48 protein-coding genes and 1 riboswitch are annotated in these 46,684 nt (G+C 60.2%); of the genes, 29 read left to right on the forward strand and 19 right to left on the reverse strand.

Annotated features, from left to right (window positions below; genetic code table 11):
• Positions 1–36 precede the first annotated feature (36 nt).
• Positions 37–447, reverse strand: a complete 411-nt coding sequence (locus tag ACFWW4_RS20210) for a response regulator (protein ID WP_393930072.1) — start codon at positions 445–447, stop codon at positions 37–39.
• A gap of 201 nt (positions 448–648) precedes the next feature.
• Here ACFWW4_RS20210 and ACFWW4_RS20215 point away from each other — a divergent pair, with 201 nt between their 5' ends.
• The 4 genes from ACFWW4_RS20215 (at position 649) to ACFWW4_RS20230 (ending at position 4,128) form a co-directional block, all read left to right on the forward strand.
• On the forward strand, positions 649–1,023 hold the full coding sequence (locus ACFWW4_RS20215; RefSeq protein ID WP_393930070.1) for a DUF1636 family protein: 375 nt from the start codon (positions 649–651) through the stop codon (positions 1,021–1,023).
• Positions 1,020–1,955, forward strand: a complete 936-nt coding sequence (locus tag ACFWW4_RS20220; protein WP_411892488.1) for a threonine-phosphate decarboxylase — start codon at positions 1,020–1,022, stop codon at positions 1,953–1,955. The genes ACFWW4_RS20215 and ACFWW4_RS20220 overlap by 4 nt, the downstream gene beginning before the upstream one ends.
• The gene (gene cbiB / locus ACFWW4_RS20225) at positions 1,952–2,857 is read left to right on the forward strand and encodes an adenosylcobinamide-phosphate synthase CbiB (RefSeq protein ID WP_411892489.1); all 906 of its coding nucleotides are present in this window, start codon (positions 1,952–1,954) and stop codon (positions 2,855–2,857) included. Before ACFWW4_RS20220 ends, cbiB begins: the two co-directional genes overlap by 4 nt.
• Positions 2,858–2,964: 107 nt before the next feature.
• A complete protein-coding gene (locus ACFWW4_RS20230) occupies positions 2,965–4,128 on the forward strand; it encodes a lytic murein transglycosylase (RefSeq protein WP_411892490.1) in 1,164 nt (387 codons plus the stop codon).
• Between the two features lie 81 nt (positions 4,129–4,209).
• Here ACFWW4_RS20230 and ACFWW4_RS20235 read toward each other — a convergent pair whose 3' ends face one another.
• Both ACFWW4_RS20235 and smc read right to left on the reverse strand, forming a co-directional pair.
• Positions 4,210–4,611 (reverse strand): hypothetical protein, encoded by a 402-nt coding sequence (locus ACFWW4_RS20235; protein WP_411892491.1) that lies wholly within the window; start codon positions 4,609–4,611, stop codon positions 4,210–4,212.
• A 183-nt stretch (positions 4,612–4,794) separates the two neighbouring features.
• The gene (smc, locus tag ACFWW4_RS20240) at positions 4,795–8,250 is read right to left on the reverse strand and encodes a chromosome segregation protein SMC (RefSeq protein WP_411892492.1); all 3,456 of its coding nucleotides are present in this window, start codon (positions 8,248–8,250) and stop codon (positions 4,795–4,797) included.
• 235 nt (positions 8,251–8,485) lie between these two features.
• A riboswitch (cobalamin riboswitch) is annotated at positions 8,486–8,701 on the forward strand.
• 109 nt (positions 8,702–8,810) lie between these two features.
• On the opposite strand from smc, the gene ACFWW4_RS20245 reads away from it, so the two are divergent.
• From ACFWW4_RS20245 to ACFWW4_RS20255, 3 genes are all read left to right on the forward strand, one after another.
• Positions 8,811–9,452: a HupE/UreJ family protein gene (locus tag ACFWW4_RS20245; RefSeq protein WP_411892493.1), complete on the forward strand. Its 642-nt coding sequence runs from the start codon at positions 8,811–8,813 to the stop codon at positions 9,450–9,452.
• Positions 9,453–9,530: 78 nt separating this feature from the next.
• Positions 9,531–10,592 carry a cobalamin biosynthesis protein CobW gene (gene cobW, locus ACFWW4_RS20250; RefSeq protein WP_411892494.1) on the forward strand — a complete coding sequence of 354 codons (1,062 nt, stop codon included), beginning with the start codon at positions 9,531–9,533 and terminating at the stop codon, positions 10,590–10,592.
• Positions 10,589–11,038, forward strand: a complete 450-nt coding sequence (locus tag ACFWW4_RS20255; protein ID WP_411892495.1) for a GNAT family N-acetyltransferase — start codon at positions 10,589–10,591, stop codon at positions 11,036–11,038. Before cobW ends, ACFWW4_RS20255 begins: the two co-directional genes overlap by 4 nt.
• A gap of 2 nt (positions 11,039–11,040) precedes the next feature.
• On the opposite strand, the gene ACFWW4_RS20260 is transcribed toward ACFWW4_RS20255, so the two are convergent.
• Complete coding sequence (locus tag ACFWW4_RS20260; RefSeq protein ID WP_411892496.1) at positions 11,041–11,205, reverse strand: hypothetical protein; 165 nt, start codon at positions 11,203–11,205, stop codon at positions 11,041–11,043.
• A 47-nt stretch (positions 11,206–11,252) separates the two neighbouring features.
• On the opposite strand from ACFWW4_RS20260, the gene cobN reads away from it, so the two are divergent.
• From cobN to bluB, 7 genes are all read left to right on the forward strand, one after another.
• The gene (gene cobN / locus ACFWW4_RS20265; RefSeq protein WP_411892497.1) at positions 11,253–14,969 is read left to right on the forward strand and encodes a cobaltochelatase subunit CobN; all 3,717 of its coding nucleotides are present in this window, start codon (positions 11,253–11,255) and stop codon (positions 14,967–14,969) included.
• Between the two features lie 216 nt (positions 14,970–15,185).
• The gene (locus ACFWW4_RS20270; RefSeq protein WP_411892498.1) at positions 15,186–15,704 is read left to right on the forward strand and encodes a nucleotidyltransferase family protein; all 519 of its coding nucleotides are present in this window, start codon (positions 15,186–15,188) and stop codon (positions 15,702–15,704) included.
• A 46-nt stretch (positions 15,705–15,750) separates the two neighbouring features.
• Positions 15,751–16,359, forward strand: coding sequence for a cob(I)yrinic acid a,c-diamide adenosyltransferase (gene cobO, locus ACFWW4_RS20275; RefSeq protein ID WP_411892499.1), 609 nt, complete (start codon positions 15,751–15,753; stop codon positions 16,357–16,359).
• 24 nt (positions 16,360–16,383) lie between these two features.
• Positions 16,384–17,052, forward strand: a complete 669-nt coding sequence (locus ACFWW4_RS20280; RefSeq protein ID WP_411892500.1) for a YrbL family protein — start codon at positions 16,384–16,386, stop codon at positions 17,050–17,052.
• Positions 17,053–17,069: 17 nt separating this feature from the next.
• Positions 17,070–17,414 (forward strand): Lin0512 family protein, encoded by a 345-nt coding sequence (locus ACFWW4_RS20285; RefSeq protein ID WP_411892501.1) that lies wholly within the window; start codon positions 17,070–17,072, stop codon positions 17,412–17,414.
• Complete coding sequence (locus ACFWW4_RS20290; protein WP_411892502.1) at positions 17,411–17,773, forward strand: Lin0512 family protein; 363 nt, start codon at positions 17,411–17,413, stop codon at positions 17,771–17,773. Before ACFWW4_RS20285 ends, ACFWW4_RS20290 begins: the two co-directional genes overlap by 4 nt.
• Entirely contained in the window at positions 17,773–18,396 is a 624-nt protein-coding gene (gene bluB / locus ACFWW4_RS20295) for a 5,6-dimethylbenzimidazole synthase (protein ID WP_411892527.1), read from the forward strand. The genes ACFWW4_RS20290 and bluB overlap by 1 nt, the downstream gene beginning before the upstream one ends.
• On the opposite strand, the gene ACFWW4_RS20300 is transcribed toward bluB, so the two are convergent.
• Positions 18,393–20,039: a thiamine pyrophosphate-binding protein gene (locus tag ACFWW4_RS20300; protein WP_411892528.1), complete on the reverse strand. Its 1,647-nt coding sequence runs from the start codon at positions 20,037–20,039 to the stop codon at positions 18,393–18,395. The genes bluB and ACFWW4_RS20300 overlap by 4 nt on opposite strands.
• Positions 20,040–20,147: 108 nt before the next feature.
• Here ACFWW4_RS20300 and ACFWW4_RS20305 point away from each other — a divergent pair, with 108 nt between their 5' ends.
• Complete coding sequence (locus ACFWW4_RS20305) at positions 20,148–20,678, forward strand: NADPH-dependent FMN reductase (protein ID WP_411892503.1); 531 nt, start codon at positions 20,148–20,150, stop codon at positions 20,676–20,678.
• A gap of 10 nt (positions 20,679–20,688) precedes the next feature.
• On the opposite strand, the gene ACFWW4_RS20310 is transcribed toward ACFWW4_RS20305, so the two are convergent.
• Positions 20,689–21,084, reverse strand: a complete 396-nt coding sequence (locus tag ACFWW4_RS20310; RefSeq protein ID WP_411892504.1) for a VOC family protein — start codon at positions 21,082–21,084, stop codon at positions 20,689–20,691.
• Positions 21,085–21,119: 35 nt separating this feature from the next.
• Between ACFWW4_RS20310 and ACFWW4_RS20315 the strand changes: the two genes are divergently transcribed.
• Positions 21,120–21,908: a MaoC family dehydratase N-terminal domain-containing protein gene (locus ACFWW4_RS20315; protein ID WP_411892505.1), complete on the forward strand. Its 789-nt coding sequence runs from the start codon at positions 21,120–21,122 to the stop codon at positions 21,906–21,908.
• Between the two features lie 54 nt (positions 21,909–21,962).
• On the opposite strand, the gene ACFWW4_RS20320 is transcribed toward ACFWW4_RS20315, so the two are convergent.
• Positions 21,963–22,691 carry an endonuclease/exonuclease/phosphatase family protein gene (locus ACFWW4_RS20320; RefSeq protein ID WP_411892506.1) on the reverse strand — a complete coding sequence of 243 codons (729 nt, stop codon included), beginning with the start codon at positions 22,689–22,691 and terminating at the stop codon, positions 21,963–21,965.
• Here ACFWW4_RS20320 and ACFWW4_RS20325 point away from each other — a divergent pair.
• Positions 22,642–23,349, forward strand: coding sequence for a hypothetical protein (locus tag ACFWW4_RS20325; protein ID WP_411892507.1), 708 nt, complete (start codon positions 22,642–22,644; stop codon positions 23,347–23,349). The genes ACFWW4_RS20320 and ACFWW4_RS20325 overlap by 50 nt on opposite strands.
• Before the next feature lie 3 nt (positions 23,350–23,352).
• Here the strand turns inward: ACFWW4_RS20325 and ACFWW4_RS20330 are convergent, their stop codons facing one another.
• The gene (locus ACFWW4_RS20330) at positions 23,353–24,366 is read right to left on the reverse strand and encodes an NAD(P)/FAD-dependent oxidoreductase (RefSeq protein ID WP_411892508.1); all 1,014 of its coding nucleotides are present in this window, start codon (positions 24,364–24,366) and stop codon (positions 23,353–23,355) included.
• Positions 24,367–24,414: 48 nt separating this feature from the next.
• On the opposite strand from ACFWW4_RS20330, the gene mnmD reads away from it, so the two are divergent.
• Both mnmD and ACFWW4_RS20340 read left to right on the forward strand, forming a co-directional pair.
• Positions 24,415–25,095, forward strand: coding sequence for a tRNA (5-methylaminomethyl-2-thiouridine)(34)-methyltransferase MnmD (gene mnmD / locus ACFWW4_RS20335; RefSeq protein ID WP_393930020.1), 681 nt, complete (start codon positions 24,415–24,417; stop codon positions 25,093–25,095).
• The gene (locus ACFWW4_RS20340) at positions 25,085–25,951 is read left to right on the forward strand and encodes a DMT family transporter (RefSeq protein WP_411892509.1); all 867 of its coding nucleotides are present in this window, start codon (positions 25,085–25,087) and stop codon (positions 25,949–25,951) included. Before mnmD ends, ACFWW4_RS20340 begins: the two co-directional genes overlap by 11 nt.
• On the opposite strand, the gene ACFWW4_RS20345 is transcribed toward ACFWW4_RS20340, so the two are convergent.
• Positions 25,948–27,966 carry a lytic transglycosylase domain-containing protein gene (locus ACFWW4_RS20345; RefSeq protein WP_411892510.1) on the reverse strand — a complete coding sequence of 673 codons (2,019 nt, stop codon included), beginning with the start codon at positions 27,964–27,966 and terminating at the stop codon, positions 25,948–25,950. The genes ACFWW4_RS20340 and ACFWW4_RS20345 overlap by 4 nt on opposite strands.
• 149 nt (positions 27,967–28,115) lie before the next feature.
• On the opposite strand from ACFWW4_RS20345, the gene dapA reads away from it, so the two are divergent.
• The gene (dapA, locus tag ACFWW4_RS20350) at positions 28,116–28,988 is read left to right on the forward strand and encodes a 4-hydroxy-tetrahydrodipicolinate synthase (RefSeq protein ID WP_411892511.1); all 873 of its coding nucleotides are present in this window, start codon (positions 28,116–28,118) and stop codon (positions 28,986–28,988) included.
• Between the two features lie 318 nt (positions 28,989–29,306).
• A complete protein-coding gene (locus ACFWW4_RS20355; protein ID WP_411892512.1) occupies positions 29,307–29,942 on the forward strand; it encodes an imm11 family protein in 636 nt (211 codons plus the stop codon).
• 51 nt (positions 29,943–29,993) lie between these two features.
• Here the strand turns inward: ACFWW4_RS20355 and ACFWW4_RS20360 are convergent, their stop codons facing one another.
• Together ACFWW4_RS20360 and ACFWW4_RS20365 are read right to left on the reverse strand one after the other, a co-directional pair.
• Entirely contained in the window at positions 29,994–31,181 is a 1,188-nt protein-coding gene (locus ACFWW4_RS20360) for a winged helix-turn-helix domain-containing protein (protein WP_411892513.1), read from the reverse strand.
• Positions 31,178–31,621 (reverse strand): ion channel, encoded by a 444-nt coding sequence (locus tag ACFWW4_RS20365; RefSeq protein ID WP_411892514.1) that lies wholly within the window; start codon positions 31,619–31,621, stop codon positions 31,178–31,180. Before ACFWW4_RS20365 ends, ACFWW4_RS20360 begins: the two co-directional genes overlap by 4 nt.
• Before the next feature lie 76 nt (positions 31,622–31,697).
• On the opposite strand from ACFWW4_RS20365, the gene smpB reads away from it, so the two are divergent.
• Positions 31,698–32,171, forward strand: a complete 474-nt coding sequence (smpB, locus tag ACFWW4_RS20370; RefSeq protein ID WP_411892529.1) for an SsrA-binding protein SmpB — start codon at positions 31,698–31,700, stop codon at positions 32,169–32,171.
• 24 nt (positions 32,172–32,195) lie between these two features.
• Here the strand turns inward: smpB and ACFWW4_RS20375 are convergent, their stop codons facing one another.
• The 4 genes from ACFWW4_RS20375 to ACFWW4_RS20390 all read right to left on the reverse strand — a co-directional run bounded on the left by ACFWW4_RS20375 (position 32,196) and on the right by ACFWW4_RS20390 (position 37,346).
• On the reverse strand, positions 32,196–33,380 hold the full coding sequence (locus tag ACFWW4_RS20375) for an LLM class flavin-dependent oxidoreductase (RefSeq protein ID WP_411892515.1): 1,185 nt from the start codon (positions 33,378–33,380) through the stop codon (positions 32,196–32,198).
• A gap of 109 nt (positions 33,381–33,489) precedes the next feature.
• Positions 33,490–35,910 (reverse strand): GcvT family protein, encoded by a 2,421-nt coding sequence (locus ACFWW4_RS20380; protein WP_411892516.1) that lies wholly within the window; start codon positions 35,908–35,910, stop codon positions 33,490–33,492.
• A 195-nt stretch (positions 35,911–36,105) separates the two neighbouring features.
• Positions 36,106–36,756, reverse strand: a complete 651-nt coding sequence (locus tag ACFWW4_RS20385) for a ChrR family anti-sigma-E factor (protein ID WP_411892517.1) — start codon at positions 36,754–36,756, stop codon at positions 36,106–36,108.
• 8 nt (positions 36,757–36,764) lie between these two features.
• Positions 36,765–37,346 carry a sigma-70 family RNA polymerase sigma factor gene (locus ACFWW4_RS20390; protein WP_411892518.1) on the reverse strand — a complete coding sequence of 194 codons (582 nt, stop codon included), beginning with the start codon at positions 37,344–37,346 and terminating at the stop codon, positions 36,765–36,767.
• A 198-nt stretch (positions 37,347–37,544) separates the two neighbouring features.
• On the opposite strand from ACFWW4_RS20390, the gene ACFWW4_RS20395 reads away from it, so the two are divergent.
• The 7 genes from ACFWW4_RS20395 (at position 37,545) to ACFWW4_RS20425 (ending at position 43,061) form a co-directional block, all read left to right on the forward strand.
• On the forward strand, positions 37,545–38,843 hold the full coding sequence (locus ACFWW4_RS20395; protein ID WP_393929998.1) for an NAD(P)/FAD-dependent oxidoreductase: 1,299 nt from the start codon (positions 37,545–37,547) through the stop codon (positions 38,841–38,843).
• Positions 38,840–39,598, forward strand: coding sequence for a DUF1365 domain-containing protein (locus ACFWW4_RS20400; protein WP_411892519.1), 759 nt, complete (start codon positions 38,840–38,842; stop codon positions 39,596–39,598). Before ACFWW4_RS20395 ends, ACFWW4_RS20400 begins: the two co-directional genes overlap by 4 nt.
• Entirely contained in the window at positions 39,595–40,821 is a 1,227-nt protein-coding gene (locus ACFWW4_RS20405; RefSeq protein WP_411892520.1) for an MFS transporter, read from the forward strand. Before ACFWW4_RS20400 ends, ACFWW4_RS20405 begins: the two co-directional genes overlap by 4 nt.
• 3 nt (positions 40,822–40,824) lie before the next feature.
• Positions 40,825–41,397 (forward strand): DUF3833 family protein, encoded by a 573-nt coding sequence (locus ACFWW4_RS20410; RefSeq protein ID WP_411892521.1) that lies wholly within the window; start codon positions 40,825–40,827, stop codon positions 41,395–41,397.
• A gap of 1 nt (position 41,398) precedes the next feature.
• Complete coding sequence (locus ACFWW4_RS20415; protein ID WP_411892522.1) at positions 41,399–42,136, forward strand: SDR family NAD(P)-dependent oxidoreductase; 738 nt, start codon at positions 41,399–41,401, stop codon at positions 42,134–42,136.
• Positions 42,137–42,241: 105 nt separating this feature from the next.
• The gene (locus ACFWW4_RS20420) at positions 42,242–42,670 is read left to right on the forward strand and encodes a GFA family protein (protein WP_411892523.1); all 429 of its coding nucleotides are present in this window, start codon (positions 42,242–42,244) and stop codon (positions 42,668–42,670) included.
• Between the two features lie 64 nt (positions 42,671–42,734).
• Positions 42,735–43,061, forward strand: a complete 327-nt coding sequence (locus tag ACFWW4_RS20425; protein ID WP_393929986.1) for a DUF3775 domain-containing protein — start codon at positions 42,735–42,737, stop codon at positions 43,059–43,061.
• On the opposite strand, the gene ACFWW4_RS20430 is transcribed toward ACFWW4_RS20425, so the two are convergent.
• Genes ACFWW4_RS20430 through ACFWW4_RS20445 form a run of 4 tightly spaced genes read right to left on the reverse strand, consistent with a single transcriptional unit; the run spans position 43,046 to position 46,304 of the window.
• Positions 43,046–43,996: a glutathione S-transferase family protein gene (locus ACFWW4_RS20430; RefSeq protein WP_411892524.1), complete on the reverse strand. Its 951-nt coding sequence runs from the start codon at positions 43,994–43,996 to the stop codon at positions 43,046–43,048. The two genes, ACFWW4_RS20425 and ACFWW4_RS20430, sit on opposite strands and share 16 nt — an antisense overlap.
• Positions 43,996–45,045 (reverse strand): saccharopine dehydrogenase, encoded by a 1,050-nt coding sequence (locus tag ACFWW4_RS20435; RefSeq protein WP_411892525.1) that lies wholly within the window; start codon positions 45,043–45,045, stop codon positions 43,996–43,998. The genes ACFWW4_RS20430 and ACFWW4_RS20435 overlap by 1 nt, the downstream gene beginning before the upstream one ends.
• Positions 45,045–45,644 carry a glutathione S-transferase family protein gene (locus ACFWW4_RS20440; RefSeq protein WP_411892530.1) on the reverse strand — a complete coding sequence of 200 codons (600 nt, stop codon included), beginning with the start codon at positions 45,642–45,644 and terminating at the stop codon, positions 45,045–45,047. The genes ACFWW4_RS20435 and ACFWW4_RS20440 overlap by 1 nt, the downstream gene beginning before the upstream one ends.
• A 15-nt stretch (positions 45,645–45,659) precedes the next feature.
• Positions 45,660–46,304 (reverse strand): histidine phosphatase family protein, encoded by a 645-nt coding sequence (locus ACFWW4_RS20445; RefSeq protein WP_411892526.1) that lies wholly within the window; start codon positions 46,302–46,304, stop codon positions 45,660–45,662.
• Positions 46,305–46,684: the final 380 nt, after the last annotated feature.

The raw sequence follows: 46,684 nt of genomic DNA on the forward strand, positions 1-46,684 counted from the left end.
GCCGATGACCCACATCGCTGCGGTCAAATCAGCTTGTCAGCGGCAAAATGGTGTCGCGCCGGTGCTGTGTTCCAAAGGCTGACGCCCCCTGGGGCTGCCGTAGTGATGGACAATCGCCGCCAGATCGCGTGGCGGTGTGGCCGTCTCGATAAAGGCGCGGGCATTGGCGCTATGGTTAAAGATCGAGCCGTCTGAAAAGAACGTGGTATCCGTCACGAAAACCACATTGGCATCAGGTTGGCGAAACTGTGCAAAATCCGCGACGGTCAGGGCGCTGCCTTCTGCCAACACCAGATCAAGAACGATCACGTCAAAATCCCGACCTTCGACCATCTGAAGGGCCTCGGCACCGGTTTGCACGTGGGTGACATCCGCGTGCAAACGCTCAAGGTGTCGTTTCCACAACTCACCCAGGCTTTGGTTGCTTTGGACAATCAGGACGCGCATTTTGACTCCGTGTTTTAGACAGTTGTAATCGTACATGAAGGACTCGTTAAACAAAACGTGTTCCATCACAACTCTGCCCAAATTACTAACGAAGTATTAACGTGGACGTTAACCTGTACGAAAAGAGAGTTAAGAAAGCTTAACCTTGTGATTCCGGCGAAAATCCGCTTGGTAAGCAGCACAAAAGACAGGCGGAATTTCATGACAACCTGGATCACCACATGTGACACCTGCAAGCGCGAAGGCTGGGAAGACAGCGATATGGCGCAGACCGATGGCGAAAAACTCGCCACCCTGATCGAAATGGCGGCAACCGGGCTGACAAATGTCAGAACGCGGCGCGTATCCTGCCTGATGGGCTGCAAAAAAGGGTGCAACGTGGCGATCCAGGGACGCGATAAGCTGAACTACACGATCGGCGATTTCGAACCCAATACCGAATCCGCTTCCGGGATTGTGGCCTATGCCATGGCCCATGCCACATCGGACACCGGGCAGGTCCCCTATCGGGAATGGCCGCAGGCGATCAAGGGGCATTTCGTGACCCGTCACCCGCCATTGCCACAGGACGAATGACCCAAATACGCGACCATGGCGGCGGCCTTGATGCCGCCATCGCCCGATATGGCGGCGACAGGACCGGCTGGCTGGATCTGTCGACAGGTATCAACCCGATGCCGTATCCGATGCCGCGCCTGCCCGCCGATGCATGGACAGCGCTGCCGGACCGCGCCGCATTCATGCAGCTTTACGAACGTGCCCGCAGTTTCTGGAATATACCGGACGGTGCGGCGATCATTGGTGCCACCGGGGCATCGGCGATTATCGCGGCCCTGCCCGGCGCCCTGCCAAAAGGCGAGGTCTGCATCCCCGGCCCGACCTATAACGAACATGGGGCCGCATTTCGGGCAGCGGGCTGGGACTTGGGTCAAGACCCAAGCCACGTTGTGGTTGCTGTTCATCCCAACAACCCCGATGGGCACCTATGGCAGGCGGATGATCTGACCGCTGATATCACAGTGATCGACGAAAGCTTCTGTGATGTGGCCCCCGATCAATCCCTGATCCATCTGGCGGACCAACCCGGCACGGTTGTCCTGAAAAGCTTTGGCAAGTTCTGGGGGCTTGCCGGCCTGCGGCTCGGTTTCGCCATCGGCGATCCGGACATCATCGGCAAACTAACCGACCTGCTTGGCCCCTGGCAGATATCCGGCCCAGCGCTGGCCATCGGGGCAGAGGCATTGGCCGACCCACAATGGGCCGACGAAACCCGCGCAAGGCTGACAACCGACGCCGCCCGGCTGGACACGCTCCTGATCTCCAAAGGGGCGGAACTGGTCGGTGGCACCACCCTGTTCCGGCTTTACAAGGTGAAAGACGCCGCCGCCGCCCAACATCAGCTGGCCCAGAACCATGTGTGGTCGCGCATCTTTCCTTATGCCGTTGACTGGCTGCGGCTGGGTCTGCCCGCCCACGGACGCTGGGCACAATTGGAAGCTGCCCTGTGACCCTGATCCTGGGCATGCTGCTCGACGCCATCTTTGGCGAACCGCGCTGGCTCTGGTCGCGCATCCCGCACCCCGCCGTGCTGACCGGTCAGCTGATCGGCTGGTGCGATGCCAAATTCAACAAGGGCGATCATCAGCGGGTGATGGGCACCCTGACCATTGTCGAACTTTGCATTGCCGCCGCAGCACTTGGCTGGCTCTTGCAGGCGATCCCCGGACAGATCGTTGACATCATCGTACTGGCAATCCTGCTGGCGCAGAAATCGCTGGTCCAGCATGTGCAAGCGGTGGGCGACGCCCTGCGCCTGTCGCTTGGCGACGGGAAACGGACGGTCGCCATGATCGTAGGGCGCGACACCCGCGATATGGATGAGGCCGCAGTTGCCCGCTCTGCCATCGAAAGTGCCGCCGAAAACCTCTCTGACGGGGTCATCGCACCGATCTTCTGGTTCGCTGTCGCGGGGCTGCCCGGGCTTCTGGTCTATAAGGCCGCCAACACCGCCGACAGCATGATCGGCTACCGGACCCCCCGGCACGAGAAATTCGGCTGGGCCGCCGCCCGGTTCGATGACCTCCTGAACCTGATCCCGGCACGGCTGACAGCGCTCCTGATCTGGGGCGTCACGGCGCGCCCCGACATGCGCAAGATCCTCCGCGACGCCAGGCTTCACCGGTCTCCCAACGCCGGCTGGCCAGAGGCGGCGATGGCCTACGGACTCGGCATCGCGCTCAGCGGACCGCGCACCTACAACGGCACCATGCGGGACTATCCGCTCGTGAACGGCGAGGGCGAACGCGATCTGACACCGGATCATGTGGATGCGGCTGTCAAAACGCTATGGCAGGTCTGGGTCCTGACGCTCGCGGGGGCATTGGCCATCTGGATCATCCAGCTGACCTGAGACGGCTTCTGTTGCGCAGATATCAGCGGATCGCTCAGATGATGATGACTTTGCTTGCGCCCTTACGCATCGCTGTTAACGTCGGCGTAAATTCGAAAGGACACTCCATGCGCCTCGCCCTCGCCTTCACCCTTCTGGCCAGCACCGCCCACGCCCAGACCTGCGGTGGACCGGTCGGCGCGTTCATCGAGGGGGTCAAGGCCGAGGCACAGGCTGCAGGCATCCCAGCCGCCACCGCCGACAGTTTCTTTCAAGGGGCGCAAATCGACGATGCGGTTCTGCGGGCCGACCGGGCGCAAGGGGTGTTCCAGAAGGATTTCATCAGCTTCTCGCGCGCTCTGATCAGCCAAAACAGGATCGACAACGGACGGGTCTACAGCCAACGCAACGACGCGACATTCGACGCGATCGAGGCACGGTTCGGCATCCCGCGCGGCGTGCTTCTGGCCTTCTGGGCGTTCGAGACGGATTACGGTCAGGTCCAGGGCAGCTTCAACACCCGCAACGCGCTGCTGACGCTGGCCCACGACTGCCGCAGACCCGACCTGTTCCGCCCGCAACTGATCGCAGCAATTGAACTCTACCGGCGCGGCGGTATGAACCCCGCCAGCACTACTGGCGCCTGGGCGGGCGAGATTGGGCAGCTACAAAAACTCCCCCGTGAGATCGTGGAAAAAGGCATGGATGGCGATGGGGACGGGGTTGTCGACCTCAAATCATCCTCCGCCGATGCGCTGATGACCGGGGCTAATGTGCTGTCCTCGCTGGGATGGCGCGCAAACGAGCCTTGGCTGCAGGAAATTAACGTGCCCGAAAGCCTTGACTGGTCGCTGACGGGCCTGAACCAAAAGGCCACCGTCGCCAATTGGGCCGCGCGCGGGGTCACGGCCCGCAACGGCAACCTCGGCTCCGCCAACCTGCCCGCCGCCGTCCTTCTGCCGATGGGGCGGAACGGGCCAGCCTTCCTCGCCTATCCGAATTTCGACGTCTATTTCGACTGGAACAAAAGCTTCGTCTACGTCACCACCGCCGCCTATTTCGCGACCCGGCTGGAAGGCGCGCCGGTCTACAACACGGGCAACCCCAGCCCGCCGCTGACAGGCTCGCAAATGCAGCAATTGCAGCAAAAACTGACGGCGCGCGGGCACGACGTGGGCGGGATTGACGGGATCCTGGGGGCTAAAACACGCGAAGCGGTCCAGGCCGAACAGGTGCGGCTTGGGTTACCCGCCGACGCATGGCCTACAGTGGATTTGCTCAACCGCCTTTAGCCGTCCTGACTGCCTGACGGGCCGATGCGGCATCCTCGACCCGCAGCCAGAAGCCAAAAAACGAAGCGCGGAAACCCGACATCACAATGCCACCTCCATGGCAGCACGTTCACCTGCCTTGGCGCTGACCGCCCGCACCATCATGAATGCGCCGGACCATTCCGGATGGTCCGCAAACCGCCAGACCCCGTCGATCCGGGTCAGTGCGCCATTTAATACCCCTTCATACACCGGATCATCCCCCTGATCGAAACCGGCATAAGTCTTGCGAAACGACACATCATGCCCATGCCGCGTCCCCGCCAGACGGGCAATCAGGTCACTGCCCATATCAGACCGAAATGTGTTGGGCTCGGTGATCTCGCCGCTCAGCGCACCTGCCTCTTCCTGCAAAATGGCTTCGAAGGACACTGGGAACAGACCCTCACCATAATCATAGCGGCCCATCCAGACACCGCTGAGTGTCGTGAAAATGTCAGTCATTGTCAGCAGTCTTTCCAAATTCTCAGGCCGATATGCGTCCTGAAACAGGTAAATGGTTAATGCAGCCACCGTGCGTTGGGGTCCGACGTTTTGCCGACGCAAATCCGACGCGATGCCGACTGCCCAAATCGGGGCGAATCGGTCATAGATGAACACCCCGTGCGTATGGGTTGCATCGCCGCCTCACGCTACCAGCGCTTCGGCTTTCTTCAGGTCCACCGACACCAGCTGCGACACGCCCTGTTCGCCCATTGTGACACCAAACAGCCGGTCCATCCGGCTCATCGTCACCGCATGGTGGGTGATGATCAGGAACCGGGTTTCGGTGCGGCGCGTCATCTCATCCAGCAGATCGCAAAACCGCGTCACGTTCGCATCATCCAGCGGCGCGTCGACCTCGTCCAGCACACAGATCGGGGCCGGATTGGCCAGGAACACAGCAAAAATCAGGGCTAGCGCCGTCAGCGTCTGCTCACCACCCGACAGCAGCGACAGGGTGCTCAGCTTCTTGCCCGGTGGCTGACACATGATCTCAAGCCCGGCCTCCAGCGGGTCATCGGATTCCACCAGAACCAGCTTCGCCTCACCACCGCCAAACAGATGGGTGAACAGCAGGCCGAAATTATCATTCACCTGCTCAAAGGCGGTCAGCAACCGCTCGCGGCCTTCCTTGTTCAGGCTCGCAATTCCCGACCGCAAGGCAGCAATCGCCGCCTCCAGATCGGTCTTTTCAGACACCAGATTGTCATGCTCAACTTGCACTTCCTTGGCATCCTCCTCGGCGCGCAGGTTGACGGCACCCAGCGAATCCCGCTGTCGTTTCAACGCATTAACCTGGCCCTCGATCACGTCAGAGGCTGGCATCTGATCGAGATCGGTCTCCAGGCTTTCCAGCAGTTTCTCGGGTGTGACCTCCTGCGCCTCCATGATCCGCTCGGCGGCATAGGCAACCGTCTCACGCGCGGCATCCGCCCGCGCCTCTGACCGGGCACGCGCCTCTCGGGCCTCCGACGCCAGACGCTCCGCATCGCGTTCCTGATGGCCCGCATCACGTAGCACGTTCTCAGCCTCGGCCAGCTTATCGGCCGACGCCTTGCGCCGGGTCTCGGCCTCGTCAATCGCGTCAGCCAGTTCGGCCCGTTTTGCCGCGATCTCTTCAGGCGCCGCTGTCGCCTCGGCCAGTTCCGCCTCTGACGCCGCCTTGCGTTCGGCCAATTCCGCCGTGCGCTTGTTGGCCGTCTCCAACCGGTGCTTCCAGCCCGAGATTTCCTTGGTGATCTCTTGTGATCGCTTCAACCGCTGCTCACCCTCGCGGCGCACCTCGTCATGGGCGGACCGGCGTGACATCATGGTGATCCGCGCAGCCTCGACCGTCATCTTCACATCTTCGACCGACGCGCGCGCCTGATTCAGATCAGGCAAGCCCTGCGCGGTCTTTTCAGCCTCTGTTAAGGCTTTGCGGGCAATCATCGCCTCCTCTTCATGGCGTTTCATCGCCAGCCCAAGACTGTCCAATTTGCCCTGCGAAAGGTTCCGATCCGCCTCCGCCCGGCTTGCAGCCCGGTTTGCATCCGCCACGGCCCGGTCGGCATCGCGGCGGGCGGCGCGGGCGGCATGGTCGGCCTCTGTCTGCTCTTTGAGCAAGGCGGTCAGCGCCTCATGAGCCTGAGCGGCACCCACAGCCGTCGCCGCAGCGTCCTCAAGGTCCCGCTTCAGCTCGGTCAAACGGTTCAATTGTTGCAACCGCAGCGCCGCCGCTGATGGCGCATCCTCGGCCCCGGCACGGAACCCGTCCCACCGCCACAGATCGCCATCCACCGAAACCAGCCGCTGCCCCGGTTTCAACTCCGCCTGCAACCGTGGACCATCGGCGGCATCCACCAACCCCACCTGGCTCATCCGGCGCGCCAGAACCTCCGGCACGGTCACGTAATTTGTCAGCGCCATCACACCATCAGGCAATGTCTGCGGCGTGGCATATCCTGGCAACAACGCCCAACCCGATTTCGCATCCGCGCCGACTTCCGGGGCGCGCAGATCATCGGCCAGCGCGGCACCCAGCGCCTTTTCATACCCGCCCTGAACACGCAATAAATCAAGGACTTGCCCACCCTCAGCCGTATCGCGCTCCACCAGCTTCGCCAGTGCGGCCACCTCGGCGCGCAGGGCATTCGCCTCACCCTCCGCCTCGGACCGCGACGCACGCGCATCGCTCTCGCGACCTTGCGTTTCAGCCCGTGCCGCCTCGGCTTCCGCTAGCGCCTTGTCAGCTGCTTCAGCCGCCGCAACCGCCAGTTTTTCAGCCTCGCCCGCTGCTGCAAAATCCGCCTCGGCCTTGGCGAGCGCTGCCGCCGCCTCTTCCATCGCGGACTTGGCGCGCGCCGCCTCACCTTCGTTCTTTTCCAGGGTGGTGCGGTTGTCTTCCACCAGACGCTGCGCCGACTGATGGCGCGCCGCCAAACGCGCCACATCTTCGGTCAATTGCGCCGAATCCGCTTCGCGCTCCTGCAGCACACTCGCCGCCTCACGGGCCGCAACCTGCGCTTCTTCCAGGCGCTTGTCGTGTCCTTCACCGGCCTTGGCAATCTCGCGGGCTTCCCATTCCAGCCGCTCAATCGTCTCGCCCGCGTCCTTGTTTAGCCCGCTCTCGCGTTCCATATCGCGGCCCAACTGGTCAATCCGGCTGCGCAAGGTCTCGATCATCTCAAGCGCGCGGGCTTCCTGATCCTTCAGCGTGTCGCGCTGCACCTGCAGGCGCTGCAACACGGCAGCCGCAATCGCCTCTTCCTCGCGCAATGGGGGCAATGCATCCTCGGCCGCCTGACGACCCTTCGCCGCTTCCCGCGCCGCTTTCTCCGCCTGTGCGGCCGCCGTTGTGCGCTCCCGCAACTGCTCGGACGCCGCCAGCAGCGCCTCATCGGCCTCTTTCCAGCGACGGAACAGCAACATACCTTCGGCCTTGCGCAGCTTCTCCCCGATCTCACGATAGCGCGCGGCCTGCTTGGCCTGCCGGGCCAGCTGAGCCAGTTGCGCAGCCAGCTGTTCGATCACATCATCGACGCGGGTCAGGTTGGTCTCGGCACCCCTCAGCTTCAGCTCCGCCTCATGACGACGCTGGTACAGGCCCGAAATCCCCGCCGCTTCCTCAAGGATACGGCGGCGAGATTTCGGCTTGGCATTGATCAGTTCCGAAATCATGCCTTGCCGGACCAGGGCCGGCGAATGCGCCCCTGTCGATGCATCGGCAAACAGCATCTGGACATCACGGGCACGCACATCCTTGGTGCCGACCTTATAGGCAGACCCGGCATCGCGGGTGATGCGGCGAATGATCTCAAGATTGTCATTGTCGTTAAAGGCGGCGGGCGCCAGCCGCTCACCATTATCAATGACCAGCGACACCTCGGCGAAATTGCGGGCAGGCCGGGTCGCGGCCCCGGCAAAGATCACATCTTCCATCCCGCCGCCACGCATCGCGGTGGGGCGGTTTTCACCCATCACCCAGCGCAGCGCCTCCAGCAGATTCGACTTGCCACAGCCGTTCGGCCCCACAACACCCGTCAAACCATCGGCGATGATCAGATCGGTGGGGTCGACAAAGCTTTTGAAGCCATTCAGTCGAAGTTTGCTAAAACGCACGGGTGTCCTGCTCTTGATTCCCTCAAGTTGATAAATCCTGTCCCCGCAATGGGGGCGGAGTCAACGAAAGCCATCTACATAAGGCTGAATCACGCCAGTTATCCACAAGATATTGCGGCACGCACCCTTCTTTCTTCCAGAAATACTCCCGCCGGAGGCCCAAAATCTTTTTGGACCCGCCGTCACAGCGGGCCAAAACGTCGCATTCCACCTTGACGGCGCGGCCTGCAAAGGCGCACAACATTGCTCGTATGGTTCCCCGACGATGCCAAGCATCAGGGGATCAAATGGGAATGTGGACAGACCGATCCGCGCCGGAGGTCACAAGCCACAGCCGCCCCCGCGACTGTATGCGGAAAGTGCGTTGCGACAATGCCACTGGGAAACCGGGAAGGCCGCAATGTGCAATGACCCGCAAGCCAGGAGACCAGCCATACGCCGGGGCCACACGCCCCGGGACAACAACAACGGACGGGGTGTTCCGTGGGGGTCATGGCCGGGGCAAATGCCGCGACCACTCCATGAAATCCCCCCTTTAATCGCGATCCAAAGGGGACGACATGAAACGCATTCTCACCGCCGCAGGCCTCAGCCTTGCCGCTTCACCGGCACTTGCCCACCACCCTCTCGGCGGCATGCCGATGGAAACATTCGCCCACGGGGTTCTGTCCGGCGTCGGCCACCCCGTGCTGGGCTTTGACCATTTGTTCTTCGTGGTCGCCATGGGGATCGCCGCGCTCTTCACCGGGCGCAAGCTGCTGACACCTGCAGCCTATATCGGGGCCATGCTGCTCGGGACCGCGCTGATGTATGCAGGCATCGCCATGCCGATCGCCGAAACCGTGATCGTGCTGTCGCTGATCGTGCTGGGCGGGATCGTTCTGTCCGGCAAGGCGCTGAACACCACAACCGCCATGCTGATCTTCGCCACATTCGGCCTGTTCCACGGCTCTGCCTTCGGCGGCTCCATCGCCGGGCAAGAGGGCGGCATCGGCGGCGCGGTCCTCGTGGGCTATCTGATCGGGCTTGGTGTGATCCAGTACGTGATCGCCATCGGCGCTGGTTGGGTTGTCACGAAACTGGGCGCATCAGATGCAACCGCCATCAACGCCCGCCTTGGCGGCGCCATGGTTGCCGGTGTCGGCGTCTTCCTCGCGCTGGAAATCGTGGAAGGCCCGGTTGTGGCGCTCCTGGCCGCCTAAGCGCCAAACAAAACATGAAACATGGCGGCCCCGCAGGGGCCGTCATTCCGTTTGGTCAACACATTCAAGGACGCGCAAATGCCCGCCAAAATCCCCGCCACCGTCGTCACCGGCTTTCTCGGCGCCGGGAAAACCACGCTGATCCGCCACATGCTGCAAAATGCGCAGGGCAAGCGGATCGCGCTGATCATCAACGAATTCGGCGATCTTGGCGTCGATGGTGACATCCTCAAAGGCTGCGGTGATGAGGTCTGCTCCGAGGATGATATCGTCGAGTTGTCGAACGGCTGCATCTGCTGCACCGTCGCCGATGATTTCATCCCCACGATGGAGGCACTTCTGGCCCGCGACCAGAAACCCGACCATATCGTCATCGAAACCTCGGGCCTTGCCCTGCCGCAACCGCTGGTGCGCGCCTTCAACTGGCCCGGCATTTCCACGAAAGTTACCGTCGACGGTGTGGTCACCGTCGTTGACGGTCGCGCCGTGCATGACGGCCAGTTCGCCCATAACGTCGCCGCCGTCGATGCCCAGCGCGCGCAGGATGAAAACCTCGACCACGAAACCCCGCTCTCCGAACTGTTCGAAGACCAGATCGCCTGCGCCGACATGATCGTCGTGAACAAGACCGATCTTCTTGACGCATCAGAGGCCGACACACTTACCGCCCGGCTGAAATCCGAAAGCCGCGCCGGCGTGCAGGTCGTCAAGGCCAGCATGGGCGCACTGCCGGTCGATGTGCTGCTCGGTCAGGGGATCGGCGCGGAAAGCGACCTCGCCGCGCGGCACGAAATCCACCATCACCACCACCATGATGATGACGAAGACGACCATGACCATGACCATGAACACGGCCACGACGAATTCGAAAGTTTCATCGTCACCCGTGGCGAAATCAGCGACGCAAACGCCTTTGCCGAACAGGTGGCCGACACAATCCGCGCCCATGACATCCTGCGGCTCAAGGGTTTTGTCGCCGTCACCGGCAAACCCATGCGCCTGACGCTCCAAGCGGTCGGCCCGCGCGTCGATAACTATTTCGATCAGCCCTTCGGCGATGCGCCCCGCAACACCCGCCTTGTCGTGATCGGCGAGGCTGGGCTGGATCAGGCCGCCATCACCGCCGCCCTGACGCGATGATCGTTGTCGAGCGCACCGACCCGCGCCATCCCGGCGCCGTGGCCCTGCTGCAGCAAAGCCACGCCTTGATGCAAAGCCTGTTCCCGCCAGAGGATAATTTCTACCTCGACATCAACGATCTGGCAGCCGATCACATCCATTTCTTCACGGCCCGGCAAGGCGACAGCATCCTCGGAACCGGCGCCGTCGCCATCAAGGACGGCTATGGCGAAATCAAATCCATGTTCGTGGATCAGGCCGCGCGCGGCACCGGCGTCGCCGATGCCCTGATGCGCCAGCTCGAGGACGCAGCCCGCGAAAACGGCGTCACCCTGCTGAAACTCGAAACCGGCAATGCCCTGCACGCGGCCCATAAACTCTATCGCCGTCACGGCTTCACCGATTGCGGGCCGTTCGGCGACTATGTCGCCGCTAAAAGCTCGATCTTTATGGAAAAGAAGCTGTGATCTCAGCCCGCTTTCTTCGCCTCAGTCGCCTTTTTCATCCGGGCGAGCAATTCTGCCTTGCTTTCACGCTGACCAAACGGCTTTTTCTTCGACCCGTGGGCGTTGTGCTCCTCGTGCTTTGGTCCCTTGTTGCCCATATTTGGCGCTCCTGCGGCTTTATAGTCCATGATCTTTCCTCTTCATCTAGGGCGCAGCTACCACGGGGCCAGCGCTGATGCATCTGCTTGCTGCAACCCCCGGCGCGATTTCTGACGGAACCGAACCTGTCGATCTGGGTCAGACCCCCGCCGATCTGGTCATCATTTCCGCCGCCGACACCGAACTGGCGGCCCTGTCGGATGCGCGCAGCGAAATGGCCGATCCGCCGACGCTGCGGCTGGCCAATATGATGCACCTGACCCACCCGATGTCGGTCGATCTGCATCTGGACAATTGCGCCACGAAATCCCGGCTCGTGATCGCCCGCATCCTCGGCGGGGCAGGCTACTGGAAATACGGTCTAACCCAATACGCGGCCCGGCTGCACGCGGCAGGCATCCCCTTCGCCGCCCTGCCCGGTGACGACAAACCGGACCCTGAATTGCGCGGCCTCTCCACGGTCAGCGGACAGGACTACGACACCTTGTGGTCCTACCTCGTCGAAGGCGGCCCGCAAAACAGCACCAACCTGCTCGCCTATGCAAGGGCCTTGCTGGACGGCGGCGAAAAACCCGCCGCCCCCGCACCGCTTCTGCGCGCCGGTGTCTACTGGCCGGGTCCCGGCATTGCCGACCTCGCGGCAGCGCAAGGAACATGGACCGACGGCGCGCCCATCATCCCCATCATCTTCTACCGCGCCCTCGTCCAAGGCGGCGGGTTGAACCCCGTCAACCGGCTCACCCGCAGCCTGTCACGCGCAGGCCTCAACCCGCTGCCCATCTTCGTGGCCAGCCTCAAGGACCCGGTCAGCACGGCCACACTGAAATCGGTCTTCGACGCCGCCCCGCCCGACGTGATCCTCAACTGCACCGCCTTCGCTGTGGGCTCTCCGCATGACGGCGACGACAGCCCAGAAAACCCGCTGCTGACCAACCACGCACCCATCTTTCAGGTCATCCTGTCTGGTGCCGCCGAATCCACATGGGCCGAAGGCCAGCACGGGTTGACCGCCCGCGACATCGCCATGAACGTGGCCCTGCCAGAGGTCGACGGGCGCATCCTCTCCCGCGCCGTCAGCTTCAAGGGTGAGGCGTTCTTTGACGACGCCACCGAATGCCCCATCGCCACCTATCAGGCGCGCGGCGACCGGATCGATTTCGTCAGCCAATTGACAAAAAACTGGGCCAACCTGCGCCACACGCCACCGCAGGACAAAAAGGTTGCCCTGATCCTCGCCAACTACCCCAACAAGGACGGCAGGCTCGCCAATGGCGTCGGCCTCGACACACCCGCCGCTACAATCCACGTGCTGACCCTGCTGCAATCCGAAGGCTATACCGTCACTCCACCCTCCGACAGCGCCGCGCTGATGCAACAGATCATGGACGGTCCCACGAACTGGCTGACCGACCGAGCGGATAAGGAAGGTGGCGAATACCTCCCCCTCGACATCTATAAACAGCATTTCGATGCCCTGCCCTGGGAGGTCAAAGACCAAATCACCACCCGCTGGGGCCAACCCGAAGACGATCCGTTCATCCACGCTGACGGTTTCGCCCTCAGTATCCACCGGTTCGGCAATGCAGTCGTCGGTCTGCAACCGGCGCGCGGCTACAACATTGACCCGACCGACACCTACCATTCGCCAGACCTCGTCTCGCCGCACAACTATCTGGCCTTCTATTTCTGGCTGCGCCATCACTGGGGCGCGGACGCCATCGTGCATATGGGCAAACACGGCAATCTCGAATGGCTGCCGGGCAAGGCCGTCGCCCTGTCCGAAACCTGCTGGCCAGAGGCTGTGCTTGGCCCCACACCGCATATCTATCCCTTCATCGTCAACGACCCCGGCGAAGGCACGCAGGCCAAGCGGCGGACCAGCGCCGTCATCATCGACCACCTGACCCCGCCACTGACCCGCGCCGAAAGCTATGGCCCACTGCGCGATCTTGAGGCGCTGGTCGATGAATATTACGAAGCCGCAGGCGTCGATCCCCGCCGGATCGACTATCTGCGGCGCGAAATCCTGTCCTTGTCAGACGTCACCGGCCTTGCAAAAGATGTCGGTTTCACTGGCGACAATGACAGCGACCTTGGCAAACTCGATGCATATCTTTGCGAATTGAAAGAGGCACAGATCAGGGACGGGCTGCACATCTTCGGCCAGTCGCCCACCGGGCAACAGGAACGCGATCTGGCCATCGCACTCGCCCGCGTGCCGCGCGGCGATGGCAAAGGGGCCAACGCCTCACTCCTCCGGGCACTGGCTGCCGACCTGAACCTTGGCTTCGACCCGCTCGATTGCGACATGGGTGCACCGGCGGCCGAAAAACCCGACGCCCTCGCCGATGGCACCACGTGGCGGACCAACGGCGACACGATCGAAAAACTCGAAAACCTCAGCCAAAAACTCCTGCGGGACGGCGGGTGGGGCGATGTGGGGTTCACCCCACGAGCGTCACAGGCCGTCCTCACAGAAATCCAGGACCACATCCTGCCCACCATCCAGACCTGCGGTCGGGCCGAAGGGGCGGCCCTACTCACAGCCCTTTCAGGGCATTTCGTCAGCCCGGGCCCGTCCGGCGCCCCAACGCGCGGGCGGCTTGATGTGCTCCCCACCGGGCGCAATTTCTTCAGCGTTGACAGCCGAGCCGTCCCCACCCCAACCGCTTGGGCACTGGGCTGGAAATCCGCCAACCTCTTGATCGAAAAACACCTGCAGGACCATGGCGACTGGCCGCGCACCATGCTGATCACCGCCTGGGGCACCGCGAATATGCGGACCGGCGGCGATGACATCGCGCAGGCGCTGGCACTGATGGGGGTCAAACCCACCTGGGACAGCGCCAACCGGCGCGTCACCGGCTTCGACATCCTGCCTCAATCCGTCCTCGGCCGCCCCCGCGTCGATGTGACCTTGCGCATTTCCGGCTTCTTCCGCGACGCCTTTCCACAACTCATCGCACTGATCGATTCCGCGGCCCGCGCCGTACAGGCACTCAACGAACCCGATGATCTCAACCCCGCCGCCGCCCGCACCAGACAAGGCGAGGATCAGTCCCGCGTCTTCGGCTCCAAACCCGGGGCCTACGGGGCCGGCCTGCAGGCCCTGATCGACGAACGGATCTGGACCGACAAGGCCGACTTCGCCGAGGCCTATCTGGAATGGGGCAGCTATGCCTACGGGTCAGGGGCCGAAGGGCGCAGGGCCCGCGCGGCCATGGAACAACGCCTGTCCCAGACCGAGGCCATCGTGCAAAACCAGGACAACCGCGAACACGATATCCTCGACAGCGACGATTATTACCAGTTCGAAGGGGGTGCCGCCGCCGCGATCAGCACCTTGCAGGGTCAGGACCGCCCGATCTACCACAACGACCATTCCCGCCCCGAACGCCCCATTATCCGCACGCTCGATGATGAAATCGGGCGCGTGGTACGGTCCCGTGTAGTCAACCCCAAATGGATCGACGGCGTCAAACGGCACGGCTACAAAGGCGCGTTCGAAATCGCGGCCACAGTTGACTATCTCTTCGCCTTCGCCGCTACCACAGGCGCTGTGCGCAACCACCATTTCGACCTGGTGGAGGAGGCATTCATCAAAGACGGCGCCACCCGCGACTTCATCGCTGATGCCAATGCCCCGGCATTGCGCGAAATCGCCGAGCGCCTGCAAGAGGCGATTGACCGCAACCTCTGGCAGCCGCGGTCAAACTCGGCCCGGGCGCGCATTGCAGGTCTACTGTCAGATGCCAGTGGCCAGCGCAGCAACACTCAGATAACACAGAAATAAGGCTCCACAAAAATAGGGCATCAGATCGTCCAGTCCTTGATTTTACGTTGCAGACATAGTGTGGGCAAACAACGTCGCGAAAGCGGGAAAGGTTCACCAAATTTCCCCCAAAATCATCAGATCAGAGGGCGCATGAACCACCTTCGCTACGCAAATTTGTCAAAACAAAAACAATGCGATGTTTTGGTCAGCATTGTTGAGGAATGCGCACCGCTGATGCAGGTTTTCTCCCAAGCGCGCACACTCAACCTGCCCGACTGGTGGATCGTCTCGGGCGCGATCTACAATCAGGTCTGGAACCACCTGACCGGCAGACCAGACCTACATGGCGTCAAAGATATCGACCTGTTCTACTTCGATCCGGATACCAGCTACGGCGCAGAGGACGATGTGATCAGGCGTGCTGAAAGCCATTTTGACACCCCGGTGCCCGTCGAGGTCCGCAACCAGGCGCGGGTCCATGTGTGGTACAAGGATCATTTTGGACAGGACTATGACCCGCTGAAGAAAACCACCGACGGCATCGACAACTTTGCCTGCAAAACCCACGCGGTCGGGATGCGCCTTGGCCCGGACAACCGGTTCGACATCTACGCACCGTTCGGCCTGGACGACATTTTCAGCTTCCGCCTAACGCCCCATACCAAACGCGATAACCGGGCTACACATCTGGCCAAAGCCAAACGTCAGATGAAACTTTGGCCGGAACTGAGCTTTGTGCCATGGCCAGATTGAACCCATCCCCACCTCCCGCTACGCTCAGCCGCAAAGGAGCCATCCCATGACAGACGATACCGAACGCCACGCAATGAAAATGGCCAAGAAAAAGGCCGCCCGCGACAAGATCATGGCGACCAAGACCGATAAAAAGGGCCTGATCATCGTCCATACCGGCAAGGGCAAGGGCAAATCCTCTGCCGCTTTTGGCATGATCTTCCGCTGTATCGCCCATGACATGAAATGTGCCGTCGTGCAGTTCATCAAAGGGGGCATGTCGACCGGTGAGCGCGACCTGATCCTGTCAAAATTCTGCGATATCTGCGCCTTCCACACCATGGGCGAAGGGTTCACATGGGAAACACAGGACAAATCCCGCGACACCGAAATGGCGCAGGCCGCATGGGCCAAGGCCAAGGAACTGATCCTTGATGAAACCAACCACATGATCCTGCTGGACGAGATCAATATCGCGATCCGCTATGACTATGTCAGTGCCGCCGAAGTGGTGGACTTCCTGAAAAACCACAAACCCGAAATGACCCATGTGGTGCTGACCGGGCGGAACGCGCATGAAGACCTGATTGAACTGGCCGATCTGGTCACTGAAATGGAACTGGTCAAACATCCGTTCCGGTCTGGGATCAAGGCGCAGATCGGGGTGGAATACTGATCAGCGCGGGGCAGGGGCACCGGCATGACACGTGCTTTGATCCTCAGCGAAACCGACCTTGTTGCCAGCGGCGTGCAGCGGGCCGTCTACTTGCACCCGCATGACAAGACAAAACTGGTCAAGGTACTGCGTCCGGCAGAAGAGATGCCCGCCCGGACCAATTTCAACGGGATCATGGACCGTCTGTTTCCCAGCACCCGTCTACGCCAGATCCGCAAGGAATATCAGGAATACCTGCGCACGATGCTGCGCCACCCCGAAGCCGATTATCACAGCCCGATTTCACACATGTACGGCTTTGCGACCACCAATATGGGGCTGGGATGCATCACCGAACGGGTGATGAACGCGGATGGCACACTGGGGCCCACCATCGGGGCGATGGCCAAGGCGGGCAATCTGACGCAGGACGCTATCGACCTGCTCAACGATACAATCGGGCGCATTTACAGGTATCATATCCGCGCCAGCGACATGAACTCGAACAATTTTGTCGTCGGCCATCGCGACAGTGGCAGCGGGATGGGGCCAAGGGAATGTGTGCTGGTGGACGGGTTCGGCGATATCCATGCAATCCCGGTGCGGTCGATGGGACAATGGGCAAATCGCATGGGGCTGGATGACAGCTGCCGACGACTTGCCCGCAACACAGGGCTGCAATGGGACGGCGCTGCGCGCCGGTTCTTGCGCTAGGGACGAAAGGATATGACATGGCAAAACACCGCGTTCTGACCGAATTCGGCATGGGAACCAGCCTGCGCCGCCAGGATTACACGCAGGCCGCGCGGCGGGGGCTGCAGGATGCGCTCTGGCACAACTCGATCAACATGGCCGAACTCTTCGGGTTCCCGAAAGACGCGATGCTGATCGACGTGCAGATCGGGGTGCAGGAGCCGGACAAGGTCGATACCAACAGCCTTCTGGACATCTTCCCTTACGGACAGCCGACCATTACCGTGCATCACGGCGGGCTTGATATCTCGCGCCCGGATGGCAAACCGACCGTGATCGCCAATGTGGCGATCAATGTCTCTTTTGACATGGTGCCGACATGACCGAACAACGTGTGATCATCGAAATGGGCATGGGCAATGACCTGCACGGAATGGACTATCAAAAAGCCGCCCAGCGCGCGATCGAGGATGCGATACGCCATTCCACCCTGCCGATCTTCGAAAGCATCGGCTTGCCCCACACGGACATGCGCGTGCAGGTCACCGTGGGCGTGCAGGACCCCGATCAGATCGACGCGAATGCGCTGACCGCCGGTCTGCCGCGCGGGCGGGCCACGGTCCGCGCGGTCAAGGGCGGCCTGAACGTGCCCAACCCCGAAACCGGCGACACCGCCGTCATCGCGACAGCCGCTGTCGAGGCTTTTCTGCCCTCGCAAAAGGGCAAATGGACCGCCACCTGATGGAACTGACCGATGCCCACCGCAAGGCGCTGCATGACGTTCTGCAATGGCGGCGCGACGTGCGGCACTTTCTGCCCGACCCGATTGCGCCCGAAACCCTCGCGGTGCTGCGCAAGGCGATGGATATGGCCCCGTCCGTCGGCAACGCCCGGCCGTGGCGGGTCCTGCAGGTGACGACACCGGCGCTCCGCGATGCCGTCATCGCCAATTTTGAGGCCGCAAATGCAGCAGCAGGCGCGATCTACGATGATGAAAAACGGGCAGCCTATGATCAGCTCAAACTGGCCGGGCTCCGCGACGCGCCCGTGCATCTGGCGGTATTTACAGAGCAGACACCGGGAGAAGGCCACGGGCTCGGCCGTCAATCCATGCCTGAAATGCTGAACTACTCCACCGTGTCCGCCATCCACACGCTATGGCTGGCGGCACGGGCCGAAAACCTGGGGCTGGGCTGGGTTTCGATCCTTGATCCGGACGGCATCGCCCGGATCCTGAACGTGCCGGACAGCTGGCAACTGACCGGCTACCTGTGCCTTGGCAAGGCCGCGTTCGACGATGACACCCCGCTGCTACACCGCCAGGACTGGCAGGAAAACACAGCAACGCAGTGGCAGGAAATCTAGCGCTTCATCGCCGCATCACGCACCGCACTCAGCGTGGCACCGGTCGCCAACGCCTCTTCATCGACCTTGCATTCGATGATGGCCAATGTCCCCGCATCCTGCGCCCTTGCAAACGCCGCCGGGAAATCGGCGGTCTTGGTCACGACCTCACCATGCCCGCCATAGGCGCGCGCGAGCGCTGCAAAGTCCGGGTTGGCCAACGCAGTCCCCGACACACGCCCCGGATAGGTCTTTTCCTGATGCATGCGGATCGTGCCATAACGCCCATTGTTCATCACAACCACAATCGGTCGGGCCCCATGCTGGACTGCCGTCGACAACTCATTGCATGTCATCTGGAAACACCCGTCACCCGCCAGACACACAACCGTCCGGTCAGGATGCTCCAGTGACGCCGAAATCGCCGCCGGAAACCCGTAGCCCATGGACCCGGATGTGGGGGCCAGACAAGTGCCATACTGCTTGTAGACGAAATAGCGGTGCAGCCACGCCGCATAATTCCCCGCGCCATTGGCCAGGATCGCATCAGCGGGCAGGTTGTCGGACAACCACCGGATCACCTCTTCCTGTTTCAGATCACCGGGGCTTTCCTGCGGTGTCACCCAGGCCTCGTAATCGGCACGGGCGTCCGATGTCCAGTCGGCCCAGTTGCCTGCAGGGGCCGCATCGGCCAGCCGTTTCAGCACGGTGGGCGCCGTGGCGGCAACGGCAATATCAGGCGCATAAACCCGGCCCAGCTCATCGGGATCGGCATGCACATGTACAATCGTCTTGGCAGGTTCAGCCGGATCAATCAGCGTGTAGCCTTGGGTTTCGATATCACCAAACCGGGTGCCCAGCAGGATCAGCGTATCGGCCGCGCGCACGCGGGCCGCCAGCTTCGGGTTCACCCCCACATTCAGGTCACCCACATAATGCGCATGGTGATTGTCCATGTAATCCTGACGGCGGAACCCGGCAGCCACAGGCACGCCCTGCGTCTCGGCAAAGGCCTGCAGATGCGCCTGCGCCTCACGGCTCCAGTGCGGGCCACCCACCACCACCAGCGGTTTCAGCGATTGGGCAAGCGCGTGCATGATCGCCTGGGTCACATCGGCGGACATCGGGTGCAACACCTCCGGCAGGCGCAGATCGGGCACATCGGCACTGGCGCTCAGCATGTTTTCAGGCAGCGCCAGAACAACCGGCCCCGGTCGCCCAGACATCGCCACTCGAAACGCGCGGCCGATATATTCCGGCAGACGGTTGGTATGATCCACCTGTGCGACCCATTTGGCCAGACCACCGAACATGGCGCGATAATCCACCTCCTGAAACGTCTCGCGATCGGTATGGCGATTGTCGATCTGGCCTACGAACAACACCATCGGCGTGCTGTCCTGCATGGCGATATGGACACCCGCACTGGCATTCGTCGCCCCCGGCCCGCGCGTGACAAAGCAGACACCGGGCTGGCCTGTCATCTTGCCATAGGCCTCGGCCATCATGGCGGCCCCGCCCTCCTGACGGCAAACAACGTTCTGGATGCCACTGTCATAAAGCCCGTCCAACGCCGCCAGAAAGCTTTCCCCCGGCACCGAAAACACACGGCACACGCCCAGTTTGACCAGTTGATCGCTCAGAATACTCCCACCGTGCCGGATCACTGCCACCTCCCCCGTCGCGCATTCGCACAGATCATGTGCCAAGTGTTCGGGTTGCGCAATCGGACAATCGCGTTAGGTCTGATGCAAATAGTGAAAGGACCGATCATGACGACCCTGCTTGGCATCTCCGGCTCGCTCCGCAAGGCCTCGACCAACACCATGCTCATGCGCAACGCGGCAGAGATATTCAACGCCGACACCTTCATCGAAGGTGATATCAATTTCCCACTTTATAACGGCGATCTTGAAGACGCGTCAGGCATTCCCGCCGCTGTGCAAACGCTGGCCGATCAGATTGCGGCCGCCGATGCCGTCATCATCTCCACTCCTGAATACAACAAGGCAATTTCCGGCTCTCTCAAGAACGCACTCGACTGGGTCAGCCGGACCAAGGGCGGGCCGTGGAAAGACAAGCCGCTTGCCATCATGTCTGCCGCTGCAGGCCGCGCAGGTGGTGAGAGGTCACAATTCTCCCTGCGGCTCGCCATGATGACCTTTCGTCCGCGGATCCTGCAGGGGCCAGAGGTTCTGGTGGCCAATTCCAGCAAGGAATTTGACGAAAACGGCAAGCTGACCGGCGAGCTTTACATCAAGCTGCTGACCGAGTTGATGGATGAGTTGCGCACCATGACCTAGGGTCAGGACCCTAAGCGCGCTGCGCCACCTCGATCAGATTGCCATCAGGATCACGAATATAAAGCGACATAATCGGCCCTGTCGCGCCCGTCCGGGCGACAGGGCCTTCTTCGATGGCAACGCCCGCCTTGTCGAAATGGACCTGCCATTCATCCAGCGGCGCATCGGACAAAAAGCAAAGGTCGGCAGACCCAGGTTGCGGCACCGCCGCCTTTGGATCGAAAGGGCCATCCGCCGGATGCAGGTTGATTTTCTGTGCGCCGAACTTCAGCGCCCAGCGTATCGTACCGTCCGCCGGGTGGAACTGTTCGGGCACCATCCCCAACACATCGCGATAAAACGCTACCGTCCGCTCCAGATCGGCAACGGTCAGCACAATATGGTCCAAACCTGATAACTGGGGCATTTGCGCGTGCCTTTCATTCCGCTTACGCTTTGATCATGCACGACAATCACAGCCGATCCCATACCCGAAGCGATCCTTTTGACATAGCCCGCGCCCATGCGCTGCAGGCCACGTTCGGGCATGCGCCTGACCTGCGAACGGGCAATCCAATGCCGCCCTTCTTTCACCAGATCTATTTCTGGGATCCGCAACCGCCAGCCCATTTGGGACGCGATGGCCATCCGGCTACGGGCGGTTTCATCCCAGACCTTGGCTTGCCGCGGCGGATGTGGGCGGCGGGTAGTCTGACCTTTCATCGCCCGCTTCTGGCCGGGATCAAGGCCGAACGCACCAGCACGATTGAGGCCGTGACCCGCAAACAGGGACGATCCGGCCCTTTGGGTTTTGTGACCCTGAAACATGACATCAAACAACGCGGCACCCTGGCCCTGACAGAGCGGCAGGAACTGGTCTATCGCGAGGATGGAACAGCAACCGCACCGCCACAGGCACAAACCGACGAAACCCATGCCGAGACATTCGATTTCAACAGCACGCTGCTCTTTCGTTACTCTGCGCTGACCTTCAACGGGCACCGCATTCATTACGATGAAACCTATGCCCGCAATGTCGAAGGTTATGATGGACTGGTCGTTCATGGCCCCTTGCTGGCCTACCTGCTAATGGGCTTGGCCGCGCGGCAGTTGGGCAGTCTGAGCCATTTCAGCTATCGCGCGACAGCCCCGCTCATGCATCACGAAACCGCTACGCTGTGCTGGAAGGCCGGGCAGGCATGGGTCAGGGGACCGGACGGGCGGCAATGCATGATCGCAGAGGCCGGGTAGACAGAATTTCTCGAAATTCTGTGGCACCACGAAAATTCTGGAATTTCCGTGCGCTCAGGCGATGTCAGCCCAGATCGGCAGATGGTCGGATGCATGTCGGGCCGGCCCCTCCTGCACAACTCCGGCTTTGCGCACCACCAGCCCCGGCGACACCGCGATCCGGTCCAGCGCCGCAATCGGTCGGGCGGCGTGAAAACTGTGGCCGGGGGCATGAATGTCAAACGCATCCAACACCTCAAGCCCCTTATGCGGCGACCATTCGTTGAAATCACCGGCCACCACGGCATGTGAACACCCCTCCACCGCTCTGGCGATGGCGCGCAACTGACCTGCCCTGTGCCGCCGCATCAGACCCAAATGCGTCGCAACAAGACTGAACCTGGGCAGATCGACGCGCACCGCCCCTCGCGGCTCTAACCCCGGCAGGTCAATATGTGTGACCTTGCCATAAGGCATCCCCTTGCGCACCAGAACCGCATTGCCGTGCCAGCCCAGACTGACATCGTTCCTGGCGACTGGGACCACTTCAAAATCGGTCTCAGCATCGATCATGCTGCGGCACAGGACCGACGGGCGCGCGCCCATCCGCCTGTCCGCCTCTTGCAAGGCGATCACATCCGCCTCCAACCCGTTCAGAACGTTCAGAATCCGCATCGGATCACGGCGGCGATCCAAACCTTTGGCCTTGCGGATATTGTAACTGGCGACCCGAAGGCTTTTATCTGAGTGAGACATGCCGAACAGATGGGGGCGGCAGAAGAAAAAGGAAAGGGTCTGTATCATGCCGGGTGGGCAACTGTTCGGACAAAGCCGGGTTATCGCGATTTTGTGGGGCATCTTGCTGCTCACATCATTGACGGCGCTTGTCTTTGGGCTGTGGGAACTCAGCTTTGTCGCAATCGCGACATTGGCCTTGGCCGTTGCACCAGCCTTTCTGGCATCCCGGCTGGACATCTCGCTACCGGTCCCATTCGTCGTCGCCACCACGATCTTTATTTTTGCCAGCGTGTTCATGGGCGAGTTGTTTGATTTTTATGAACGTGTCTGGTGGTGGGATATCGCCTTGCATGGCGCGTCCTCTATCGGGTTTGGTCTGATCGGCTTTCTATTCGTTTTCATGCTGTTCGAAGGCGACCGCTACGCAGCACCCCCGTTCGCCATGGCCTTTATCGGGTTCTGCGTTGGCGTCATGGTCGGCACCATGTGGGAAGTGTTCGAGTTTGCCATGGACAGTTGGTTCGGTCTGAACATGCAGAAAACCGGGCTGGACGACACGATGCTTGATCTGATCATCAATGCGATCGGCGCAAGCCTGGGTGCCTTTGCCGGGTTCATTTATCTGCGCCGCAGGGGCAATCACTGGATCAGCGGCCTGATCGAGGATTTCGTCGCACGCAACAAACGCCTTTACCAGAAATCGCGAAACCGGCTGGGCAAGTAGATATCAGCCCGGTGCGGCGCGGAAATCATCAGGTATCGTATCCCGCCCATCCAGCAGAAGGTCGGCCATCACCTCGCCGACTTTCGGAGCCATGCCGAACCCGATCTTGAACCCACCATTGGCGACAAATGCCCCCGGTCGCATTGGGTGAAGGCCCAGCACCGGGGCGCGGCTGCGGCTGCGCGGGCGCACCCCTGCCCAGCGCTCAATGACCGGCGCATCGGCGAGTATGGGAAAGGCCGCGAAGGCCCGTTCAAGCACGTCATCCAGCGCCTTATCCGTGCTGCTGGGGTCGTCAAACACGCGCTCTGACGTTGATCCGACTGCGACCGTACCGTTGCCATGCGGAATGATATGCAGCGCATCGGCGAATAACTGAGGCTGGCCTGCGGCATCGTAATCCAACAGGGCCGCTTGCCCCTTGACCCCGTTACCTCCGATTTCCTTGCAGCCGTCCCAGCCCGTGGCCCAGACCACCTGTCCCTGCGCGGGTCCGGCGAGCGTGACCTCACCGCCCAAGGCCGCAACCGCATCAGCAAGCGCGCGTGTTGCGTTGCGCGGGTGGATCAGCGCCGACAGCGTATCGCGGATCACCAGCCCGGTTGGTGACGGCGGCACCCATGTGCCTTCCCCTGCCGGAATAACCTTCCACACTGCCTTGCCCTGCCACAGCTCTGCCGCCGACACAGCCCGCGCACGCGCCAAATCAACTGCACTTTTATCCGCCAATGGCTGCAATCGGCCGGTTCTTGCATAACCCACATCAGCCCCGGTCAAGGCTTCAACACCAGCCCAGAATCCTTCGGCCATGATCAGGCTTTCGAACTGAAACGCCTTCTTGGCGTTCCAGTTTTCCGGCACATGCGGGGCCAGCGCACCAACCAGACCACCACTGGCGCCCGCCGCCACGCCGCTGGGGTCAATGACCCGCACAGGCGCGCCGCGACAAGCACAGGCATAGGCCACAGACAGGCCAAAAATGCCTGCGCCCATGACTGTCACATCTGCCGTTGCCATTCCGCATCCTAACGCCCAAAGATAGCGGTATCTCTAGGGCATGGGCGGATGGCAGACCAGACAGCAAAACTCGACTGGCGGGATGGTGTGCCGATCGCAACCGCGTTCGACGACCCTTATTATTCGCTCGACAATGGGTTGGCCGAGACGCGGCATGTGTTTCTGGCGGGCAATGACCTACCTGCGCGGTTTGGTGGTGATTTTCAGATTGCAGAGCTGGGGTTTGGTACCGGGCTAAACCTGCTGGTCACATGGGCGGCATGGGTGGAGGCCGGGCGGCCCGGCGCGCTGCACTTCACCTCGTTCGAGGCGTTTCCGATGGCGCTGCAGGATATGGCAGATGCGCTGTATCATTTTGCTGACTTGGCGCCCTACGCCAAAACTTTGTTGGCGGAATGGACACCGAACGCTGGACCTGTACACCTCTCAGAAGGGCCGGTCCTGCATGTGATCACCGGCGATGCGCGACAGACGCTGCCTGCGTGGACACAGAAGGCGGATGCCTGGTTCCTCGACGGCTTCTCGCCCGCCAAGAACCCGGAACTCTGGGAACCTGACCTGCTGAAAGCCGTCGGCCAGCACACCAAACCGGGCGGGACTGCAGCCACCTATAGCGCCGCCGGGCACATCAGGCGCAGCCTGGAGGCAGCGGGTTTCACCGTCAGCCGCTCCCCCGGTTACGGACGCAAACGGCATATGACGCGCGCATTGATGCCCGATGCAGAGTAACACGCGCCTTGGCATCCTTTTGATGATCGCGACGACATTCGTTTTTGCGGTGCAGGACGGTATCTCGCAGCATTTGGCGAGCAATTACAACGTGCTGATGATCGTCATGATCCGCTACTGGTTCTTTGCCGCCTTTGTTATCACCATCGCCACACGACAATCGGGTTCGGTGAGGGCGGCGGCAGCCACGAAACAACCTATCCTCCAGATCTCGCGCGGTGCGCTTCTTGCCACGGAAATCTGCGTCATGGTCACTGGTTTTGTCTATTTGGGGCTGGTGGAAAGCCATGCGATCTTTGCCTGTTATCCGCTGTTGATCGCGGCACTGTCGGGTCCGGTCCTTGGCGAAACAGTCGGCTGGCGGCGCTGGGTCGCTATCGCGATCGGCTTTGTCGGCGTTCTGGTCATCCTGCAGCCCGGCTTTGCGGTCTTTGCACCGGCTGCGGTGATCCCGCTTGCGGCGGCGCTGATGTTTGCCCTTTACGGGCTGCTGACACGCTATGCCGCCCGCAAGGACAGTACAGCGACATCGTTCTTCTGGACCGGGACCGTGGGGGCGGTGGTGATGACCGCCGTGGGCCTCTGGTTTTGGGAACCGATGATCCTGACAGATTGGTACTGGATGGGCGCGCTTTGCATCACCGGGGCGACAGGGCATTGGCTGTTGATCAAAACCTACGAGGTCGCAGAGGCCAGCGCGGTACAGCCTTTTGCCTATTTGCAACTGGTCTTTGCCAGTGCCATCGGGCTCATGATTTTTGGTGAAGCACTGCGCTGGAACGTCGCCTTGGGAGGTGCAATCGTTGTCGGTGCGGGGCTGTTCACGCTCTGGCGGGCCCGTCAGAAAACGGTCTAGCCGCCTGATACCCGCTCAGGCCGGGCAATCGGACGTACGCTGGGGGCGTCGCCTACCACCTGCGGCAGGGGGCGCGCACGTGGACGCAACAGTGGTTTGACCCCCACCAGCATCTTGGTGAGTTCAATGGGGCCGGTCTCTCCGCTGACCCTTGCCTGATAAATCGGGATGCTTTCGGTCACGCGCATCACGTAATTCCGGGTCTCGCGAAACGGGATATGCTCGATCCAGTCGATCACATCCATTTCGCCTAAGCGCGGGTCGCCACGTTCCCGCATCCAGGACCGCGGGCGGCTCGGGCCTGCATTATAGCCCGCCGCGATCATGACCGGAGAGTCGCCAAACTCTTCCTCCAGAACCGACAGGTATTTGGCGCCCAGCGTGGCATTGTATTCCCAATCCGTGGTCAGCCGGGCGCGGGAATAAGGCAGGTCAAGAAATCCCGCCACCTCTTCAGCCGTGGCTGGCATTAACTGCATCAGACCCAGCGCGCCGACCGGGCTGCCGATGGCGATATTGAATTCACTTTCGCGGCGGGCAATCGACAGGGACAAGGCCGGGGCAACCGGCAAATCCATCTGCGCCAGATCATGCATCGGGAAATAGTTCTGGGGCACGATCACGCCACGCCTTACAGCCCGCTTGCCTAAGAGCAGGGTGTAATACTGCTCATCCATCTCATCGAGCGCAGCACCAACCTGCGCCAACGCACCCGGCTCCAGCGTCGCGCCAAGTTCGGCAAAGAATGTCACCGCATGTCCGCGCTGACCGGATTCCAACAATAAAAACGCCGCTTTGGTCAGGTCCTGCGCAAACACATCCGATTGCGGGACAATCGGGGTTTGCGCCCAGATCGGATCAAGCGAGCGGCCCAGCTTTTCTGCGGCCAGCAAGCCGTAGAAACCAGTCTGGTGTTCGGCGGCGACGGCATAAGCTGCAGCCGCCAGATCAGGGGCATCCATTACCTCGTGAACCCGGCCGATCCAGTAGTGCATCCGGCCCTTGGAAATAGGCGTTTCGACTGAGGCGGCCGCCGTCTCAAAATGATCAAGGGCCTGCACCGGATCACCCAGATAAGTCAGGGCAATATAGCCAGACAACCATTCCAGATCGGCAAAGGCGGCCCCGTCCGTCAGATAGTGGCGGGATGCCAGATCATAGGCCTGCTGCGCCCGTCCTTCGCGCATTTCCCAGCGCGCCAGCGACCGGCGCCAGCCGGACCAGCGAAACGGTTCACCCAATGATGCGCGGCTTGTGGACCGGTCCATCAGGATCTTGACGGCATCGCTGCGCCGTCCCTGCCCGGCCAGCCAGTTGTAACGAGCATAGGCCAGACCTGCATCTTCCCGGAACTCCGCCGGGACAGCCGCCAGCAACCTCGGGATACTGGCCGAGCGATTGATGAAACCGATGCGGGCGCGGGCAAGGGCCTGTTGATCCGGCTCCAACAATCGCAACATGCGCGCGGCATCGGTGGTACGTCCGCGCCACAAAAGCGCATCGGTGCGGGCCACATGGAACGGGGCCAGTTCCGCGCCAAAGGCATCAATCATCGCCTTGTGGCCGTCATCCGTCAGGCGGCTCTCGAGCCAGACGGCGCGCAACGCTGCTTCTGCCTCTTCCTTTTTTTCATTTGCGATCAATGCCTTGGCGAAAGCCACAGCACCTTCGCCCGTCTGCGGCGTCATATCCCCAAAGAATGCCAACACATCGGCGGGATCAGCATCGTCTTCAATCTGCAACTCACCCGCGGCGCGCAAGCGGTTTTGGCTTGGCCAATCAGGACGCTTTGCAAAGAAAGTCAGATATTCGTCAAGCATGGCATCACCACGGCGCAGACGCATCCAAGTCAGCACATCCGTGGTGACCGGATCAGCCTCGGCCGCCAGTTCATAGGCCTGACCCCAGCTTTGGTCAGCGGCCCGGATGGCAGCGATATCGGCCGGGTCGACATCCTGCGATGCGGCCGGACCTGCAACAATGGCGGCCACAAAAGCAAAGGTCAGAATTCGCATGAATGTCACCGCACTGCCTGTTTTGATCGTAAGGTAACCCAAGCCCTTCCAATAACAACTCACAAACTTGGCAATCGGCAGAAAGGTGGCTAGGGTCCGCGCGATTTTACCACGGCGATTCAAGCCATCAAACGAAAAGGAAGCGTGTCATGTTCAAGGGATCACTCCCCGCCCTCGTCACGCCGTTTAGCAACGGCAAAGTCGACGTGGACACGCTGAAAAAACTGGTGAACTGGCATGTGGAGCAAGGCTCGCACGGGCTGGTGCCGGTGGGAACAACTGGCGAAAGCCCGACGCTGACCCATGAAGAGCATGATCAAGTCGTTGAAATCGTTGTGAAAGAGGCGGCAGGGCGCATCCCTGTCATCGCCGGGGCCGGGTCCAACAACACGGCTGAGACCGTGCGGCTGGTGCAGGCGGCGAAAAGCGCTGGCGCTGATGCGGCCCTTGTGGTGACCCCCTATTACAACAAGCCGACCCAGCGCGGGTTGATTGCCCATTTCATGGCCGCCGCCGATTGCGGGCTGCCGATCATCATCTACAACATCCCGCCCCGGTCGGTCATCGACATGACGCCAGAAACGATGGGCGAATTGGCCAAGCACGAGATGATCATCGGGGTCAAGGATGCGACCGCCGATCTGTCCCGCGTGCCCAAGCAGCGGATGACCTGTGGCCCTGATTTCATTCAGCTTTCTGGCGAGGATGCAACGGCCCTGGGGTATAACGCCCATGGCGGGTTGGGCTGTATTTCAGTCACTGCCAATATCGCGCCGAAACTGCTGGCGGAGTTTCAGGAAACCACGCTGGCGGGCGACTATGCCACCGCGCTGACCCAGCTTGACCGGCTGATGCCGCTACATGAGGCGGTGTTCACTGAACCGGGACTTGTGGGCGCGAAATACGGCATGTCGCTGCTGGGGCTGTGCAGTGAAGAGGTGCGGTCACCGCTGACCGGGCTGATGGACGGGACCAAGGAAAAGATCCGTTCGGCGATGGTTCATGCGGGGTTGTTGAACTGATCCGGGAAGGGGCCGCGTCGGCACCCACCGCGCGTTGCGTGGCCCCCACCGTACGGTGATTTTCGTCATTTGCCTCGAATCATGGGTTAACACCATATTTTGCTGGGAAATGTGCGGTCGGCATCGCGTCGGATTTGCGTCGGCAAAGCGTCGGGCACTTTTTCGGCCTTTTACGGGATTAACGGGGCGCGCGGTTGGGTTTGTTAACGACTGTTAAGGTTTTTGGGGACGGCGGGTGCTTTCCATCATAACGGGGCTTGTGGATGCCGAGGCGTCAGAGAAGATGGGTGCGGGCCATACGAATGAGGGAGATACATAATGCCTTGGAAGCTGGACCAATTCGGTATGCGGCCGGACAATATGCAATTTTGTTATTATCAGGGCGATGGTGTTGATTATCACAAGGTCTATCGCGAATATGACTGGGCGCATGGGATGCATGCCACGCGAGGTAAAGAGCCACCTGTTGCCGCTGACCCCATCAAAATCACGCAACATACGGGTCCCAAGAAACTCCCTGATTACTTCTACGGCGCGACGTCTGGCACAATAGTTGTCAGCCGACGGTTTCGGGACCTCGTGGAAAAATTTGACCCGGTCCAGCATCTCTCTATTCCCTGCGAAATCTACGAAAAAAAGAGCGGTGAAGCCAAGGATGGTGAGTACTTCGTTTTCAAGCCGCTTGGGTTCCTCAAAAACGGCATCGTTGTCGAAGAATCGGACGTCAAGGAGTCTATCAACCCCAAAACAGGCAAGATTTTTGAATACGAGACAACTGGCACGCCGCCACGATTGATGTGGCGTCAATCTGTGATCGCAGGCCGCCACATATGGGCTGATCCGATGCTCCACCGTGCCGTTGTCGTTTCCGATGCGTTGCAGGAAGCGATGGTTGCCGGCGGTGTTACCGGTATGCAATGGCATGAAAGCCGTATTTCCGAGAAATTCCTTTAATTGATCAGATAGTTGACGATTGCTTAGGCATGGAAAGGGAAATTACCCACCCTACCTGATCCAATCCTTTGCGTACTTAACTCGATCAACCCCCCCAAACACCGCGGCGCGCTCTAGTTCTGTTTCCAGCGCCTGCACCCGTCCGGTTCCCATCCGCACGCCCTGTTCTGGCCAGAAGGCGCGGACGGCCAGAACTCCGTCCTCGCGTTTCATGTCGATCCGTCCGATCAGCCGGTCACCTTCCATGACCGGAAAGACGTAGTAGCCGTATTTGCGCTTGGCTTCGGGGACGAAGATTTCGATCCGGTAGTGGAAGCCGAACAGCCGTTCGGCCCGTTTCCGGTCCCGCAGGGCGGGGTCGAAGGGGGACAGGATGCGCAGGCGTGGTGTCGGCGTGCCGATGGTCAGATCCATCACGTCCGGCCAGGCGAAGGATCGACGCAGTTTGCCGTCCGCGCCTTCTACGTCGACCTCGATGATCCGGCCATCGGCCAGCGCTGTGGTGCACCACGTCTTGGCCTCTGCCGGGGTGATGTGATCCCAGAAGGCGGCCAGTTCGCCGCTGGTGGCGAAACCGAGCCGGTCCAGCGCGCCGGTGCAGCACCAGTCGATTGTCTCTTCCGGGTGATGCCGCTGGTTGAGTTGCTCCGCCGGGATCACCCGTTCGGTCAGATCATAGACCTTGGTGAACCCGTCGCGGCGCACGACCGAGATCTGACCGGACCGCCACAGATATTCGAGCGCTGTCTTGGACGGGTGCCAGTCCCACCAGCCGCCTGATCCGCGCTCCTCCCCCTCGCCCACCTGACCGGAGGTGCAGTGCCCGTGATCGGAGATCCGGCGCAGAACAGCGTCGATCTTGGCCGTGAAATCGCCGCGCCGCCATTCCTTCCAGCGTTCCTCCATCCGCACTGCATCGCGTTGAAAGCGCAGGCGCCAATGGCCGAAACTTTCGATGGGGATGATGGAGGCATCATGGGTCCAGTGTTCAAACACCTGTCGGTCGCGGTGCAACAAGTGTTGCAACGCCTTGGGCCGGTATTGCTGCCGCCGCGACCACAGGATCAGATCATGGGCGCGGGCGAAGGTGTTGACGCTGTCGACCTGTACGAAGCCCAGATCGTTGATCACACCTTTCAGGTCTGCGCCCTTGCCGGGGCCGGACGGACGGGTCGCCAGCCCGTGCCGTGCCAGAAACAGGTGCCGGGCGGTGCGGTTGTCGAGGATGGGAACGTTCACGTCTCGCCTTTCAGCATCTCAAGCTGTTGCAGGCGGACCTGCCGCAAAGCTTCGACCAGCAAAGCCGTGACCAGACCGATGTTCAGGAGGCCGTTGGCTGCCGCCATCCCACCCAAAAGCCGCCATTCGACAGGCAGCAGAACGTCACCAAACCCCAGCGTGGTAAAGGCGACAAGGGCGAAATAGACCGACAGTTCCATCGTGTCGAACACGCCCAGCGCCAGCATCGTCAGCGCCCAGAGCCAGACCCCGGCGGTCATCTGCAGCGTGATCCAGACAGCCGCGACGCACAGAACAATGATCAGCTTGGGCCGGTGTGGTTCGCGTGTCAGCCAGGGACGGTAGCGCATCAGCCAGATTTCCATCAGCCAGAAGCTGACCCCTGCGATCATGATTGAAAGCAGCATCAATGCGGTGCCAAGGGCAATTTGAATGAACACCCGATCTTCCCTTTTCCTGCTCCACAGGCGACCGGACCTTGTGCGCCCGTCGCCCATCGCCTATTTCAGCCCAACTATGGCCAAGAAACCCGAAAACAAAAACTACAAAGTCATCGCCGAGAACCGGCGTGCCCGGTACGACTTTGCCATCGAGGACGATATCGAGGTGGGTATCATCCTGACCGGGTCCGAGGTCAAATCGCTGCGCTCCGGGCAGTCGAATATTGCCGATAGCTATGCGTCGGTTGATGACGGGGAATTGTGGCTGACCAACGCCTATATCGCCCCTTATGACCGGGCCATGTTCAGCCACGAGGAGCGGCGCAAGCGCAAGCTGCTCGTCAGCCGCAAGGAACTGTCGCGGCTGTGGAATGCGACCAAGCGCGAAGGCATGACGCTGGTGCCGCTGGTGATGTATTTCAACGATCGCGGTCTGGTGAAGCTGAAAATCGCGACGGCTAAGGGTAAGAAAAACCACGATAAACGGGCGACCGAAGCCAAGCGTGACTGGGGTCGTCAGAAACAGCGGCTGCTGCGCCACGGGGATTAGCGCGGCGCAGGTTCTGCCCTGTTGCTATTCGGCGGGTTCTGACGCCTTCCGCCCTTCCTTTTCCGCTGCGTATTTTTCCTGCGCCGTTTCGACCGCCTTGGCGTGAATCTCGGCCAGTTCCGGGCGCATCTTTTGTGCGCGGACGGCGGCGTTCATCGTGGACATGTGCTGGCCCTGGAAATGCGGGAACACCTCGCGGGCGATCAGGTCATAGGATTTCCTGGTCGCGTCAAAATTCGCCCAGTTATGGGCCAGCATCAAGTAGGCCCCGAAGCCGCCGTTGGACTGTTTCCAGAGCCGGTCGATCTGAGCTTTGCACATCTCGGGCGTGCCGATGGCGCCGAAGCCGCTGTCGTTGATGAAGTCGATCATTTCCTTGGCGTTCTGGCCGGGCATGGACATTTGCGGGAAGGCGGCGATTTCCTGGAAATAGTTGAACCAGTGTTCGATCCCGTATTCCACGTCGCGCCGCGCCTGTTCGGCGGTTTCGGCGATATGGCAGAGCCCGACGAGCCGCCATTTGGACCGGTCGACCTTTTGATTGTAGTGTTTCGCCTCCTCCTCGATCACGTCCCAATGCAGGGCCAGCGCGTCAAAGCCGGCGGCGGTGGTTGCCCCGATGGAGATCAGGCCGGTGCCGTATTTGCCCGCCAGTTTTGGCCCGGTGGGTGAGGCGACGGCGGCGGTGGCCAGATCGAAATTTGAGTAGGGGCGCAGATGCAGGCGCGCATCCTTCAGCACCCAGCGGTCGTTTTCGAAATTCACAGGCTCGTCCGAGCGCAAGAGCCGCGTGATGATATCGAGTCCATCGGCGAGCAGACCGCGCGTGTCTTTCTGGCTGAGCCCGATCATGGCGGCGTCCGTGGGCAGTGACCCCGGCCCGAGGCCAAGCATCGCGCGGCCCCGCGTCAGATGATCAAGCTGCACGATTTTTTCGGCCACCCAAAGCGGGTTATGGTAGCTGACGGACACCACACCGGTGCCGAGTTTGATGCGGCGTGTACGTGGCGCTGCGGTTGCGATCATGATCTCGGGACTGGCCGAAATCTCGGACCCGGCAGAGTGATGTTCGCCAAACCACACCTCGTCATAATCACAACGGTCGAGCCATTGAACCAGTTCGAGGTCCTGTTCGAGTGCGAGTGTGGGGTTGATCCCGGGCTTGTGAAACGGAGCCAGAAAAATACCAAAACGCATACGGTCTGTCATTGATTGTCCTCCCTAGCGTCCTCGCAAGATGCGAGTGACGTGAGGGAAGGCTAGCCCACCAACCGCAACCGTTCCAAATAAAATCTACGCTTAGCAATGACGGGCGCGATCAAGCCCTGACACGTGAATTCTGGGGATCATAGGGACCGGACGCAATCACGATTGAAGGCGTCGGCACGCCGATAATATCGACGTTCAACGCAGTCCCGATACCGGAAAACTCTGGCTCGACAAAGGCATAGGCAAGGTTCATTCCGACCCTGTGCCCCCAGTCACCGGATGTGACAGTGCCCACGACCCTGCCATCCTGGACGACCGAGGACCCGGGATGTGCCGGGGCAACATCAGCATCAATCCGCAGTGTGACCAGCCTGCGGTGCGGTCCATTCTGCTGGCGCTGGCGCAGCGCATCACGCCCGATAAACGGGCCCTTGTCCAACCGCAAGAAACGATCAAGACCGGTTTCAAACGGATCAAACTCGGTCAGAATGTCAGCCTTCCAATGCAGATACCCTTTCTCCAGCCGCATTGATTCAACCGCCCGCGCACCAAAAACATGCAAGCCGTGATCCGCACCTGCGGCGCGCAAGGCCAGCCATGCTGCATAAAGCTGATTATTCGGTACGTGAATCTCGTAGGCCAGTTCACCGGAAAAACTTACCGACATCACCACTGCCGGGGCAATACCGACAAAACAGCGACGCACACGCAGCCAAGGGAACACGTCCGCCGACCAGTCCTCGCGACTGACAGCGCTCAGGATATCGCGTGATCGGGGACCAGCCAGAACAAGCGCTGTGTAATCGTTGGTCAACGACTGGACCTGCACATCGTCGTCGGGGCCCAGATGCATCTGCAACCAATCCATATCGTGAAACTCTGACGCGGCGGCCGATCCGTACCAGACTTCGCCATCCGGCAGATTTGCAATCGTCGCTTCGGCCTTCAGCATCCCGTCATGGTTCAAAAGATAACCCAGGCCAAGGCGGCCGACCGACCGTGGAACGTGGCCACAGATCATACGATCCAGAAAATCATGCACGCCGCTGCCTATCAGCGCGAAACGGTTGAAGCCGCTCACCTCGCAAATCCCGGCAGAGCCTTGGATCGCCGCGACATCGCGGGCCACTACATCAAATACTTCGTTAAATCGGAACCCATAGGTTTCGTGGAAATCAGGGGCGGGTTTGATGTAGTCGACACGCTCCCACCCGTTGACCACTGAAAATGCTGCGCCCTCAGCCGCCAGAATGGGGGTCAGTGGCGTTGTCTTTGCAGCGCGTCCGGCGGGCCGGTGTTCGTGGGGGAAGTGGAAGCGAAATTCGTTCTGATAATCCTCTACCGCCTTCAGCGCCGTGAGCTCTACATTGGCGTGTCCAGTAAAACGGCGCGGGTCGATGCACCAGGTGTCATAACACGCCTCACCATGCACAATCTGCTGTGCCAGCAGCCATCCATGACCGCCACCTTCACCTAGACCTGCGCGCAGCCCGATGATGCAGAATGCATTGCGCTTGCCCGGGATCGGGCCAACCAGCGGCGCACCGTCGATCGTATAGGTGATCGGACCATTCACGACCGTATGAATGCCGGTTTCTGTCAGCGCGGGCATACGGGCAAAGGCCCCTTCCAGCACATCAGTCACCCGGTCGAGGTCATCGGGACAGAGCGCGTTTGTAAAATGCGGGTCGATACCATCCATGCCCCATGTTTTGCAGTCCTGCTCGTAAAATCCCACCAGCAGACCATTCTTTTCCTGACGGCAATAATAGTCCGAGATTGGACAGCGTAGCAGAGGCATCCTGTGACCCGCTTCCTTGATCGCCGGGATATCTTCGGTCAGGAAATACTGATGCTCCATCGACGCCACGGGGTGATGGACGCCCATCATCGCGCCAATCTCGTTGACCCGATAACCGGCGGCATTGACCACGATATCGCATTCAATTGACCCCTTTGCCGTTTCGACAACCCAGCTATTGTCGCGCTTCTGGGTCAGATCGGTCACTGCCGTGTGGCGATAGATTTCAGCACCGGCCAGGCGCGCGCGACGCGCCAGCGCCTGGCACAATTGCGCCGGATCAATGTCACCGTCCAATGGATCCCACAGACCGCCCAGCAGATTGTCGGTCGAAATCAAAGGGTGGCGGCGCGCGCATTCGGCGGCATCAATGACTTCGAATGCAACACCCATGCCCTTTGCCATGGATGCAAAGTGACGATAGCCATCCATTTGGGCGGCGGTGTTGGCCAGCCGGATACCACCATCGGCATGGTGATAACTGATCGGATAGTCCGGGTCCTCTGACAGCGCCTTGTAAAGAGCAATTGAGTGAGACTTCAGGCCAACCATCGTCTGGTTCATCCCGAAATTCGTTACTTGCGCTGCCGAATGCCATGTGGTGCCGCTTGTCAATTCATCGCGCTCGACCAGCACGACGTCGGTCCAACCTTCCTGCGTCAGATGGTAAAGCGTCGAACACCCGGCAATCCCCCCACCAATAACAACCACCCGCGCTTGCGATTTCATCTTTACCATCTCCCTTGTGCGGCACTAGCCAACCGACAGCCGCTAAACCAATGCACCCTGACCGGGAAGACAGGTCTTTGCAAATCGCGACGACAAAACAGCACGACAGGTCGGGTTTGGCCGCCAGATCAGATGATGCCGCACAAAAAAAGGCCCCGGACGAACCGGGGCCTGATGAGTGGCCTTGGGAATTTATTAGATGCGCACGAATTTTTGCGCGATACGCGGCAGCAGGCCGCTGAATTTCAGGGGTGCGTCGGTTGCCGCAAGGCAGATGCAATCCATCCCTTCCTCGGCAACCGGTGTGTGCTGGAGATCTTCGTTAGCGACCTCGACGTCACCGGCAGCGAACCTGTCTTCGTCATCGACGAAAGCACCCTGCAGCACCAGCGTCAACTCCGTGCCCCGGTGACCGTGATCGGGCACGGCCGTTCCCGCTGGGATCCGCAGCAAGCGCACGCTGGCGTCTTTTGATGTGGGCAGGATCATCTGGCTGACGCCACCACCAACCTTGCGCCATTTCAGACTGTCCAAATCACCTTGGACGTAATCCTGCAATGGACCGGGGAAGATGCTGTTTTTGACCCGTGCCGGTGCCGGCTTTTCAGTCAGCGTTCCGCTTTCGATCATGGCCATCGTCGCGGCAAGCGCATCTTCGGCCACATCAATCGGGTCGACATCCACCATGACCTCGCCACCGACGGCCTCGTATTCGGCCAGTGCCGCGCGACAGTCATCGCACATGGAAATATGTGTCGCGACCACAAGGTTGAATGCTTCCGGCAGGGTGCCTGCTGCGTAGCCCATCAACAGGGGTTCGGTCAGGTGATGCTTAATCTGTTTCATACCACTCATCATTTCATCGTATGGCGCAACCGTTCCAGCGCCAGCCTTATCCTCGATTTGATCGTCCCTAATGGTAGCCCGGTTTCGGCGGCAATCTCGCTATGCGACAATTCGCCGTAATAGGCCTTTTCGATCAGTTTCCTTTGTTCTTCGGGCAATGCGGCAAGCGCCTGACCGAGCTGTTCCGTTTCTTGTTGTAGTCCCATCGCGTCGGCCTGATCAGGCTCCGGCTCGGGACCCCATGGCAAATCTTCGGGTTCTGGCCGCTTCTGCTTGCGCAGCAGATCGATCTTGCGGTTCCGGGCGATCGTGAAAATCCATGTGGATACACTTGCCTTTGCCGGATCGAACATGTGGGCCTTGTTCCAAAGGGTCGCCATGACCTCCTGTGTGCATTCTTCTGCCAGATCCGGGCTGGCCCCCGATTTCATCAAAAATGACTTCACGCGTGGAGCGAAATATCCAAAGAGTTCGGCAAAGGCTGCCTTGTCCTTGTCGTCCCGCACCGCAGAAACCTGGATGACCCAGGCCATGCGTTTGGTCGCTTGTTCGGCTGTCAACTTTTTCGCCCCCGATTTGCGAAACGTCATTATGTCCGACCCACTATAGGGTGGCATGACAACTGGCGCATCAGCTTTTGCGAGGACACTATTTTCGGTCAACATGCACTTCTTACGGACCGCGTTAACGATTGGATCAGTGCGCATGCATTTTTTCTGTTTGATCCGGACAAGTCCAAGCTACGTAAGAAATAATAACTTCAAGACCGGATAACGGAGCGACCATCAATGCCATTCGAAACAAGTACATCCGCACCCAGAAAAGTAGCGGTTATCGGGGCGGGTATTTCAGGCATGGGTGCCGCACATGCGTTGGCCAAGGATCACCGCGTTGTTTTGTTCGAGGCTGAAAAGCGGTTGGGCGGACATGCCCGCACCCGGATGGCAGGGCCGAAGCGTGATCAGGCGGTCGACACTGGATTCATTGTGTTCAACTATGCCAATTATCCGAACCTGACGGCACTTTTCGATCATCTTGAGGTGCCGGTTGTGAAGAGCAATATGAGCTTTGGGGCTTCCTTCGCAGGCGGCAAGCTGGAATATGGTCTGGCCAGTCTTGACGCGCTTTTCGCCCAGCGCAGCAATATCGCCAGCCCGCGTTTTCTGCGCATGGTGCGCGATATCTTCAAGTTCAACGCCAAGGGGTTGGACGCCAGCCGGGACGAGACACTGACCATTGGCGAGTTGATGCACAAGCTGAAGCTGAGCAACTTTTTCCGCGATCATTACCTGTTGCCCTTTTCCGGCGCGATCTGGTCCACGCCCAAGGAAAAAATCCTCGATTTTCCTGCCTATGCGATGATGAAGTTTTTCGACAATCACGCGCTGCTTGGCGCGACCGGCCAGCATCAGTGGTACACTGTCGCGGGTGGGTCACGCGAGTATGTGACCCGTCTGGGCGCGGATATGTTCCGCCGTGGCGTCGACATGCGTCTTGGCGCGCCCATTTCCGGGGTCCGCCGCGGCCCGCTGGGCGTTGAAGTCAAGGCGCAGGGTGGCGATTGGGAGATGTTTGACGAGGTGGTGTTTGCCACGCATTCCGATGACACGCTGCGCCTGTTATCCGACGCAACGGCGGTTGAGAAATCTGTGCTGGGCGCCGTGCGTTACCAGCCCAACCGGGTGGTGCTGCATTCCGATACATCACTGATGCCCAAGCGGCGGCAGGTCTGGTCGTCATGGGTCTATTCGGAGGATGCCGACCGCACTGGCGGCGAAATTGACCTGACATATTGGATGAACTCGCTTCAGCCTTGGCTGAAGACCGACGATATGATGGTGACCCTGAATTCAAAACGTCCGATCCGGGAAGATCTGATCTGGGACGAAGTGACATTGCGCCATCCGGTCTATGATCTTGAGGCGCTGGCGGCACAAGAGGCGGCGACCGCCATGAACGGATCGAACCGCACATGGTTCTGCGGTGCCTGGATGAAGAACGGATTTCACGAGGATGGATTGTCCAGTGCGCTGGATGTCGTCCACGCCCTGAACGCGGTCGAGCGGCTGGAGATGGCAGCAGAGTGACCACCACCGTCGATCATATCGCTGGTGAGACCTATCACGGGCGGCGGGGCGCGACGAAAAACGCCTTTCGCTATTCTATCGACTATGTGCTGCTGGATGCCGAGGCTGATATGACGACCCCGGCCCTGTTCGCGCGCAATCGCGGGAACCTGATGTCGTTGCAGGACAGCGACCATGGTGGACCGCCCAAGCAGGGACGCGGGGCTGCATGGGTGCGGGACGTTTTGGTGGCGCATGACATCGCTGATCCGGCGCGGATTGAACTTCTAGCGCAGCCTCGCGTGCTGGGGCATGTATTCAACCCGGTGTCTTTCTGGCTGTGCTACGACGCCGACGATATTCTGCGCAGCGTTATTGCAGAGGTGACCAACACGTTCGGCGACCGCCATTCCTATCTGTGTCATCACGATGATGGACGGGCGATCACCAAAGCTGACACATTGTCAGCGCAGAAATTGATGCATGTTTCACCTTTTCAACCCATAGAAGGCGGATATGTGTTTCGATTTGATATTCAGGCTGACAGTATCGGTATCTGGATCGACTATTCGCGCGGCAATGGCGGGCTGATCGCCACGCTGACGGGTCAGCGCAAACCGATCAGCAACACGTCCATCATCAAGGCGGTCTTGCGTCGCCCGTTCGGGTCGCGCCGGGTGCTGACGCTGATCCATTGGCAGGCGCTGAAACTGTGGTTCAAAGGCGCCACGTTCCGATCACAACCTGCACCGCCGGTCGAAGAAGTCAGCAGATGAAAGCCCTGCAAGAACGGCTTCCTGCCTACACCGGCTTCGCCGCTGTACTGTCCGGCGCTGGCCTGCCGATCTATATCTATGCGCCGAAATACTATGCCGATACGTTTGGCGTCAGTCTGACGGCGCTTGGCGCATTGCTGTTTGGGTTGCGCCTGTTCGATGTGGTGCAGGACCCTGTGCTGGGCTGGATCAGTGAACGGTTGGGCAATGCCAAGAAATTCGCGGTCACCGCAACAGCATTTATCCTTGCCTTGTCGATGATCGGCCTTTTCGCCGTGGCCCCGCCGATCAGTGCGATCTGGTGGTTCGGGCTGACGATCACCGGGCTTTTCAGCGCTTTCAGCTTTCTCAGCATCAATTTCTATGCGCAAGGCATCAGCAAGGCGGGCGATGGGCCCAAGGGTCATGTGCGGCTGGCGGCGTGGCGGGAAAGCGGCGCGCTGTTGGGAGTCTGCATCGCCGCTGTGATCCCGACGTTGTTGATGGGGGTGGTGGCAGATCCGTTCGCCACCTTCGCCTACGGCTTTGCCGCGGCGGCCCTTGTCGCTACGTTTTTCATGTGGCCGGAATGGAAGGGTAAAACCACGACCGAACCGTCACAGATCGGCGATATCATCAAGGATAGCACGGCACGCAGGCTTCTGATCCTGGCGCTTGTCAACGCCACACCGCTGGCCGTTTCGTCGACACTTTTTCTGTTTTTCGTCGAAAGTCGTCTTGGCGCACCCGGCTGGGAAGGCGGCTTATTGGTCCTGTTTTTCCTTGCAGCTGCATTGTCATCGCCGATCTGGTCCGCGCTAGCGCAGCGGTTCGGCGAAAGGCCTGTTTTGCTGACCGCGATGGTCCTCGCCGTTGCGTCATTTGGTTACACCTTCACTTTATCGACGGGCGATGTGATCCCCTTTGCCGTCATCTGCGTATTAAGTGGTGCAAGCATTGGAGCAGACCTGACTTTGCTGCCTGCAATGTTCGCGAAGCGCATGGCCGTAATCTCGCCCAATGGTGGGCAAGGGTTCGGCCTATGGAATTTAGTGAACAAGTTCACGCTTGCCTTCGCGGCGGTGGTGCTCTTGCCACTTCTCGAACGGTCCGGCTTCGAAGCCGGGGGAACAAACCTGCCTTCCGAGGCATTGACCATGTTGACGGTGCTTTACGCCCTTGTGCCGTCACTTTTGAAACTTGTGGCGATCGGGCTTCTGATCGCCACGAAACTAGAGGAATAAACGATGTCGTTTATCACCTACATGCTGATTGGTGCGGCCCTCATGGTAATCGCCGTGATGTGCAAACAGCGCTATGTCTCATTCTGGGCGCAAAAGTCTACGGATTATGCCGATGGTCCGATCTTTGATATCCGCGAACGGTTCAACGGCCCCATCGTGTGCGAAGGCGTGATCTATGGCCCCACGGGCAAAGTCTCATCGCGGTTCGTTGCTGATTTCGAGGCATCGTGGAACGGCAATATTGGCACCATGGTCGAACGATTTCACTATGACAGCGGCAATGTGCAGGATCGGGTCTGGACCCTGACCCTTGGCAATGATGGGAATATCAAGGCCGAAGCGCCTGATGTGGTTGGCGCGGGCACCGGGCGGCAGGAAGGATCGGCTGTACTGCTGAACTATCGTATCAAGTTGTCGGAAGAGGCTGGTGGGCACGCGCTCGACGTGACCGACTGGATGTATCTGATGTCGAACGGATCAATAATGAACCGAAGCCAGTTTCGGAAGTTTGGTATCAAGGTGGCCGAACTTGTGGCCACCATGCGCCCGAAAGACAAAGCCTACGCAGGAGAATAAAGTGACAGACTGGCAGGGAAAACGATACTGGCTCGTCGGTGCGAGCGAGGGGCTGGGGCGCGAGGTCGCGTTCTGCCTGAGCCGCGCGGGGGCCGAAGTGATCGTGTCCGCCAGATCAGAGGAGCGGTTGAAGGAACTGGTCGAGGAACTGCCAGGCAAGGCCTCTTATATTACCGTTGATGTCGCCGACCGGGATGCTGTCGAAAAGGCTGCTGCCGAAGCTGGCGAGCTGGATGGTGTTGTCTATTTGGCTGGCGTCTACTGGCCCATGAAGGCCAGCGAATGGGACAACGAAAAAGCCGACCTGATGGGCGAGATCAATTATCTTGGCGGCTCTCGCGTGGTCGGCGCCGTCATCGGTGGCATGATCGAACGCGGACATGGGCACATCGTACTGACCGGTTCGCTGTCAGGCTTCCGCGGCTTGCCTGGCGCCATTGGTTATTCTGCGTCGAAGGCCGGGCTGATGGCGCTGGCCGAGTCCATGCAGGCCGATCTGCGCACCTCGGACATCAAGGTGCAGGTGATCAATCCGGGCTTCATCAAAACCCGCCTGACGGACAAGAACGACTTTACCATGCCCTTCATCATGGAGCCGGAAGACGCGGCAAAAGAGTTTTTCGACCACATGAACACCGATACGTTCAAGAAAAGCTTTCCCATGGTATTTTCCTGGGTGTTCCGGTTGTCGCAATTGATGCCGGACTGGATGTATTACCGGCTGTTCGGGTCCAAATAAGCCACCAACCTGTTGCAGGTTTGCGTTCCAGCGCAGCGGGTCTATCCTATCGTATTATGCTGATTATACATCTTGCGCCCGTTGGCGCAGGCACAGGGTGGACCCATGGCAGACGATATCATGTCGGAAATCACAGGCCGCTGTTATTGCGGCGCGACACGATTGCATGCCACAGAAACCCCTTTATCGGTGCTCTATTGCCATTGCACGGATTGCCGCCGCGCATCCGGCGGACCTGTTGCCGCATTTGCCGCATTTCGCGAAGGCACGATTGCGTTTTCACCAAGCGAAGGACGCGCAGTCAACCGCGTTCCTGGCGTGATCCGCACCTTCTGCGAAACCTGCGGCTCACCGCTGACGGGCCGCTACGATTATCTGCCAAACACGGTTTATGTCCCCCTTGGATTGCTTGATCAGGCCGACAGGTTCCCGCCTCAGATGCATGCCCATGATGATAACAGGCTCCAATGGCTGCACATCAATGACGACCTGCCTCGACACACCAGTTCGGCGCGCAGCCAACTGAATGAATGACTTGCGCCAGATCAAAGTCAGACATGCTATGATGCGCCAAGAAGGGGCTAAAGGAGTGCGCGACATGCTACCAATATCGACCGACAAAGTGGCCGAAGTGATCATCCTGGCCCGTGAACTGGACCGGGCTGAAAATGAATTCAACGGCTTTGTGGACCAATTGACCGATGACGAAAAGATCGGGCTGGTTGCCATTTTCTGGATCGGGCGGGGCAGTTTTGACGCTGAAGATCTGCAAGAGGCGCTCAACACAGCCGAAACCGAGGCGACCACACCGACAGCGGACTACCTTAAAGGGTCGCCGCATCTGGCCGACCATCTGGAAAGCGGGCTGGAGGCACTGGGGATTGACGCCAGCGACGCCGAGGATGATCTTTATCGGCCCGCCTGACTGAGTTCTTCCCGCTCCGGGGCTGGGTCCCAATGAATGTCCGGCCCGATAGGGATAATGCCTAGCGGATTCCGCTTCTCGCTCGCGCTGAAATAGCCCTTTTTGTAGATATCGAACCTGACCGTTTCGACCACGCCGGGCATGGCATAGATGTCCCTCGCGTAAGGCCATAGATGCGCGTAATCCGCCAGCCGGCGCAGGTTGCAGCGAAACGCGTAGTGATAGGCAACGTCAAACCGTGCCAGCGTCGGGAAAAGCCGCAGATCGGCCTCGGTGAATGCGTCGCCGCACAGGAACCGATGTGTCGCGAGGTGATGATCAAGTTGATCGAGCACATCAAACACATCCTCAGCCGCGCTTTCGTAAGCATCCTGGGTTGAGGCAAATCCGGCGCGATATACGCCGTTGTTCACCTTGTCGTAAATCAGCGTGTTCCAGTCATCAATCTGTCCGCGCAAACCGGGTGGCGCAAGGTCAGGTCCGTCAAAGGCATCGTTCAACATCCGAACGATATCGGCGGATTCGTTGCTGACCATGCGGCCCTGTACCTTGTCCCACAACACCGGCACCGTCAGCCGCCCGGTATAGCGCATAGGGTCCGCGCCATAGACCTCATGCACCGCGCGGGCACCCAGAACGGGATCAGAAAATTCACCGTCAGCATCATAAACCCAGCCCTGATCGGTCCGGTTTGGGCGCGCATAGGATACGGTGATCGCATCCGTCAGCCCCTTGACGACGCGGGTCAGCAAGGCCCGATGCGCCCACGGGCAATTCCACGCCACAAACAGATGATATCGCCCCGCCTCTGCCGGGAAATCCCCCTGACCGATCCAATGGCGGACTGTGCTGCGGCTCCGCTCCCATGCGCCGGAGCTGAGGGTTTGCGTCACATCATCGCCAACGTGATAAACCCCGTCGACCATATAGCCCATCAGCCCATCGCCCGATCAAAACAGGCTTTGGCCCGGCCCCAGACGCCCTGGTCAAGTGCGGTCAGTGTCATCAGGTGCGGCAACAACTGGTCTGCAAAATCCTCGCTGCTTTCGGCGGGCAGCATTGAGGGCAGATTATCAATCGCTGTTACGTCCAGAACCGGGCTGTCATGGACCCGTAGTGAAGGTTCGGCCCAGGTCGTTGTGCGGTCATAGACCTTGATTGGGGAAAAATCGCTGTCGGGGTCGCAGGCGATGTCACCGATCACGCTCAGTTGGCGATCGGCGATCTTGGCGCTGGCTGGTACGAAAACCGGCGTGCCGGGTCGTGCCAGAATACAGTTGAGAAACACATCATGCGCCAGCACCTGCGGAAACGGGCCACCATGGGCGGTCTCTGCCATGTCCCATCTGGTCACGGCCACACCCATGGCCTGACACAGGTCAGCCGCCCCTGATCCGACGCGCCCCAACGCCCCGATGATCAGGGCGGTCGGACGCTGCGTACCGATCTGCACCAGACCTTCCTGCATCGCCGCCAGCATGTGACTGGCCGAAGGGTATGTTCCAACCGGCCCCGCAATGTCACCACGCTGTTGCGCCATCCAGCACATCAGCGACACCGCCGCCCCGGCATAACCTGCCCAATAGCCAAAAGCGGCAACGCGGCGACCATCTGCATCCGTCAGATATTCCAGATCATAAAGCGCACCACCCCCGGCCCCGAACCGGTCCAGCAGCACCTGACCCGCTGGCTGGCCCTTATAGGCATGACCGAACATGATGTGGCGATGGCGCAAGGACGTGCCATCATCAGGCAACTCTTTCAGGCCAAATACGATGGCATCATCAGGGGCATCGACCCAGGAAAACTCTGGCGCGATGGCGCAACCCGCCGCTTCATATTCCGCTATCGGCAGAACCCGCTGGGCGCTTTGCTCCACCGTTACCTTGAACCCTGCATCAATCAGCCGCGCCGCGCCCTGTGGGGTCAAACCGACCCGTTCTTCATTGGCGCGGCTTTCCGAGCGGACCCAGAGATGGACCATCAAAGCATCCCTTTCTCAAAGGCCGCCTGTACCGAAGCCCGCGTATTCATGCGATGTTGGAAATCCTGCAAGGTCGCAAACTCCGCGATATCCACGCCATCGCCGGGCAGCCATGTCAGCACGACATACAGATAGAAATCGGACACGACCTGCCCTTCGCCGGATGGGAACGGCAGCGCCTCCAAAGCCTCTTCGACATAGGCGCAGGATGCCGCCACCGTCTGCGGCACTTTCTGCTTCATATCGACAAATGACGCCTCCTGATCCGCCCAGCGACTGCCACGCAGCCCATGGGCGTGGTTGGGGTGCATGGTGCCATTGAGATAACACATCAACTCGCGCATGCGAGCGGCGGCAAACGGATCGGTCGGCACAAGGGAGGGGGCGACATATTCCAGCAAAGCGCCGGTTTCGGTCAGAACCCCATGTGGTGTCTCCAGAGCGGGGACCCGGCCCTTTGGGTTCAGCTTGTGGTAGGCGGCCGTGGTTTGCTCACCCTTGCTGAAATCGACAAGCACCGGTTCATAGGGCGTGCCGACCTCCTCCAGCGCCATGGCAACAGCGACAGAGATCGTACGCGGGGCATAATGCAGCTTCAGCATTGGGGTCTTCCTTTAGTAATGGGTGACGGCGTGGGCGCGGTCAGGCTGGTCCAGATGCGGGATCGTGTTGAACGCGGCAAGGATCGGCCCTTGCGGGATCACATGGACCCGGTGCACCGAACTGTTCAGGATCGGCAGCAGGATATGCGCCATCCGGGTCGGATCAAGGTTCAGCAGATGCCGGATGATCATACCGATCACGCCACCTGAGGTGACGCAAAGCACGCGCGCGCCGGGCGTCGCGGCCTCTTGCAGAACCGATGTCACCCGCGCCTCGAATGACGCAAAGGTTTCGACCCCCATGATTTCGGCCTTATGCCAGGCTTCCATGACCTGCGGGACGTGGGCGGCAAATTCATCGGGGCCGGGGAAGGGGACGCCATGCACATCCTCAAGCGCCTGGCCGAGGTTGAAATAGTCCATTTCGTTCAGGCGCGGATCAATGACGGGGTCGCCATAGCCAATCCCTGCCGCGGTTTCCTGATGGCGGCGCAAACTGCCAGAGATGATCTTGTCAAACGGGCGTTCACGGTCGCGCAGATAATCCCCCAGCCACCGGGCCTGCTGGTGGCCCAGATCAGACAGCTTGTCATAGCTTTCTTCGTCATTGGCCGCTGAATTGGCCTGCCCGTGACGGACCAGAATAATCTCACCCATAAACACCCTCCTGAGCGGACAGGGTTACGGGCTGGAATCGGGCTTGGCAACGGTTTTGAGTCGCGGCGCATGGCTGTCTCTGGGCATTCAGACCGCCACGATAACGCGCCTAACCACTACAATTCATGTCACTTTTTTCACGCCCCCGCGAAAAGTTGGAAATAATTGCGCCTCACGCAATTGGGTGCGCCTGAAATCTGTGAACGGTTGAAAGAGTTTGCGGGGGGCTGGGGCTGACCTAGGGGCAGTCTGGCGCACAGATCGGGGTGGGGTTCTGTGCATGGCTGCACGCGAGAGGCAGGTAGGGTGCCGCGCCCTCATGTCAAGCACTTGAGCCGATCACATTCAGCCCCGTTTTCGTGATCAGCACGGCCCTACCC

The sequence above is a fragment of the Yoonia sp. SDW83-1 genome (assembly GCF_046762885.1).
Taxonomy (GTDB): Bacteria; Pseudomonadota; Alphaproteobacteria; order Rhodobacterales; family Rhodobacteraceae; genus Yoonia.

Coding starts and splice junctions, on each gene's coding strand:
- ACFWW4_RS20210 (WP_393930072.1), bottom strand. CDS start 447: ATGCGCGTCCTGATTGTCCAAAGCAACCAAAGCCTGGGTGAGTTGTGG.
- ACFWW4_RS20215 (WP_393930070.1), top strand. CDS start 649: ATGACAACCTGGATCACCACATGTGACACCTGCAAGCGCGAAGGCTGG.
- ACFWW4_RS20220 (WP_411892488.1), top strand. CDS start 1,020: ATGACCCAAATACGCGACCATGGCGGCGGCCTTGATGCCGCCATCGCC.
- ACFWW4_RS20230 (WP_411892490.1), top strand. CDS start 2,965: ATGCGCCTCGCCCTCGCCTTCACCCTTCTGGCCAGCACCGCCCACGCC.
- ACFWW4_RS20235 (WP_411892491.1), bottom strand. CDS start 4,611: ATGACTGACATTTTCACGACACTCAGCGGTGTCTGGATGGGCCGCTAT.
- ACFWW4_RS20245 (WP_411892493.1), top strand. CDS start 8,811: ATGAAACGCATTCTCACCGCCGCAGGCCTCAGCCTTGCCGCTTCACCG.
- cobW (WP_411892494.1), top strand. CDS start 9,531: ATGCCCGCCAAAATCCCCGCCACCGTCGTCACCGGCTTTCTCGGCGCC.
- ACFWW4_RS20255 (WP_411892495.1), top strand. CDS start 10,589: ATGATCGTTGTCGAGCGCACCGACCCGCGCCATCCCGGCGCCGTGGCC.
- ACFWW4_RS20260 (WP_411892496.1), bottom strand. CDS start 11,205: ATGGACTATAAAGCCGCAGGAGCGCCAAATATGGGCAACAAGGGACCA.
- cobN (WP_411892497.1), top strand. CDS start 11,253: ATGCATCTGCTTGCTGCAACCCCCGGCGCGATTTCTGACGGAACCGAA.
- ACFWW4_RS20270 (WP_411892498.1), top strand. CDS start 15,186: ATGCAGGTTTTCTCCCAAGCGCGCACACTCAACCTGCCCGACTGGTGG.
- cobO (WP_411892499.1), top strand. CDS start 15,751: ATGACAGACGATACCGAACGCCACGCAATGAAAATGGCCAAGAAAAAG.
- ACFWW4_RS20280 (WP_411892500.1), top strand. CDS start 16,384: ATGACACGTGCTTTGATCCTCAGCGAAACCGACCTTGTTGCCAGCGGC.
- ACFWW4_RS20285 (WP_411892501.1), top strand. CDS start 17,070: ATGGCAAAACACCGCGTTCTGACCGAATTCGGCATGGGAACCAGCCTG.
- ACFWW4_RS20290 (WP_411892502.1), top strand. CDS start 17,411: ATGACCGAACAACGTGTGATCATCGAAATGGGCATGGGCAATGACCTG.
- bluB (WP_411892527.1), top strand. CDS start 17,773: ATGGAACTGACCGATGCCCACCGCAAGGCGCTGCATGACGTTCTGCAA.
- ACFWW4_RS20305 (WP_411892503.1), top strand. CDS start 20,148: ATGACGACCCTGCTTGGCATCTCCGGCTCGCTCCGCAAGGCCTCGACC.
- ACFWW4_RS20310 (WP_411892504.1), bottom strand. CDS start 21,084: ATGCCCCAGTTATCAGGTTTGGACCATATTGTGCTGACCGTTGCCGAT.
- ACFWW4_RS20315 (WP_411892505.1), top strand. CDS start 21,120: ATGCACGACAATCACAGCCGATCCCATACCCGAAGCGATCCTTTTGAC.
- ACFWW4_RS20325 (WP_411892507.1), top strand. CDS start 22,642: ATGCCGAACAGATGGGGGCGGCAGAAGAAAAAGGAAAGGGTCTGTATC.
- ACFWW4_RS20320 (WP_411892506.1), bottom strand. CDS start 22,691: ATGATACAGACCCTTTCCTTTTTCTTCTGCCGCCCCCATCTGTTCGGC.
- ACFWW4_RS20330 (WP_411892508.1), bottom strand. CDS start 24,366: ATGGCAACGGCAGATGTGACAGTCATGGGCGCAGGCATTTTTGGCCTG.
- mnmD (WP_393930020.1), top strand. CDS start 24,415: ATGGCAGACCAGACAGCAAAACTCGACTGGCGGGATGGTGTGCCGATC.
- ACFWW4_RS20340 (WP_411892509.1), top strand. CDS start 25,085: ATGCAGAGTAACACGCGCCTTGGCATCCTTTTGATGATCGCGACGACA.
- ACFWW4_RS20345 (WP_411892510.1), bottom strand. CDS start 27,966: ATGCGAATTCTGACCTTTGCTTTTGTGGCCGCCATTGTTGCAGGTCCG.
- dapA (WP_411892511.1), top strand. CDS start 28,116: ATGTTCAAGGGATCACTCCCCGCCCTCGTCACGCCGTTTAGCAACGGC.
- ACFWW4_RS20355 (WP_411892512.1), top strand. CDS start 29,307: ATGCCTTGGAAGCTGGACCAATTCGGTATGCGGCCGGACAATATGCAA.
- smpB (WP_411892529.1), top strand. CDS start 31,698: ATGGCCAAGAAACCCGAAAACAAAAACTACAAAGTCATCGCCGAGAAC.
- ACFWW4_RS20375 (WP_411892515.1), bottom strand. CDS start 33,380: ATGACAGACCGTATGCGTTTTGGTATTTTTCTGGCTCCGTTTCACAAG.
- ACFWW4_RS20380 (WP_411892516.1), bottom strand. CDS start 35,910: ATGAAATCGCAAGCGCGGGTGGTTGTTATTGGTGGGGGGATTGCCGGG.
- ACFWW4_RS20385 (WP_411892517.1), bottom strand. CDS start 36,756: ATGAAACAGATTAAGCATCACCTGACCGAACCCCTGTTGATGGGCTAC.
- ACFWW4_RS20390 (WP_411892518.1), bottom strand. CDS start 37,346: ATGACGTTTCGCAAATCGGGGGCGAAAAAGTTGACAGCCGAACAAGCG.
- ACFWW4_RS20395 (WP_393929998.1), top strand. CDS start 37,545: ATGCCATTCGAAACAAGTACATCCGCACCCAGAAAAGTAGCGGTTATC.
- ACFWW4_RS20405 (WP_411892520.1), top strand. CDS start 39,595: ATGAAAGCCCTGCAAGAACGGCTTCCTGCCTACACCGGCTTCGCCGCT.
- ACFWW4_RS20410 (WP_411892521.1), top strand. CDS start 40,825: ATGTCGTTTATCACCTACATGCTGATTGGTGCGGCCCTCATGGTAATC.
- ACFWW4_RS20420 (WP_411892523.1), top strand. CDS start 42,242: ATGGCAGACGATATCATGTCGGAAATCACAGGCCGCTGTTATTGCGGC.
- ACFWW4_RS20425 (WP_393929986.1), top strand. CDS start 42,735: ATGCTACCAATATCGACCGACAAAGTGGCCGAAGTGATCATCCTGGCC.
- ACFWW4_RS20430 (WP_411892524.1), bottom strand. CDS start 43,996: ATGGGCTATATGGTCGACGGGGTTTATCACGTTGGCGATGATGTGACG.
- ACFWW4_RS20435 (WP_411892525.1), bottom strand. CDS start 45,045: ATGGTCCATCTCTGGGTCCGCTCGGAAAGCCGCGCCAATGAAGAACGG.
- ACFWW4_RS20445 (WP_411892526.1), bottom strand. CDS start 46,304: ATGGGTGAGATTATTCTGGTCCGTCACGGGCAGGCCAATTCAGCGGCC.